Annotated in this window: 55 protein-coding genes and 1 pseudogene (1 of these 56 running past the window's edge); 28 read left to right on the forward strand and 28 right to left on the reverse strand. The window is 61.1% G+C overall.

What is annotated here, in order from left to right; genetic code table 11:
* Positions 1-257: 257 nt before the first annotated feature.
* The 3 genes from M5B98_RS17250 to M5B98_RS17260 all read right to left on the reverse strand — a co-directional run bounded on the left by M5B98_RS17250 (position 258) and on the right by M5B98_RS17260 (position 4158).
* On the reverse strand, positions 258-1637 hold the full coding sequence (locus M5B98_RS17250) for a VOC family protein (RefSeq protein WP_248743383.1): 1380 nt from the start codon (positions 1635-1637) through the stop codon (positions 258-260).
* Between the two features lie 111 nt (positions 1638-1748).
* Positions 1749-2687 (reverse strand): alpha/beta fold hydrolase, encoded by a 939-nt coding sequence (locus M5B98_RS17255; RefSeq protein ID WP_102619566.1) that lies wholly within the window; start codon positions 2685-2687, stop codon positions 1749-1751.
* Between the two features lie 16 nt (positions 2688-2703).
* Entirely contained in the window at positions 2704-4158 is a 1455-nt protein-coding gene (locus M5B98_RS17260) for a flavin-containing monooxygenase (RefSeq protein WP_248743384.1), read from the reverse strand.
* A gap of 171 nt (positions 4159-4329) precedes the next feature.
* Here M5B98_RS17260 and M5B98_RS17265 point away from each other — a divergent pair, with 171 nt between their 5' ends.
* The 3 genes from M5B98_RS17265 to M5B98_RS17275 all read left to right on the forward strand — a co-directional run bounded on the left by M5B98_RS17265 (position 4330) and on the right by M5B98_RS17275 (position 7576).
* Complete coding sequence (locus M5B98_RS17265) at positions 4330-5403, forward strand: diguanylate cyclase (protein ID WP_248743385.1); 1074 nt, start codon at positions 4330-4332, stop codon at positions 5401-5403.
* Between the two features lie 84 nt (positions 5404-5487).
* A complete protein-coding gene (locus tag M5B98_RS17270; RefSeq protein WP_248743386.1) occupies positions 5488-6726 on the forward strand; it encodes a M20/M25/M40 family metallo-hydrolase in 1239 nt (412 codons plus the stop codon).
* Between the two features lie 547 nt (positions 6727-7273).
* Positions 7274-7576: a hypothetical protein gene (locus M5B98_RS17275; RefSeq protein WP_248743387.1), complete on the forward strand. Its 303-nt coding sequence runs from the start codon at positions 7274-7276 to the stop codon at positions 7574-7576.
* Positions 7577-7654: 78 nt separating this feature from the next.
* Here M5B98_RS17275 and M5B98_RS17280 read toward each other — a convergent pair whose 3' ends face one another.
* The 8 genes from M5B98_RS17280 to M5B98_RS17315 form a co-directional block, all read right to left on the reverse strand.
* Positions 7655-8524, reverse strand: coding sequence for an isocitrate lyase/PEP mutase family protein (locus M5B98_RS17280; protein ID WP_085708719.1), 870 nt, complete (start codon positions 8522-8524; stop codon positions 7655-7657).
* Between the two features lie 160 nt (positions 8525-8684).
* Positions 8685-9719 carry an arginine N-succinyltransferase gene (gene astA / locus M5B98_RS17285; protein WP_134827346.1) on the reverse strand — a complete coding sequence of 345 codons (1035 nt, stop codon included), beginning with the start codon at positions 9717-9719 and terminating at the stop codon, positions 8685-8687.
* A gap of 55 nt (positions 9720-9774) precedes the next feature.
* Entirely contained in the window at positions 9775-10791 is a 1017-nt protein-coding gene (locus tag M5B98_RS17290) for an arginine N-succinyltransferase (RefSeq protein WP_248743388.1), read from the reverse strand.
* A 118-nt stretch (positions 10792-10909) separates the two neighbouring features.
* Complete coding sequence (locus M5B98_RS17295) at positions 10910-12259, reverse strand: APC family permease (RefSeq protein WP_085708716.1); 1350 nt, start codon at positions 12257-12259, stop codon at positions 10910-10912.
* Positions 12260-12346: 87 nt separating this feature from the next.
* Positions 12347-13099, reverse strand: a complete 753-nt coding sequence (locus tag M5B98_RS17300; RefSeq protein WP_248743389.1) for an N-formylglutamate amidohydrolase — start codon at positions 13097-13099, stop codon at positions 12347-12349.
* Positions 13083-14414 (reverse strand): glutamine synthetase, encoded by a 1332-nt coding sequence (locus tag M5B98_RS17305; RefSeq protein ID WP_248738898.1) that lies wholly within the window; start codon positions 14412-14414, stop codon positions 13083-13085. Before M5B98_RS17305 ends, M5B98_RS17300 begins: the two co-directional genes overlap by 17 nt.
* Positions 14411-15055 carry an isochorismatase family cysteine hydrolase gene (locus M5B98_RS17310; RefSeq protein ID WP_248743390.1) on the reverse strand — a complete coding sequence of 215 codons (645 nt, stop codon included), beginning with the start codon at positions 15053-15055 and terminating at the stop codon, positions 14411-14413. The genes M5B98_RS17305 and M5B98_RS17310 overlap by 4 nt, the downstream gene beginning before the upstream one ends.
* 2 nt (positions 15056-15057) lie before the next feature.
* A complete protein-coding gene (locus M5B98_RS17315) occupies positions 15058-15912 on the reverse strand; it encodes a MurR/RpiR family transcriptional regulator (protein ID WP_248743391.1) in 855 nt (284 codons plus the stop codon).
* 320 nt (positions 15913-16232) lie between these two features.
* On the opposite strand from M5B98_RS17315, the gene M5B98_RS17320 reads away from it, so the two are divergent.
* On the forward strand, positions 16233-16805 hold the full coding sequence (locus M5B98_RS17320) for a histidine phosphatase family protein (RefSeq protein WP_248743392.1): 573 nt from the start codon (positions 16233-16235) through the stop codon (positions 16803-16805).
* Positions 16802-17557 (forward strand): precorrin-6A synthase (deacetylating), encoded by a 756-nt coding sequence (gene cobF / locus M5B98_RS17325; RefSeq protein WP_248743393.1) that lies wholly within the window; start codon positions 16802-16804, stop codon positions 17555-17557. The genes M5B98_RS17320 and cobF overlap by 4 nt, the downstream gene beginning before the upstream one ends.
* Here cobF and ftrA read toward each other — a convergent pair.
* A complete protein-coding gene (gene ftrA / locus M5B98_RS17330) occupies positions 17526-18515 on the reverse strand; it encodes a transcriptional regulator FtrA (protein WP_248743394.1) in 990 nt (329 codons plus the stop codon). The two genes, cobF and ftrA, sit on opposite strands and share 32 nt — an antisense overlap.
* Before the next feature lie 102 nt (positions 18516-18617).
* Here ftrA and M5B98_RS17335 point away from each other — a divergent pair, with 102 nt between their 5' ends.
* The 4 genes from M5B98_RS17335 (at position 18618) to M5B98_RS17350 (ending at position 22112) form a co-directional block, all read left to right on the forward strand.
* Positions 18618-19052, forward strand: a complete 435-nt coding sequence (locus tag M5B98_RS17335; RefSeq protein ID WP_248743395.1) for a rhodanese-like domain-containing protein — start codon at positions 18618-18620, stop codon at positions 19050-19052.
* A gap of 255 nt (positions 19053-19307) precedes the next feature.
* Positions 19308-20087: an ABC transporter substrate-binding protein gene (locus M5B98_RS17340; protein WP_007956251.1), complete on the forward strand. Its 780-nt coding sequence runs from the start codon at positions 19308-19310 to the stop codon at positions 20085-20087.
* Between the two features lie 128 nt (positions 20088-20215).
* A complete protein-coding gene (locus M5B98_RS17345) occupies positions 20216-21328 on the forward strand; it encodes a succinylglutamate desuccinylase/aspartoacylase family protein (protein ID WP_248743396.1) in 1113 nt (370 codons plus the stop codon).
* A 67-nt stretch (positions 21329-21395) separates the two neighbouring features.
* Positions 21396-22112 carry an alpha/beta hydrolase gene (locus M5B98_RS17350; protein WP_248743397.1) on the forward strand — a complete coding sequence of 239 codons (717 nt, stop codon included), beginning with the start codon at positions 21396-21398 and terminating at the stop codon, positions 22110-22112.
* Between the two features lie 3 nt (positions 22113-22115).
* Here M5B98_RS17350 and M5B98_RS17355 read toward each other — a convergent pair whose 3' ends face one another.
* Both M5B98_RS17355 and M5B98_RS17360 read right to left on the reverse strand, forming a co-directional pair.
* On the reverse strand, positions 22116-22682 hold the full coding sequence (locus M5B98_RS17355; RefSeq protein ID WP_248743398.1) for a hypothetical protein: 567 nt from the start codon (positions 22680-22682) through the stop codon (positions 22116-22118).
* An 86-nt stretch (positions 22683-22768) separates the two neighbouring features.
* Positions 22769-23542, reverse strand: a complete 774-nt coding sequence (locus M5B98_RS17360; RefSeq protein ID WP_248743399.1) for a hypothetical protein — start codon at positions 23540-23542, stop codon at positions 22769-22771.
* A 147-nt stretch (positions 23543-23689) separates the two neighbouring features.
* Here M5B98_RS17360 and M5B98_RS17365 point away from each other — a divergent pair, with 147 nt between their 5' ends.
* Positions 23690-24229: a chalcone isomerase family protein gene (locus M5B98_RS17365; RefSeq protein WP_248743400.1), complete on the forward strand. Its 540-nt coding sequence runs from the start codon at positions 23690-23692 to the stop codon at positions 24227-24229.
* 76 nt (positions 24230-24305) lie between these two features.
* Positions 24306-25625 (forward strand): Nramp family divalent metal transporter, encoded by a 1320-nt coding sequence (locus tag M5B98_RS17370; protein WP_248743401.1) that lies wholly within the window; start codon positions 24306-24308, stop codon positions 25623-25625.
* On the opposite strand, the gene M5B98_RS17375 is transcribed toward M5B98_RS17370, so the two are convergent.
* On the reverse strand, positions 25622-26515 hold the full coding sequence (locus tag M5B98_RS17375) for a LysR family transcriptional regulator (protein ID WP_248743402.1): 894 nt from the start codon (positions 26513-26515) through the stop codon (positions 25622-25624). The two genes, M5B98_RS17370 and M5B98_RS17375, sit on opposite strands and share 4 nt — an antisense overlap.
* A 115-nt stretch (positions 26516-26630) precedes the next feature.
* Here M5B98_RS17375 and M5B98_RS17380 point away from each other — a divergent pair, with 115 nt between their 5' ends.
* The gene (locus M5B98_RS17380) at positions 26631-27233 is read left to right on the forward strand and encodes an NADPH-dependent F420 reductase (protein WP_085708701.1); all 603 of its coding nucleotides are present in this window, start codon (positions 26631-26633) and stop codon (positions 27231-27233) included.
* A 106-nt stretch (positions 27234-27339) separates the two neighbouring features.
* Here M5B98_RS17380 and M5B98_RS17385 read toward each other — a convergent pair whose 3' ends face one another.
* Genes M5B98_RS17385 through M5B98_RS17395 form a run of 3 tightly spaced genes read right to left on the reverse strand, consistent with a single transcriptional unit; the run spans position 27340 to position 29921 of the window.
* Positions 27340-28521, reverse strand: coding sequence for an acetyl-CoA C-acetyltransferase (locus M5B98_RS17385; RefSeq protein ID WP_248743403.1), 1182 nt, complete (start codon positions 28519-28521; stop codon positions 27340-27342).
* A gap of 11 nt (positions 28522-28532) precedes the next feature.
* Complete coding sequence (locus M5B98_RS17390) at positions 28533-29198, reverse strand: CoA transferase subunit B (protein ID WP_248743404.1); 666 nt, start codon at positions 29196-29198, stop codon at positions 28533-28535.
* A gap of 24 nt (positions 29199-29222) precedes the next feature.
* On the reverse strand, positions 29223-29921 hold the full coding sequence (locus M5B98_RS17395) for a CoA transferase subunit A (RefSeq protein WP_085708698.1): 699 nt from the start codon (positions 29919-29921) through the stop codon (positions 29223-29225).
* 176 nt (positions 29922-30097) lie between these two features.
* Between M5B98_RS17395 and M5B98_RS17400 the strand changes: the two genes are divergently transcribed.
* A complete protein-coding gene (locus M5B98_RS17400) occupies positions 30098-30976 on the forward strand; it encodes a LysR family transcriptional regulator (RefSeq protein WP_248743405.1) in 879 nt (292 codons plus the stop codon).
* On the opposite strand, the gene M5B98_RS17405 is transcribed toward M5B98_RS17400, so the two are convergent.
* On the reverse strand, positions 30960-31808 hold the full coding sequence (locus M5B98_RS17405; protein WP_248743406.1) for an NAD-dependent protein deacetylase: 849 nt from the start codon (positions 31806-31808) through the stop codon (positions 30960-30962). The two genes, M5B98_RS17400 and M5B98_RS17405, sit on opposite strands and share 17 nt — an antisense overlap.
* A gap of 80 nt (positions 31809-31888) precedes the next feature.
* Positions 31889-32935, reverse strand: a complete 1047-nt coding sequence (locus tag M5B98_RS17410) for a class I SAM-dependent methyltransferase (protein WP_248743407.1) — start codon at positions 32933-32935, stop codon at positions 31889-31891.
* Between the two features lie 1331 nt (positions 32936-34266).
* Here M5B98_RS17410 and M5B98_RS17415 point away from each other — a divergent pair.
* Together M5B98_RS17415 and M5B98_RS17420 are read left to right on the forward strand one after the other, a co-directional pair.
* Entirely contained in the window at positions 34267-35106 is an 840-nt protein-coding gene (locus M5B98_RS17415; RefSeq protein ID WP_248743408.1) for a DUF692 domain-containing protein, read from the forward strand.
* The gene (locus M5B98_RS17420; RefSeq protein WP_248743409.1) at positions 35099-35848 is read left to right on the forward strand and encodes a DUF2063 domain-containing protein; all 750 of its coding nucleotides are present in this window, start codon (positions 35099-35101) and stop codon (positions 35846-35848) included. Before M5B98_RS17415 ends, M5B98_RS17420 begins: the two co-directional genes overlap by 8 nt.
* A gap of 57 nt (positions 35849-35905) precedes the next feature.
* On the opposite strand, the gene M5B98_RS17425 is transcribed toward M5B98_RS17420, so the two are convergent.
* Positions 35906-37213: an ATP-binding protein gene (locus tag M5B98_RS17425; protein WP_114882213.1), complete on the reverse strand. Its 1308-nt coding sequence runs from the start codon at positions 37211-37213 to the stop codon at positions 35906-35908.
* Positions 37210-37950, reverse strand: coding sequence for a response regulator (locus M5B98_RS17430; RefSeq protein ID WP_085708690.1), 741 nt, complete (start codon positions 37948-37950; stop codon positions 37210-37212). The genes M5B98_RS17425 and M5B98_RS17430 overlap by 4 nt, the downstream gene beginning before the upstream one ends.
* Positions 37951-38258: 308 nt before the next feature.
* On the opposite strand from M5B98_RS17430, the gene M5B98_RS17435 reads away from it, so the two are divergent.
* The 5 genes from M5B98_RS17435 (at position 38259) to M5B98_RS17455 (ending at position 41477) form a co-directional block, all read left to right on the forward strand.
* Complete coding sequence (locus M5B98_RS17435) at positions 38259-38519, forward strand: DUF2790 domain-containing protein (RefSeq protein ID WP_085708689.1); 261 nt, start codon at positions 38259-38261, stop codon at positions 38517-38519.
* Positions 38520-38551: 32 nt separating this feature from the next.
* Complete coding sequence (locus tag M5B98_RS17440; protein WP_085708688.1) at positions 38552-38848, forward strand: hypothetical protein; 297 nt, start codon at positions 38552-38554, stop codon at positions 38846-38848.
* A 78-nt stretch (positions 38849-38926) separates the two neighbouring features.
* On the forward strand, positions 38927-40141 hold the full coding sequence (locus tag M5B98_RS17445; RefSeq protein ID WP_248743410.1) for a cytochrome c biogenesis protein DipZ: 1215 nt from the start codon (positions 38927-38929) through the stop codon (positions 40139-40141).
* A 217-nt stretch (positions 40142-40358) separates the two neighbouring features.
* Positions 40359-40631 (forward strand): DUF4242 domain-containing protein, encoded by a 273-nt coding sequence (locus M5B98_RS17450; RefSeq protein WP_085708685.1) that lies wholly within the window; start codon positions 40359-40361, stop codon positions 40629-40631.
* 33 nt (positions 40632-40664) lie between these two features.
* Positions 40665-41477 carry a class I SAM-dependent methyltransferase gene (locus M5B98_RS17455; RefSeq protein WP_248743411.1) on the forward strand — a complete coding sequence of 271 codons (813 nt, stop codon included), beginning with the start codon at positions 40665-40667 and terminating at the stop codon, positions 41475-41477.
* A 45-nt stretch (positions 41478-41522) separates the two neighbouring features.
* Here M5B98_RS17455 and pcsA read toward each other — a convergent pair whose 3' ends face one another.
* Entirely contained in the window at positions 41523-42245 is a 723-nt protein-coding gene (pcsA, locus tag M5B98_RS17460) for a phosphatidylcholine synthase (protein WP_085733149.1), read from the reverse strand.
* A gap of 259 nt (positions 42246-42504) precedes the next feature.
* Here pcsA and M5B98_RS17465 point away from each other — a divergent pair, with 259 nt between their 5' ends.
* Positions 42505-43239 (forward strand): tellurite resistance TerB family protein, encoded by a 735-nt coding sequence (locus M5B98_RS17465; RefSeq protein WP_248743412.1) that lies wholly within the window; start codon positions 42505-42507, stop codon positions 43237-43239.
* Positions 43240-43361: 122 nt separating this feature from the next.
* Positions 43362-45899: a DNA ligase D gene (gene ligD / locus M5B98_RS17470; protein WP_248743413.1), complete on the forward strand. Its 2538-nt coding sequence runs from the start codon at positions 43362-43364 to the stop codon at positions 45897-45899.
* Here the strand turns inward: ligD and M5B98_RS17475 are convergent, their stop codons facing one another.
* A complete protein-coding gene (locus tag M5B98_RS17475; protein ID WP_248738921.1) occupies positions 45900-46301 on the reverse strand; it encodes a hypothetical protein in 402 nt (133 codons plus the stop codon).
* A gap of 114 nt (positions 46302-46415) precedes the next feature.
* On the reverse strand, positions 46416-46730 hold the full coding sequence (locus M5B98_RS17480) for a DUF2388 domain-containing protein (protein WP_114882220.1): 315 nt from the start codon (positions 46728-46730) through the stop codon (positions 46416-46418).
* A 246-nt stretch (positions 46731-46976) separates the two neighbouring features.
* Between M5B98_RS17480 and M5B98_RS28900 the strand changes: the two are divergent.
* The 3 genes and pseudogenes from M5B98_RS28900 to mqo all read left to right on the forward strand — a co-directional run.
* Positions 46977-47735, forward strand: a pseudogene (locus M5B98_RS28900) (MCP four helix bundle domain-containing protein); the annotation flags it as partial.
* Between the two features lie 129 nt (positions 47736-47864).
* Complete coding sequence (locus tag M5B98_RS28905; protein WP_412548798.1) at positions 47865-48590, forward strand: methyl-accepting chemotaxis protein; 726 nt, start codon at positions 47865-47867, stop codon at positions 48588-48590.
* A 470-nt stretch (positions 48591-49060) separates the two neighbouring features.
* The gene (gene mqo, locus M5B98_RS17490; protein ID WP_248743415.1) at positions 49061-50710 is read left to right on the forward strand and encodes a malate dehydrogenase (quinone); all 1650 of its coding nucleotides are present in this window, start codon (positions 49061-49063) and stop codon (positions 50708-50710) included.
* A gap of 123 nt (positions 50711-50833) precedes the next feature.
* Here the strand turns inward: mqo and M5B98_RS17495 are convergent, their stop codons facing one another.
* The 3 genes from M5B98_RS17495 to M5B98_RS17505 form a co-directional block, all read right to left on the reverse strand.
* Positions 50834-51883, reverse strand: coding sequence for a hypothetical protein (locus M5B98_RS17495; protein ID WP_248743416.1), 1050 nt, complete (start codon positions 51881-51883; stop codon positions 50834-50836).
* An 83-nt stretch (positions 51884-51966) separates the two neighbouring features.
* The gene (locus tag M5B98_RS17500) at positions 51967-52395 is read right to left on the reverse strand and encodes a nuclear transport factor 2 family protein (RefSeq protein WP_248743417.1); all 429 of its coding nucleotides are present in this window, start codon (positions 52393-52395) and stop codon (positions 51967-51969) included.
* Between the two features lie 348 nt (positions 52396-52743).
* Complete coding sequence (locus M5B98_RS17505) at positions 52744-53352, reverse strand: hypothetical protein (RefSeq protein ID WP_248743418.1); 609 nt, start codon at positions 53350-53352, stop codon at positions 52744-52746.
* Positions 53353-53471: 119 nt separating this feature from the next.
* On the opposite strand from M5B98_RS17505, the gene M5B98_RS17510 reads away from it, so the two are divergent.
* The 3 genes from M5B98_RS17510 to M5B98_RS17520 form a co-directional block, all read left to right on the forward strand.
* On the forward strand, positions 53472-53918 hold the full coding sequence (locus tag M5B98_RS17510) for an NUDIX hydrolase (RefSeq protein WP_248743419.1): 447 nt from the start codon (positions 53472-53474) through the stop codon (positions 53916-53918).
* Positions 53919-54012: 94 nt separating this feature from the next.
* On the forward strand, positions 54013-55224 hold the full coding sequence (locus M5B98_RS17515) for a helix-turn-helix domain-containing protein (RefSeq protein WP_248743420.1): 1212 nt from the start codon (positions 54013-54015) through the stop codon (positions 55222-55224).
* A 31-nt stretch (positions 55225-55255) separates the two neighbouring features.
* Positions 55256-55403 carry the 5' portion of a PQQ-binding-like beta-propeller repeat protein gene (locus tag M5B98_RS17520; RefSeq protein ID WP_248743421.1) on the forward strand. Its footprint extends 485 nt past the window's final position, so the window shows 148 of its 633 coding nt (coding positions 1-148); its start codon is at positions 55256-55258; the stop codon falls past the right edge of the window.

The following is a 55403-nucleotide window of genomic DNA, read 5'->3' on the forward strand; positions in this document are numbered from 1 at the left end:
TGACTGTTATCAAAGAGCGTGCCAGTTTTTCAGAAGCCTTGTAGATCAAGGATATGGCACGGAGGGAACTGTTTCCTGGGCGAAAAAACCTGCATTTCAGGCAAAAAGTGCGCAAGAAGTTGCGCAGTACTGCGCAACTTCTTGCGCACTTGGCTGCAGCCCTTGATGTGCAAGGGCTGCAGCGATTCTGATGGGGTTTTTATTACGGGGAACTGCGCAACTTCTTGCGCAGTATGGCCAGGTGCCGCTTCGTCGCGTTATCGGGCAAGCGCCTTCAAACATTCCTCGATCGAACGCCGTTGAGTCTCGGCATACAAGCCCAGTTCATCGATGGTCGAACGTCCCAGGGACAGTTCGAATGACTGCCGGTTGGAGTGCTCGCCATAATGCGTCTGCGCGCCGTCCCCCAGGTTCGACTGAAAAATCCCCGCCGCACTCACCGGCAGGAAATCTTCGTACACCAGCGGTTCGGCTTTCACATAGCCGTCGCGCAACAAAGCTTGCAGCGAAACCTCAGCGAGACGACCCGCCGCCAGCCCTTTGTCTGTCAGGAAATAACGGAAGTACGCCAATTCCTGCTCGCGCATGCCATCGAGGCTGTCAGGGAATTCGCTGAAGTGCCGGGTCATCAGCGCGTTGTAGCGTGAGGCATTGGCTTCGTTGGGGAAGTCACCCAACTCATCTCGTGCCGCATTCAGCAGACGGTCGTACAACGCCCGGCCCTTGGGTGTCAGCGCCGCACCCCGTTGCTCGATTTCGCCAAACCGGGCGCTGTGGCTGCCACGGGTTTGCGTCTGGTCGGTGAACGCGATTGGCTCGTCCAGCGCCTTGAAACTGGTCTGGCGCAGGAGGATCGGATGCTGCCGGCGCGGCGGCCCTTCGATCACAGCTTTGGGCGTGATGCCATGCAGCGGCATCTGCGCCTGAACGATGTCGATGTCCAGCGTGCGCGGAGTCAGGTGGTTGATGTGCGGGCCTTTGAACGCAACCACATCGGCAATCAGACGATGCTGGGCGCTGAGGGTCTGGTATTGCGCAGCGGTGACGGTGGCGCTGTGGTGCCAGCGAAAAGTCTCCAGTGCCTGCAGGACAAATTCCCCGGCTTCGGACTCAGTCAGTCCACCAATGGCTTCGGCCTGTTCAATCAGGCGCAATGCCTCTGACGTAAAGATCGAACGCTGATCCAGCACCGATTGCGCGAAGGCCCGCAGCTCGGAATCTTCAATCAACTCCAGTCGCAACAACGAAGTGAACACCCGGAACGGGCTGACCTGTAGCGCATCTTCATGCACTGCTCGAAACGCCGTGGAATGCACCGGCACCCCGGCAGGCGTCAGGTCGTAATAACCCACGGGCTGCATGCCCATCACCGCAAACAGGCGGGCGAGGGTGGCCAGTTCAGTGGCGGTGCCAACGCGGATTGCGCCATGGCGCTCCATGTCCAGGCGTTCGATTTCGCCGGTACTGTGCAGTTGACTGGCGATCTGCGGCTCGCGTGCCAGCACGTCGCGGTTGGTCTGTTCCACCAGTTCCATCAAGGCGCCGTACAGCGGCACTTCTTCGCGGTACATGTCGGACATCGCTTTGGAGAAGCGTTGGCGGATCAGGTCGGGGCTGACGAAAGGCTGCACGGTCATGAAAAAAATTCCTGGCACGGTCACGTAAAGGATGTCGGAAAAGATCGCAGCCTTCGCCGACGCGGGCAAACGAAGAATCCTACGAACTTCATTCTGCCAACGACTGACCGTTTACCTGTCCTGACGCGAATTCTCCCCCAGGAACTCCCGATACAAACGTGCCGTGTTCGACGGCTGTTCGACCATCGGCATGTGACCGACGCCGTCCCACACATCGACCCGCAGATTGGCGATGCCCTTGCTCCAGACCGGCACGCTGCTGACATCGATCAAGCGATCCTTACGGCCCCAGAGCAACAGCCCCGGGCATTTGATGTCTGGAAGTTTTGGCTCCATCGGCGGGCTGGCGCGGAAATCCCGGAAGATCTCCTCCAGTTCATCCCGGCGTTGTTCGTAGCGCTGGGCGATGGCATCCAGTACCAGCCCCGGCACCCAGGGTGGCGAAGCCATGGTCATCGCATAGAAGCGTCGGAATTCTTCCCGGGAATTGATCAAAAACGGATTGTGCCCACGTGCCAGATGGCGCTCCATGTCGCTGGGCTCCGGTGCCGTGACGCCGGCCGGGTCGATCAAGGCCACCGAAGCGATGCGATCGGGGTAGGTCGCCGCCAGCCACGCGGCGATGTAACCGCCCATGGAGTTGCCGATCACATGGACTTTCTCGACCCCGCAGACGTCGAGCAACTGGATCATGCGCTTGGCCTGCACCGCGATGTCGTAGCCACCCCCCGCCTTGAAGCCGGTCTCGCCGTGGCCGGCCAGGTCCGGAATGATCACTCGATACTGACTGACGAAATGCCGGGCGAAGCGCAGCCACAGGTTCTTTTCTGCGCTGTAGCCATGCAGCATCAGAATGCTGCTCGACGCTTCATAGGGCCCGCCTTGCCAGGTCGACACGGTCATTTCGGCAATCGGTACTTCAATCTTGTGCAACCGGTACAGCTTGGCCTCCAGGGCCGCGCTCAGGTCGTAGAGCCAGTGGCCGACCGCCGGGTAGCTCAACCAGCTCCAGGCCACGAAAACTGCGAGGGCGACAAACAGCAAGAGCATCGGACGTCTTCCTTGTTCAAGACAGAATGTGGTCGGCCGGTTTCAGCGCCCGGGTCAACCGGTGATAGCTGAAACTGAAGCCCGGGAACATTGCGATCACATGACCGCTCCTGCTTTGATACCAACTGTGGCAGCCGCCGGTTTTCCAGACCGTGCGCTCCATCTCCCGGTGAATCATCTGAGTGTAGGTACGTTCTGCTTCGGGGCGAACTTCGATGCTGCGCAGACCGTTAGCCTGCACGGTGCAGATGCAGTCGAGGATGTAGTTCATCTGCGATTCGATGATGAACAGCGCCGAGGTATGCCCGATGCCGGTGTTCGGCCCGGTGACGATAAACAGGTTGGGAAAGTCCGGCAGGCTGGTGCCGAGGTAGGCGCGCGGGTATTGCGCCCAGACATCGCGCAATTGCACGGCGTTTTTTCCGCTGACCGGGTAGGAAATCACTCCATCGGTGGCGTCGTAACCGGTCGACCACACGATCAGATCAACGTCGATGTGCTGGCCGTCCGTGGTGACGATGCCGGTTTCGTCGAGGCTGGCGAAGCCTTGCTCGCGGCTGTGTAGTGTCACGTTGGGGCGGGTCAGCGCAGGGTAATAAGTGCTGGAAACCAATACCCGTTTGCAGCCGATCGTGAAGTCCGGCGTCAGTTTTCGCTGGAGTTCGGGATCCGTTACCTGGCGTTTGAGGAATTTCAGGGCCTGGCGCTGCACCATGTGAATCGCCGGTTTTGAATATTTGAAGGCGATGACCCGCGTTTCGAACTGCCAGTAGATCATCCAGCGCAACAGTTTGTAGGCCGGTTTCAGACCCAGCAGCCAGCGCTGGAAAGGCCCGAATTTGCGGTCGGGTCGGGGCAGCACCCAATGCGGCGTACGTTGAAAGACGTGCAGTTGCTCAACCTGCGGCGCAATGGTCGGAATCACCTGCGCCGCACTGGCGCCACTGCCGACGATGGCCACGCGTTTACCGCGATAGTCGTAGCTGTGATCCCAATTGTTTGTATGAAAGGTCTTGCCCTGAAAGCGATCCTGCCCCGGGAAGTGTGGGACGACCGGTTGGCTCAATGGCCCGGTAGCATTGATCAGGAACTGTGCGTAAAACGTGCCTTTGGTGCCGGTGTGTACGGCCCAGCGTTTCTCGGTGTCATCCCATTCGATGCGTTCGACATTGGCTTGCAGTTCCACTCGGTCGCGCAGGCCGAAACGCTCGATCACGTGTTCGGTGTAATGATGAAGTTCGGCCTGTTCGGCGAACATCTGCGTCCAGGGGTAGGGCGCGAACGACAGGGAATACAGGGGCGACGGCACATCGACCGCCGCGCCGGGGTAAGTGTTCTGGCACCAGGTGCCGCCGAAAAAGTCCCGCCGCTCCAGCAAGCGAAAATCGTCGATGCCGGCCTTGAGCAAATTGACCGCCGCACACTGGCCGCCAAACCCGCTGCCGATGATCAACACTTGATAGGTCTGCATGGTCCTCCTTCTTAGAGTCTTTTTTCCATTTTCTTCCTTTCATGTATAGCCAATCATTCGCCTGCCGTGTGATGGAAATGGCGGGGTATTCGGCCGCTGGCCGGTGATGGCTATTTAACGTCTCCCTGTTAGACTCCGAGCACATCCTTTTGCGGTGTACTCGAGGCCCTTATGGGAAGAACGGGAGGAAAGGGACTTTCACTGGCCAGGAGGCTTTACACATCGCGAACCCTCGGGTTGGTCCTGGGGCTTCTATGCGTGAGCGTTGCGATGTACCCGCTCGATCCGCAGGCGTGGGTCTGGGCGCTGATGCTGTTCAACGGCCTGGTCTGGCCGCACCTCGCGTATCAATGGGCCCGACGGGCCAAGGTTCCGTACCACGCCGAACACCGCAACCTGCTGCTCGACGCCTTTCTCGGCGGCTTCTGGGTCGCCGCCATGCACTTCAATCCCTTGCCCAGTGCCACGACCATTTCGATGATGGCGATGAACAACGTCGCCATCGGTGGTCTGCGTTTTCTGCTGGCCGGGGCGGCGGCGCAGTTGCTTGGTGTAGGCGTCGGGCTGGTGGTGTTTGCCCCGGCCTTCATTCCCGCCACCTCGCCGGCGCAGCTCTATGCGTGCCTGCCGTTGTTGATGCTGTATCCGCTGGCGCTGGGCTGGATCTGCTTCCGCCAGGCCTACACCCTTGGCCTGCACAAACGCGAATTGTTGGCCCTGAGCCGCACCGACAGCTTGACCGGTCTGCTCAATCACGGCGCCTGGAAGGATCAACTGGATATCGAATTCGAACGCAGCAAACGCCAGCAGACAGGCGCGGCAATTGCGCTGATCGACATCGACCACTTCAAGGCAATCAACGACACCTACGGCCATGTGGCCGGCGATATTGTCCTGCGTCAGTTGAGCAAGATGCTCAAGCAGAATCTGCGGATGGCGGATGTGGCGGGGCGCTACGGCGGCGACGAGTTTTGCGTGATCCTGCCGGACTTGCCGCTGTTCAACGCGGCACAGGCGATGGAAGCGTTGCGTGAGCGCTTTTCCTTTCTGGTGTACGAACAGAACCCGGCGTTGAAAGTCAGCCTGAGCATTGGCCTGGCGGCGCTTGATCCGGCTCACGGCGATGCAACGCGCTGGCTCAATGACGCCGATGAAGCGCTCTACGAGGCCAAGGCGAGCGGGCGCAATCGGGTGATCTGCTGCAACGATGACAAGCCGCGGCGCGAGGTATTCGATTCGGTTTGAACGGATTGGGTGTCGCATCCGGGATAGAGCCTTGGGGCGATGTCAGGTACGGTTCAGTACCCGACACGAAACAAGGATTGATTCATGACGTTCAAATTCCCTCGTTCCCTGCTGGCCGCCGGTCTCGGCCTGACCCTCTCTTTCGCAGCTGCTGACGCCTTCGCCGAACCGCACAAACAGGTGCTGGCCGACGCCGAACAATACAAACCCGAAGCCCTGAAACTGCTCGAGCGTCTGGTCAATATCGATTCCGGTTCCGGCTATGAGCCAGGGCTCAAGCAAGTCAGCGACATCGCCATCGATGAGCTGAAAAAACTTGGCGCAACTATTGAGTTGGTGCCGAACACTCCCGAAAAAACCAACCACGTGCTCGCCACGCTCAAAGGCACCGGCAAGGCGAAAATCCTGCTGATGGCGCACATGGACACGGTGTTCAAGGAAGGCTCCGCCGCCGAGCGTCCGTTCCACATCAAGGATGGCCGTGCCTACGGGCCGGGGGTGATGGACGACAAGGGCGGGATCGTCGCCGGCATCTACGCGCTGAAAATCCTGAAGAACCTCGACTTCAAGGACTACGCGCAAATCACTTTCCTGCTCGACGCCAGCGAAGAAACCGGCTCGGAGGTCGCCACCGACCTGATCAAGAAAACCGCCAAGCTTCATGACGTGACGCTCAACCTCGAACCGGGCCGTCCGGCGGATGGTCTGGTGGTATGGCGCAAGGGCAGCGCCACCGCGCTGGTCGAGGTCAAGGGCAAGGCTGCTCACGCCGGCGTCGCGCCGGAACTGGGGCGCAACGCGGCGATGGAGGCGGCGCATCAGATCCTGCAACTGGGCAAGCTCGGCGACGAAGCGAAGAAAACCACCATCAACTTCACCGTGCTCAAGGCCGGCGACCGTACCAACGTGATCCCGGATCAGGCCACGGCCAAGGCTGACGTGCGGGCGGCGGTGCCGGAGGAGTTCGACCGGATCGAGAAGGATCTGGCGCGGGTGTCCCAGGAAAAACTGATTCCCGATACCGAAGTGAAGACCTCGCTGCAACGCGGCTTGCCACCGATGCCGCAGACGGCGGAGTCGGATCGTTTGATGGCGATGGCTCAGGGGATTTACGGCGAGATTGGCCGCAAGTTGACTGAAGAAGGCAGCGGCGGGGCGGCGGATGCGAGCCTGTCGGCCGGGGTGGGGACGCCGACGCTGGACGGGTTCGGGATTGTTGGCGGCAATATTCATACGCCGGAGGAATACGCGGAGGTGGAGAGCGTGGCGCCGCGGATTTATCTGTTGTCGCGGATGATTATGGAGTTGGCTAAGGGGCGGTGAGCAGTGGGTTCGGCGGGGTGTCAGGTTTCCCCCTCACCCCAGCCCTCCCGAAACGTCGGACCGCCCGGAGGGAGAGGGAGCCAACCGAGGCGTCTTGCGTAAGACATCGACCTGAAATACCGAGTCGATTATGGATTCAGCGCAAATCTTCCACGTCGGTGTATCTCACCAATATCCCCCAATCGGTTCCCTCTCCCTTTGGGAGAGGGCTAGGGTGAGGGGGCATTTGTAGGAAGTGAAGAAGGCGTGAGCGGCGCACAACTTTCCAAGACCTTTCCTACAACGTACCCTGTTGCCGCGTTTCGGTGCCGACCCCTATAGTCTGGGCTCGCGGAAAACTCCGCGAACGATCTTGGCCGGTCGGTAACCTGAAACGTAACAGCGCCATCGCTCAGAGCAGTTTCTGGGCAACGTGTTATGGCGGCTGTGCGCGGGACACCTTAGGGTGTGCCGGATCTTTCAGGTATCTGGTCGGCCAACCCGCTCACAGCTGCCACCTTTATTCGCTTGGCCGCGAACGGTGGTTGTCTCACCTGGAGTCACACCAATGTCAGAACAAGTAATCCCCCGCTACCTCCCCATCGACACCTACGACGCCGAATCCCCGGTGCTCTTCATCAATACTCAAAAAGAACTCAGCGACATGGCCGCGTGTGCAATGCACCGTTTTGTGGTCGTGCGCGATCTGGCGGACACCTTTTCCAGTCTCGACCTCAAGGGTATTTCCGATTGTGATCTGACGCGCATTACCGGCGCGGTGCATCTGCTGATGCGAGAGGGCTGCGCGATTCTGAACGTGATTCAGACGCGGGCATTACAGCGGGAGGAAGGCTTCAAGACAGCGGTCTAGCGGTTTCGCGGCGGGCGCCATGCGAGTGGACTCGTAATGGCGTCGGGCCGCTCTGCCTCTTTGTCGCGTGGTGCGGAGTTACTCTTTGACGCTCATGTATTCCTTGGCCCAGAGAATGTATTCCTCAGGCTGGGTGTAGGTGTGGGTCAGTTCGGTGGCGCTCAGGTCCGAGGCCTGGGTGAAGATCTGCCGCTGTTCGCGCAGGCTGTCGTAAGTGGCCTTGATCGCCGCGAAGTAAGCACCGTGGCCGTCGATGGTCACGCGCACACCCAGTTCGGCCAGGCGTTTGTCGTCGCGCAGCGCCGGGTTACCGTAGGTCACCAGCATCAGCGGGACGGTCAGGTGTTCGGCGATCTGCTCGAGCTGATCGAAGTCCTGGATGCCGACCATGCAGATGCCATCGGCACCGGCGGCCTGGTAATGCTTGGTGCGGCTGATGATTTCCTGGTTCGGCAGGATGCCGGCGTTGGTCCGGGCGATGATCGCCATTTCCGAGTCGACCCGGGCTTCCAGTGCCGCGCGGATCTTGCCGACGCCTTCGGCGACGGTGATCAGGTCGGTGGATTTACGGCCGAATTGGGCTGGCAGCAGGGTGTCTTCGATGGTCAGTGCGGCGACGCCGGCGCGTTCCAGTTCGACGATGGTGCGCATCACGTTGAGCGCGTTGCCGTAGCCGTGGTCGGCGTCAGCGATCACCGGCAACTGGGCGACGCGGCCGATGCGGGTGGCCTGCTCGGCGAATTCGCTGAGGGTGATCAGGGCAAAGTCCGGGGCTCCCAGCACCTGCAACGAGGCGACCGAGCCGCCGAGAATCCCTACTTCAAAACCCAGGTCAGCGGCGATGCGGGCGGACATCGGATCGAACACCGAGGCGGTGTGATAGCAGGTGTCGGAAGCCAGCAGCTGACGGAAGTTACGGCGCAAATCTTGATGAGAAAGCCTGGTCATACGAGTTCCACCAATACAAAGGAATGGAAAGGCTTGAGCAAAGGTGTCAACGCCGAAGGTGAAAAGGCTATCACGCCAATGGGTCAAGGATCATGACGAATTAACGAGGAAGTTAACCAGGAAAAACCTGTTCAGGCTTTCTTGCTGCAGGCAGAGGCGCTCAGGCCGCCACTGCCTGCTGCTGTTGATTGGGCAGCGGCACTGCCCGTACCGAGTTGCCCGGCTGCAATTGCAGCCGTTTGGCGGTGAGGCGGTCGACCACCAGACTGCTGCCGACCCGGCGGCCCGCAGCGACGGTGATGCGGCAGTTTTCCAGACGGCGGTTATGGATCAGCCACAGCGGCGCCTGTTCGTCCGGCGTGCCGATGCTTAGCGTCAGTTCCAGGCTGTCGCGCACGGTGCGGATGCTGCGGATCGGCGCCTCGATCACCGGGCCACCGTCAAAGATGTCGATGTAGCCTTTGTGCGCGAAACCCTCGGACTGAAGGATCTTCAGCGCCGGTTCGGTGTTGGGGTGGGCCTGGCCGATCACGGCCTGGGCCTGTTCGGTGAGCAGGCAGGTGTACAGCGGCTGGCGTGGCATCAGTTCGGCGATGAATGCCTTGTTGCCCAGCCCGGACAGGTGGTCGGCGTGGCTGAAGTCCATCTGGAAGAAGTGCCGGCCCAGACTGTCCCAGAACGGCGAACAGCCTTGCTCGTCGGCACTCCCTCGCAGTTCGGCGATCATCTTCTCGCCGAACAGATGCGGGAATTCGGCAACGAACAGCAAACGCCCCAGCGACAGCAGACGTCCATTGCTGCCGTGACGCTGGTCGTGGCGCAGGAACAGCGAGCACAGTTCCGATTGGCCGGTCAGTTCATTGTTGAGGAACAGGGTCGGGATCTGCCGCTGGATGCCCAGATCCGGTGCCGAACTGACGGTCAGCCCGACCCGGTAGTTGTACCAGGGCTCGCGCAGGCCGACGGCCCCGGCCAGGGCGCTGACGCCGACCACGCGCTGCTCATCATCCTCGAGCACAAACAGATAATCGGCATCGGCCCGCTCGACCTGTTCGGCGAATGCCCGTTGCGCCCAGCGTACCCGGTGGGCCAGGCGATCTTCGTTGGCGGGCAGGGTGGTGAACCCCGGCCCGGCCTGTTGCACCAGCGTCATCAACGCTGGCAGGTCGCTGACTTGGACCGGACGGACAATCATGCTGCAACTCCTTTTGCGCGCCTGCTCGGGCACTGTCGTTGGGTGAGGGCGCGATTCACAGGGCAATCACCCGGATCGTGTCGCCAGCGCTGACATTCAGCGCCGCACATATCGCCGGCGTAAGTGCCAGGGGTTTACCAGGCTGGTAATCCAGCTCGGCGACCACCGCCCTGAAGCCGTGCAGTGCATCGTTGCTCACGAGATAACGACCGCGGGCGTCGATCAGAGGTTCCTCTTGAACCGTTGCGATCTGGCTCTGCACGATCGAACGGATGTTGGCCGTGCGCGCGTACAAGGTCGGTCCGGCATCGAACAAATCGATGTAGCTGTTGGTTTCAAAACCTTCGCGCTCAAGGATGTCGAACGCTTCCTGACCGTCCGGGTGGATGCGGCCGATGCACTCCTGCGCCGCCAGCGGCAGCATCGGCACGTAGATCGGGTATTGCGGCATCAGTTCGGCGAGAAACGTACGGCTCTGCAAGCCGCACAGGCGCTCGGCCTCGACGTAGGGCAGGTCGAAGAAGTGTTTGCCCAGTGCATCCCAGAACGGCGAGTGGCCTTGAGCGTCGCTGTAGCCAACGATTTCGGTGATGACGGCTTCGGCAAATCGTTGTGCGTGGGCAGCGATGAACAGCAGGCGCGCCCGTGACAGCAACTCGGAAAACGGTGTGCGTACCAGTGCTGCGTCGATGTGAAAGCCGCGCAGCAGGGTGTGACCGCTGAGGTCGTGGCACAGCGACAGCGCCGGCACGCCGTGTTCGATGTTCAGTTCCCGCGAAGCGCTGGTGAAATGGCGATTGCGCAGGCTGTAGAACGGTTCGTTGAATCCGGCAGTGGCGAGAATCTCCGAGCAGCCGACCAGGCGACGGTTGTCCAGATCTTCCAGCACGAAGAAGTAATTCTCCGGGCCCTGAGCCGCGGCATCCGTGTCGAACGAGGCGCAGGACGCGGCGATCTTTTCGCCCAGGTGCTGGCTGTCATCCGGCAGGGACGTGACGCCCACCAGGCTGTCGCGAGCCAGTTGTTGCAATTGAGGCAGGTCGTTTGGCTCGACTGGACGTAAGACCAGCATGGATGCACTCCTGTATCAAAAGGTTCGGCACATTCGCCGAACCTGACTATCACTGTCGGTTTCCACGCGTTAAAGCGGCGGTCGCCTGAATTCTTGTCAGACGCCGCCCTTTTTCTTGTCAGCCATTGCTCGGGTCAGGCAGCGCGGTACTGGCGCCGAGCTTGTTCAGGAAGAACAGGTACACCAGACCCAGGGCGATCCAGATCAGGCCGAGTTTCTGTGCATCGACGCCCATGTTGTACATGATGGCCGCGACGATGCCGAAGCCGATCACCGGGCAGATCAGGTGACGGATCACCTGGCCGGACTTCTGCCGGCGCCAGTAGTAATTGATCACGGTCAGGTGCAGCAGCATGAAGCCGCTCAGGGCGCCGAAGTTGACCAGCGAGGTCAGGGTGTCCACCGAGTTGATGAACAGGTAGCAGATCACCAGCGACAACACGGCCACCAGATAAATGCTCAGGTACGGCGTGTTGTGTTTCGGGTGGACCTTGGCCAGCACTTTCGGCAGCTTGCCATCGCGGGCCATGCCGAACAGCAGGCGCGAGACCGCCGCTTGCGAAGTGATCGCCACCGCCACGCCCCAGGCCAGAGCCGTGGCCACGCCGGTCAGGGTCGCGAGCCAGCTGCCGGCGGCGATTTCGGCGATTTCATAGAACGCGGTGTCGGCGGACTTGAAGCCCATGCCGGCGGCCAGATCGGTGGCGATCCAGGTCTGTACGACGAAAATCGCACCCATCACCACCAGGGTGATCAACGCGGCTTTGCCGACGCTGCGGCCCGGATCGCCCTTGATCTCTTCGGCAAGCGTGGAGATCGCATCGAAGCCGAGGAATGACAGCACCGCAATCGACACCGCTTGCATCAGCAGGGCGAAATTGAAGGTTTCCGGGTGGTACAGCGGCGCCAGGGTCAACTGGCCGTTGCCGCCACCGTTGTGCAGGGCGTTCCAGGCGTAGAACAGGAAAATCCCCAACACAACGAGCTGCGCCAGCAGGAACAGGATGTTCATGCGGGCGGTGAAAGTAATGCCGCGCAGGTTGACGAAGGTCGCGCTGACCAGGAATGCCAGAATGAAGCCGACTTTCGGGATGTCCGGATACAAATGGTTGAGCGCCATCGCCGCATAGACGTAAAGCAGCGGCGGAATCAGCAGGTAGTCGAGCAGCATCAGCCAGCCGGCGAGGAAGCCGACGTGTTGATTCAGGCCCCGCTGTGCGTAGGAATAGACCGATCCGGCAATCGGAAAGGCCCGGGCCATGCTGCCGTAGCTTAGCGCGGTGAAAACCATTGCCACCATGCCGATGATGTATGCCAGAGGCACCATCCCTGGTGCCTCGGCGTTGACGTAGCCATACACGCCGAACGGGGCGATGGGGATCATGAAGATCATCCCGTACACCACCAGATCGGTCAGTGTCAGGCTACGTTTCAACTCCTGTTTGTAGCCGAACTCTTCTATTTCCATGAAGCGCAACTCCTTGTCAGCCAATCGGTCGTTTTAGTTGTTATATCGGTCCGTCGTTTACAGCGTCAGCAGTGTTTACAGCAATGTTCAAAGCAGTGGAGCCAGATAATTTGCCCAGCGGGAAACCGCTTCCGGGCTGCGCAGCAGGTCGTTGCGCACCTCGATCAATACCGATTCGAGGCCTCGGGCATCGCCGTGCACCGGCACGGTCATGTCGCCCAGCGGGTCGATTTTGTACGGCTGGTTGCCGGCGACTTTCAGCGGATGCTGACCGAGCCCGTCGAGCAGGCGCTGGGCGTATGCCTTGGCCTGACCGAACAGCACACCGGCTTCCAGCTCACGCGGCTGGCCGTAATAAACCGGGGTGAAACTGTGAATCCCCACCACCCGCACCGGCTGGCCTTCGGCCAGACGTTCGTCGATCAGTTGTTGCAGCCGTGTATGAAACGGCTTGAACAGGCAGTGGCGACGGTATTCGCGGGTGGCTTCGTCGAGCTCGCGATTGCCCGGCACCTGATAGATCTCGCTCTGCGCCGGGATGCTGTCCGGGGCGTGGCGGGGCCGGTTGAGGTCGATCAGCAGTCGCGAATAATTGGCGCTCAACAGCGTGGCGCCGATCTTTTCCGACAGTTGTTCGGCCAGCTCCAGCGCACCGATGTCCCAGGCGATGTGTTCCCGCGCAGCCGTGTCATCCAGGCCCAGATTGTTGAGGGCGTCGGGGATGTAGCGGCTGGCGTGTTCGCACACCAGAATCAGCGGGTGCGTCGAATCTTCACGGGTCAGGTTGTAGACCGGTCGGGTGTACAACCCAAGCTCGGCGGATTCAGTACAGGCGTGCATAGTGCTCACACAGGTCAGCGGGCGAGAGCTGTTCCGTCAGCGCCAGTTCCTCGGTTTTAAGGGCGAAATACGTGTCGAGCAACGGTGCCGGCAGCGCTGCCATCAGCGCTTCGCTGCGACGCAGGCAATCCAGTGCCTGAGCCAATGAGGCGGGCAGGGCAACGATCCCCCGCGCCTCGCGTTGTTCGTCGTTGAGTGCATCGGGGATTTCATCGGTGATTGCGTTCAGCGCCAGACGCTGTTCGATACCCAGGCGTCCGGCGATCAGCAGCGCAGCCATCGCCAGGTGCGGCGAGGCGGTGGCGTCCATGGCGCGGAATTCCAGGTTGTACTGCTTCGCCACAGGCTTGTTGCCCAGGCTTACGGTCGGGCAGATGCGCAGTGCGGCTTCGCGGTTCTGCTGGCCCAGACAGGCGTAGGACGCGCTCCAGTGGTGCGGCTGCAAACGCTCGTACGACACCGGCGTCGGCGCAGTGAACGCACACAGCGCCGGCAGGTAATGCAGCACGCCTGCCGCCCAGTGCTGGCCGAGGGTCGACAAGCCATTACTGGTGCCGGCGTCGTACAACATCGGCTGGCCGGCCAGATCGAGCAGGCTGACGTGCAGATGCACACCGTTACACACCGCATCGGCGGCGGTCTTCGGCGCGAAGCTCAAGTCCAGGCCCATCTGCCGGGCGATTTCGCGGGTGATCTCGCGCACGTTTACCGCGCGATCCGCCGCCGCTACGCCAAGGGTCGGACGACAGGTGATTTCGTATTGATGCTTGCCGTATTCGGGCAGGAACATTTCCGGCTCGACGCCGCCGGCGCGCAACGCGCTGAGCAGCCAGCCACCGAATTCCGCGCCCTGGCGCTGGGACTCGAGGGAGAAGGCAAGGTGTTCGGCAAACCCGGCGTGCAGGTTGAATTCGTGTTCGAACGCGGCGTTGACCTGCAACCCGAGCTGATCGCGATAGCGTTCGATTTCATCGCTCAGCAGTGTGCGCGGGCAGGCGCCCCATGGGCGGCCGTCGGTCTCGCGGATGTCGCCGTGGATGAAATCCAGCGCCGGGGCGGCGGCGTCCGGGCCGTTGCCGACGGTGACGCGGCTGGCCAGATCGGGGATCAGCCGCAGATCGCCATAGGCGCCCCACGGGTTGGTCGAGGCGATGATGTCCTGTGGCGTCAACGCGCTGTTGGCCGGCACCCAGCCGCAGCCGGCGGCCTGATAGTGCTCCAGCTCATCGCTGGGAAACGAGCGGCCCCGGGTGATGCCGATCAGGTCGGTGGTGACAATGGTGGTCATCGGCAGCGGCGACAGGCGTTCGCTCATGGCTGCATCTCCCGCAGACGACCGAGGACGGTGTCGGTGTCGGTGATCCAGCAATAGCCCTTGATCGCGTTCAGGCAGGCGTCGTGGCGTGCTTCGGTGTAGGTCGCGCAGGCGTCCGCCACCAGTGTCACCAGATAACCCCGGTCGGCGGCGTCGCGCACGGCCATGTCCACGCATTGGTCGGTGACGATGCCGGCGATGATCAGGTGACGGGTTTCAAGGTTACGCAACACGTAGTCGATGTTGGTCGAGTTGAAGACCCCGGAGGAGGTCTTGGGCAGCACGATTTCGTTTTCTGCCGGGGTCAGTTCGGCGATGACCTGTGCCTGCGGGCTGCCCTTGGGCAGGTGCATGTCCGACAGTTTGTGATCCAGCGAACGGTCGCGGCCGTCGGCGGTCAGGCTTTCGATCAGGGTGTGCAGCACGTTCTGCCGTGCATTGCGGAAGGCGTTGAGCAGACGCACCTGATTGGGCACCACTTGCAAGCGTGTGCGATTGAGGAAATACGCGGCGTCCGGGCCTTCGAGGTGCGGGTCGAACTGCGGTTCGAGCCAGGCACGCTGCATGTCCACCAGCAACAGCGCGGTGTGGTCGGTGACAAACGGCAGGTCCCGCGGCGAGCGGTGGGGAAGGCTGAACATCCTTATTTATCCTCCAGCAGGTGGGTGTCGAAGTCGTTGCGCAGGGCATCGATGCCTTCCAGGCGATCGGCCAGATCCGGGCTGCGCAGGGTCAGGCAAGCGATCAGCGCTTCAACCTGGGCCAGCGCCGGGACCATGGTGTCGAACGGCGAAGCCGATTCCACCGGGGCGCTGATGATCATGTCGGCCAGTTCGCGCAGCGGCGAGGCGTAAATGTCGGTGAACAGCACGACGCGCGCATTGTTGTTCTTGGCCGCAGTGGCCACGCGCAGGGCCTGGGTCTGGTAGCGGCGATAGTCGAACACCAGCACCACGTCCTGGCGTTGCAGGTCGAACAGGCGATCCGGCAGTTGCGCGTTGTCCTCCAGCGCAAAACAACCGGGGCGCAGCAGACGCAAATGATTGAGCAGGTAGGTGGCCATCAGGCTGCTGAAACGCCCGCCGAAGCAGTAGACCTGGTGGCGCGTATCGAGCAGCCATTGCGCGAGAATCCGCACGTCTTCGGGTTGGGTCAGGGCCTGGGTTTCGGCCAGCAGGTTGTGGCTATGGGCGAGATAGTGGCTCCAGGCATCGTCCTGGTTCAGGTTCGAGCGGGGTTGTAACAGCGTGCGTGGCGAGCGCAGGCGATGGTCCATGTCGCTGAGCAGGGCGTCCTGGAATTCGGCGTAACAGCCAAAACCGAGTTTTTTTACCAGACGCACGATGGTCGGATCGCTGACGCCGGCGTGCTCGGCCAGCCGCGCCATCGGGCCGAGGCCGTTGCGCGGGTACTGATCAAGCAAGGCCCGGACGACTTTGCGCTCTGACGGCGTAAGATCCAGGCCGGGATCAGTAATCAGGTCTCTGAGAGGGGGCATCCGGGCTCCTGCTGGATGGGTGTGTTGAATTCGTTTCACAATCCGTTAAAACAGTATTTATGTAACTGACGTTACATGTCTAGTGAATTTTCCGCAGCGTCCGTGAAGCCCCAAAATGGGGCGAGATGCCCGTGTAGCAAGGGCTACACGTCTGTCGATCGATCTTGTAGTCCATTGCCCATAGTTGCGTCAGACATTGCCGCTTTGTTGAGGGTGGTCAATTGAGCGGTGTTGCCCTGAACCCTCCGGTTTACGGCACAATTGCTGCCCTGTCGGCACTTCGCCGGGTGTTTTTTTACCTTCTGACCGAGTGACTCATTGTGCAAGCCACCCGTTTGACCTTGATTTGCCATGCCAGAACCGTCTCACAAAAATTGGCGCGTTTTCCTACGGATGAGCCTGTTGAAGAATGCGCCTTGGCGTCTGACTCGCTGGTCACTCGGTTCGCCATTCCGCGTCGTTTGATCTGCGGCCCGGAATGGCGTACGCGTCAGACTGCTCAATGGTTCGGTGATGACGCGCAGGTTGATGAGGCCTTGCGCGATTGCGACTGGGGCCGTTGGCACGGGCAGTCGATCAAGGACCTGCAGCGCAATGAGCCCGAAGCGCTGCAAGCCTGGCTCGAAGATCCCGCCGCCGTGCCCCATGGCGGAGAATCGGTGGCACAAATCGGCGAGCGGGTGGCCGCATGGCTGGCAACCCTGCAAACCACGCCGGGTCATGTCGTGGCCGTCACGCATCCGTTCATCATTCGGGCGGCGCTGATGCAGGTCATGCAAGGCCAGGCTTTTCACTGCATCGATGTCGAGCCATTGGCAGTGGTCGAGTTGAGTTTCTTCGGGCGCTGGCGGCTACGCTTGCCCGGAGTCGATCTTGAAGGAACCCGCACATGAAGCGATTGCTGGTCATCGGCATTGGCGCCGGCAACCCCGACTACATCACGATGCAGGCGGTGAAGGCGTTGAATCAGGTGGACGTGTTTTTCCTGATGGACAAGGGCCAGAGCAAGGACAAGCTGATCGACCTGCGTCGCGAAATCTGCGAGCGCTACGTCACTGATCGTACCTACCGTTTCGCTGAAGCCCACAGCCCGGAGCGCGAGCGCGGCGATGTGGACTACAGTGCCAGCGTCGATGATCTGAATCGCGCCAAGCAGCAAACCTTCGAACGCCTGATCAATGACGAATTGGCCGACGGGCAGTGCGGCGGTTTTCTGGTGTGGGGCGATCCGGCGTTGTACGACAGCACCATTCGCATCCTCCAGGCGATCTTGGCTTCGGGGCGATGTACGTTTGAATTCGACGTGATTCCTGGCATCACCAGTGTTCAGGCGCTGGCGGCGCAGCACAAGGTGCCGTTGAACACCATCGGCCACTCGATTGAAATCACCACCGGCCGACGCCTGGCGGCGGGGCAGGTGAGTGATACCGACAGCCTGGTGGTGATGCTCGACGCGGAAGATTCCTACCATCGGGTGGCAGATCAGGAGACAGAAATTTACTGGGGGGCCTACCTCGGCACGCCGGATGAAATCCTCATCAGTGGCAAGCTCAAGGATGTCGCCGATGAGATCGAACGGGTGCGCAAGGCGGCGCGAGCCGAGCATGGCTGGATCATGGACACTTATCTGTTGCGCAAGCCTTGACCTCGCGACCAAAGCGCTCGCGATACACCGATGGCGGCACCCCGACCACGCTGCGAAACGCCACGCGAAAGCTTTCCACCGAACGATAACCGCAGCGCTGGGCAATCTGCTCGGTGTTCTGCGGTGTGCTTTCCAGCAACTCCCGGGCCCGGGCCAGACGCTCGTGTTGCAGCCAGGCCTTGGGTGACTGGCCGCTGGCTTCGGTGAATTTGCGCAGGAAGGTGCGTTCGCTCATCGCCGCTTCGCTGGCCAGATCGCGCACTTCCAGCGGTTCGTGCAGGCGCTCGCGGGCCCACTGCATCACGCGCGACAAGTCGCTGCGCGGGGTCGGGCTGACCGGCGTCGGAATGAATTGCGCCTGACCGCCGGTGCGTTGCGGCGACATTACCAGCCGTCGTGCCACCGAGTTGGCGACCTGGGTGCCGAAGTCCCGCGCCACCAGATGCAGGCAAGCGTCGATCCCGGCCGCACTGCCAGCCGAAGTGATCAACTGGCCGGAATCGACGTAAAGCACATCCGGGTCGACATCGATGGCCGGGAAGCGCTCGGCCAGTTCTGATGTGTAGCGCCAGTGGGTGGTGGCGCCATGCCCGTCGAGCAGCCCGCTGGCGGCCAAAACAAAGACCCCCGAGCAGATCGACAGCAACCGGGCGCCGCGCGAGTGTGCATCACGCAATGCTTCAAGCAATGCCTCGGGCACCGGCGCATTTCGGTCGCGCCAGCCGGGAATGATGATGGTGCGCGCCTGCGCCAACAGCTCCAGACCGCCGTCCGCCAGCACCTGAATCCCGCCCATGGCGCGCATCGGGCCTTGATCGACGGCTGCGATGCAGTGCGCGTACCACGGGAAATCGAACTCCGGCCGGGCGAGGCCGAAGATCTCCACGGCGATGCCGAACTCGAAGGTACAGAGGCCGTCGTAGGCCAGAATCGCGACCAGTCCAGGTGAATCAGGCATTTGGCGGAAACTTCCCGGTGAGTGTCTTGTGCGCCACTGTAGCGGCAAGTGGTGACTCGATAAAGTCTGTTCATCCCTTCACAGACGTAGGAGCAACACAACATGCCCAGCCTGGTTCGCGAAATTCCTGCCGCCCCGTCGGCCATTGCCCTGATGCACTTCAGCAACCGTCTGACCTTCGAAACCGATTGTTCCGACGTCTTCAACAGCCAGGAAGCCGGCGAGATCGACTTCGTACTGGTGGACGTGCGCGGGCCGCTGGCCTTCGAGCGCGGCCATGTGCCAGGGGCGATCAATATTCCGGGGCGCCTGATGACGGCCGAAGTGCTGGCGGACTACCCGAGCTCCACGCTTTTCGTGGTCTACTGCGCCGGGCCTCACTGCAACGGCGCCAACAAGGCCGCAGTGAAACTGGCGGCGCTGGGTTACCCGGTCAAGGAGATGATCGGCGGGGTGACCGGCTGGCTCGATGAAGGCTTCGAATTGAGTGTCGCGGCACCGCAAGCCGCGACCTACGCGATTGCCTGCGATTGCTGATATTCAGTGCGTTGCCGCCCTGGGCGGCAACTTTTAATGGCTTTGTCCTACAACCCTTGCACCGCTCTGGCGCACACTTTTCCTACGTGATGGCACTCGCCGATTTTTTGTAAGTATTTGTCGCTTAAACACAATTTGCCCCGTGCGCGCCGCCATAGACTGCCGGCCACTTCGGTTTCTTTGCGCTCCATAGCCCAAGGCCGAACCTGACAATCGAAAGCTGCCAATAAAAGCCTCCGCACACGGGAGTAATAAATGAAAAAGCTGGTTATGTTCGGTGCCCTGGCACTGTCGATGTTGTCCCTGACCGCCGTGGCCGAAGACGCCAAGCCGATCCGTATCGGTATCGAAGCCGGTTACCCGCCATTCTCGATGAAAACCCCTGACGGCAAACTGGCCGGTTTCGACGTGGACATCGGCGATGCGCTGTGCGAGCAGATGAAAGTCAAATGCACCTGGGTCGAGCAAGAGTTCGACGGCCTGATCCCGGCGCTGAAAGTGAAGAAGATCGACGCGATCCTGTCCTCGATGACCATCACTGACGACCGCAAGAAAAACGTCGATTTCACCATCAAGTACTACCACACCCCGGCGCGCTTCGTGATGAAGGCAGGCTCCGGCGTGAAAGACCCGCTGGTCGAACTCAAAGGCAAGAAAGTCGGCGTGCTGCGCGCCAGTACCCACGACCGCTACGCCACCGAAGTGCTGGTACCGGCCGGGATCGAACTGGTGCGTTACGGCTCGCAGCAGGAAGCTAACCTGGACATGGTGTCCGGTCGTATCGACGCGATGCTGGCCGACTCGGTCAACCTGAGCGACGGTTTCCTGAAAACCGACGCCGGCAAAGGCTTCGAGTTCGTCGGCCCGACCTACGAAGACGCCAAATACTTCGGCGGCGGCGCCGGTATTGCCGTGCGTAAAGGCGATACCGAGCTGGCAGAGAAATTCAACACCGCCATCAACGAAATCCGCGCCAACGGCAAGTACAAGCAAGTGCAGGACAAGTACTTCGACTTTGACGTGTACGGCCATTAATACGCCGTAGAAAAAAGTGGCCCCGTTGACGCGGTGGCCACTTTTTTTTCGCCCGTGATTTATCCTGTCAGCACATTTTCAATGCAGTCGCTGCGTAGAGAGCGACTACAGAATTTCCGGAGTTCCCCATGCAACGCATCGATCTTGTTCTGCCCTGGAGCCACTTGGGCAGCGAACGTTCCCTCAGCGTCTTCCGTTACGGCGCCGGCCCGCGCAAGGTCTACATCCAGGCCAGCCTGCACGCCGATGAGCTGCCGGGGATGCGCACCGCGTGGGAGCTGAAAAAACGCCTGGCCGAGCTGGAAAGCAACGGTCAGTTGCAAGGCGTGATCGAACTGGTGCCGGTGGCCAACCCGATCGGTCTCGATCAACACCTGCAAGGCAGTCACATGGGCCGTTTCGAACTGGCGAGCGGCAAGAACTTCAACCGCTCCTTCGTCGAACTCAGCGCCCCGGTGGCCGCGCGCATCGGCAATCAGTTGGGTAACGACGCCGAGGCCAACATCCGCCTGATCCGCCAGACCATGGGCCAGGTACTTGACGAACTGCCGGCCCCGGCTTCACAACTGGAAGCGCTGCATCGCCTGTTGCTGCGCCACGCCTGCGAAGCCGATGTCACGCTTGACCTGCACTGCGATTTCGACGCGGCGATTCACATCTACGCATTGCCGCAACACTGGCCGCAGTGGCAATCCCTGGCCGCGCGCCTGAAGGCTGGCGTGGCGCTGTTGTGTGAAGACTCCGGCGGCAGTTCCTTCGACGAGTCGTGCTCCACGCCGTGGCTGCGTCTGGCGCGGATGTTCCCGGAGGCGGCGATTCCCCCGGCCAACCTCGCCACCACCCTGGAACTTGGCAGCATGGGCGACACCCGGGTCGATCAGGCCCAGGCCAATTGTGAGGCGATTCTGGGTTTCCTCGCCGAGCAGGGCTTCATCAGCGGCGAATGGCCGAAGGCGCCAGACGAATGCTGCGAAGGCATGCCGTTCGAAGGCACCGAATACCTGTTTGCCCCACACCATGGCGTGGTGAGTTTCCTGCGCGATGCCGGTGAATGGGTCGAGCGCGGTGATGCGCTGTTCGAAGTGGTCGATCCGCTGAAGGACCGCGTGACCACCATGCGCGCGGGCACCAGTGGCGTGCTGTTTGCCATCGACCGTGGACGCTACACCCAGCCGGGTACCTGGCAGGCGAAAGTGGCGGGGCGCGAGCCGATTCGCGCGGGCAAGCTGATCAACGACTGATACCCCCATCTTCCGGATCACAGTGTTAGGCTCTGCCCCGAACCCTGCACTGTGTGAAGGAAGGCTTATGTTGAAGGTGTTTGCTCTGTTGACCCTCCTGGCGTCCAGCGCCGTCCATGCTCAAACCTCGCTGCAAACCGATCTGCCACTGAACTACCTGGCCCAGGTTCACCCGGATGCCGAACAGCGTCCGCTGGTGGTGTTCCTGCACGGCTACGGCAGTAACGAAGCCGATCTGATCGGTATGAAATTTCAGTTGCCCAAGCAGTACAACTACCTGTCGGTGCAGGCGCCGATGGCGTTGGGGGAAGGGCGTTTCCAGTGGTTTCGCAAGAAGGGCGACGGTGCCTACAACGGCGAGACCGATGATCTGAAGGATGCCAGCCAGAAGCTGCGGGCCTTTATCGCTGCGGCGGCGCAGAAATATCACGCGCAACCGGACAAGGTTTACCTGATCGGTTTCAGCCAGGGCGCGATGATGACCTACGAGGTTGGCTTGCGGCAGCCGGCGGCGGTCGGTGGCATCGCCGCGTTGAGCGGGCGGGTGTTGCCGGTGCTCAAGGGTGAGCTGAAGTCAGCGCAACAGCATCCGCCGCTGGAGATCTTCATCGGCCATGGCACGGCGGATGACCGCGTGCCTTACAGTGGCGCTACGGCCGCCAAAGATCTGTTGGAGAAGCTGGATTACAAACCGCAATTTCATGCCTATCCCGGCGTCGGCCACAGCATCAGCGCGGCCGAGCTTCGGGATCTGAACGATTGGTTGCAGCGACTCAATCCCTGAGCATCACTTTTCCTTGAGGATGGTTTTCACCAGGGTATCGTGACCGCTCTTGTCGCTGGCCCGGGAAATCACCTGGACCAGCGCCATGTGCGTGCCGGAGCCTGCGATCAGCGTGGTGTTGAGGGTCTGGCCGCCACCCTGGGTCGCGGTGCTGTCCACCTGGCGCAGGCCGAGGCCGTTGCCTTTCTGGGTCAGGCTCTTTTCGCTGAGCTTGTTGAAGTCCGGCAGTGCCTTGCGCTGGGCGTCGATGAAATCGGACACGGTGCCGTCGAGGAACGCACTGTCGTTGTCCTTGACGTTGTTGCCTTCGGGAATCTGGTTTTCGGCGGTGATGACCACCGTCTTGGTGGCGTCGTTGGTGAACATCGTGCCCTTGGCACCGGTCGGGCCGGGCGGCAACGGGTCGCCGACAAAGCCTTTGGGCAGGACAAAACTGAATTTGCCGTCGAGCATCGAGACTTTCTCGGTGACAGCCTTCTCTTTGGCCTTGGCTGCCTGAGCATCGAGGGCGCCGAAACCGGCCACCGCCGCCAGCAACAGGACGACGGCTTTCTTGCTAAGCAATGACATTTGAATCTCCGAGGGATGGTCGCGCTTGGGCGGCGATCATCCCACGGAGCACACCCGGCACTCCAGAGCGGTTTGTCCGGGCAGGCTCAGTTTGTCGATGGCGCAGGCGCCGGTTTGGCCAGCAACTGCCGGGTGACGCCCAGCATCGCCACCGAAACGGCCACCGCCACTACGAAACCGCCGAAGCCCAGGTTTGGAACGGTCAGCGCCAGGACCAGACAAAACGCCGAAAACGAATACATCCCCGTCGCTGTCGCCCGCAACAACGCGGCGGTAAACGCCGGGCCACGGGTCTGCTGGGAAAACACCGCCATCACGCTGCCGAGCACCGGGAACACCGCGAGCAGACCGCTCCAGCGTTCGCCGACGGTGCTGGCCAGCATGGTCACCACCAGCGTCAACGCCGCGCCGGCAACCATCCGCCAGACCAGTTTGTCGGACTTCGGCGCCGGCCCACTGACCACCGGTTGCACCTTGGGAAAAAGGTACGGCGCGGCAAGGAGGGCGGTGGCAGCGGCGGCGATGGAGAAGGCTAACGACGCCGGAATCAGCGACAGAATCAGCGCCAGCACGGCCCAGACCGATAAAGAAACTACCAATGCCAGCGGCCAGTTCGCCCGCTGCGCCACCTGCGCGTACGTGACGCAAAACGCGATCATCGCAAACATGGCCGACAGCGCCGCGACCGCCGATTGCGCGGCAAACGCCGGGCCTTGCTCGATGGCGAGGAAAAACAGAATCGGCCCGACCACCACCGGCAACCCCGACAGCCATCCGGCGACGCTGGGGCCCCAACGCTTGCCGGCCAGGGAAATCAGCAGCAGGAAACCGGGAATCAGCAGCAGTTTGAGGATCAGCACGCAAGTGTCTCCATCGGGTCAATGAGAGCCACGTTAGCATTGTCGTGAATGGATTGCTGGAAATGCATGCAATAAATGTATACAAAGTACCGGGCGTGATCGCCGACTATGCTCTGACTATCAGGGTTTACCGGAGTCGATGCCGCGATGAGCAGAACACCGAAGGTGTTACGTGGATGCTGCGGAATCGGCTTGTGGGCGCTGCTGCTGACGCCGACCTGGGCCAGTTGGCAGGACGCAGTGCCCGGCGCGCAGATCATCGGCACCGGGGATTTCAGCGTGTTCGGTTTCGACGTTTACAACGCTCGGCTGTGGAGTGCTGCGCGTCCGCTGGCCGATGGTCAGCCCTTTGCCCTGGAATTGATCTACCGGCGCAACGTGTCGCGCGAAGATCTGGTGAAGGCCAGTGTCGATGAGATCAAACGCCTGGCCGGTTCGTCCATCAGCCCGGCGCAATTGGCGGTGTGGCAAGCGCAGATGCAGCAATCGTTTGTCGATGTGCAGGCCGGCACGCGGATTACCGGGGTGTATCTGCCGGGGCAGGGCGCGCGGTTCTTTGTCGGCCAACAGTTGCAGCACGAGATCGACGACCCGTTGTTCGCCCGGGCATTTTTCAACATCTGGCTGGATCCGCGCACGCGCAATCCCGAACTGCGCCAGCAATTGCTCGGCACCGCCAGACCCTGAGCGCAGCACGTCTGCTATTGGGCACGCCGACTGAAACGTCTAAGCTGCGCCTTTCGACTTGTTTCTGGATGTGTGCGTGAAATTCAGTTTGCCCAAAATCGCCACGGCGCCGTTCTGTCCGCCGGAGGTGGCCGGCAGTGTCCCGGTTGATCCGAATGCCTCGTTCTTCAAGCGCGTGCTGCGTTTTGCCGGCCCGGGTTTGCTGGTGTCGATCGGCTACATGGACCCGGGCAACTGGGCCACCGCCATCGAGGCCGGTTCGCGCTTCGGCTACAGCCTGTTGTTCGTGGTGCTGCTGGCGAGTCTGGCGGGCATGGTCGTGCAATGCCTGTGTTCGCGATTGGGCATTGCTACCGGGCGCGATCTGGCGCAGTTGTCCCGCGAACGCTACAGCACCCCGACGGCACGGTTGCAATGGGTGCTGGCGGAAATTTCGATCATTGCCACCGACCTTGCGGAAGTGCTCGGCTGCGCACTGGCGTTTCACCTGTTGCTGGGCTGTTCGCTGACATTTGGCATCGCCCTGACCGCATTCGATACGTTGCTGGTGCTGGCCTTGCAAAATCGCGGCTTTCGGCGGCTGGAAGCGATCATGCTGGTGCTGGTGGGTACCATCGGCGTGTGCTTCTTCGTCGAGTTATTGCTGATCAAACCGTTCTGGCCGGACGTCGCCCAAGGTTTCAAACCGTCGCTGTCGGCGATCAGTGATGCAGCGCCGCTGTATCTGGCCATCGGCATCCTTGGCGCCACGGTGATGCCGCATAACCTGTACCTGCACACCTCGATCGTACAAACGCGGCTGATCGGCCAGGATCTGGCGAGCAAACAGGACGCGGTGAATCTGGCGCGCATCGACACCATAGGCTCATTGGCACTGGCGTTGCTGGTCAACGCGGCGATCCTGATTCTCGCGGCGGCAGCCTTTCATCAAACCGGGCATTCCGACGTGGTGGACATCCAGGACGCCTACCACTTGCTCGATCCGCTGGTGGGCGGCGCGCTGGCCAGTGTGCTGTTCGGCGTGGCGCTGCTGGCGTCGGGGCAGAGTTCGACCTTCACCGGCACCATCGCCGGGCAGGTGATCATGGAAGGCTATCTGAACCTGCGGATTCCCTGCTGGCAGCGGCGCCTGATCACCCGTGGGCTGGCGTTGATCCCGGCGTTCATCGGCGTGTGGTTGATGGGCGACGGCGCGGTGGGCAAGTTGCTGGTGCTGAGCCAGGTGGTGTTGAGCCTGCAATTGCCGTTTGCCCTGTATCCGCTGATTCGCATGACCAACGACAAACAACTGATGGGGCCGTTTGTGAACCGGTTGCCGACCCGGGTGCTGGCTTGGGGATTGTTTGTGGTGATCAGCGGCGCCAATGCCTGGCTGATTCTGCAACTGGCCGCCTAACGGCCGAAGGCATCCACCACAAAGTCAATGAACACCCGGGTCTTGGCCGGCATCAATGTGCGACTCGGGTAGTACAGCGATATCGCCCCGGCATCGCACTGCCAGTCGGGCAACAGCCGCACCAGTTCACCGCGCTCGATCTGCACGCTGACATCGGGCAACACCAGCATCGTCACGCCGAGGCCCAGCAGCGCAGCCTTGCGCATGGCCATCGGATCGTTCAGCACAATATTCGAATTGAGCAGGGCGCTGGCCTGTTCGCCAGCGTCGTTGTGCATTTGCCATTGGCGGATGCGTCCTGTGCGCAGGCCACGCATGACAATGCCCTGATGATCGGCGAGGTCTGTCGGATGCCGGGGCAGGGTGCGTCCGGCCAGATAGGCCGGTGAGGCCACTGCCAGTATTTCAGCGGACGCCAGTCGCCGGGAAACCACGCCCGGCGTCAGCTCGAACCCGCCGCCAATCGCCACGTCATAGCCCTCGGCGATCAAATCCACCTGACGATTTTCGAAGTGCCATTCCGGGCGGATCAACGGATAGCGCGCCAGAAACTCCGGCAGCAGCGGCAGCATGTGATCGATGCCGAACGTCGGCGGCAGGCTGATCTTGAGCACACCCGCCGGCTCGCCGCGCTCGGTCGCCACCGTCGCAATCGCGGCCTGCAAGGCATCGAGGTTGCCGCCGATGCTCGCCAGAAAACCTTCACCGGCCTCGGTCAGCGACAGCTTGCGGGTCGAGCGCTGAAACAGCCGCACGCCGAGGTTGCGTTCAAGAATCGCCACGTTGCGGCTGACCGCCGCCGGGGTCAGTGCCAGCAACCGGGCGGCGGCGGAGAAGCTGCCGGTTTCGGCGCTGCGGACGAAGGATTCGAGATTGGCGAGGGTTTCCATGGGGGGCGACCTGATAGCGATGCTTGAAGATCATTCAAAGCATTACCGGCTAATCAAGTGGGAATGGCAAGCGCAAGATTCGTTTCGAGTCTTACCAAACCTTCTGGAGAACACCATGAGCACTATCGGAATCATCGGCGCTGGCGCCATCGGTTCAGCGTTTGCCAAAGCCTTGTCGCGTCAGGGCATCCCGTTGGTCATCGCCAATAGTCGCGGGCCGGAGACCTTGGCCGAGCTGGTCGCAGAACTCGGCCCGACCGCCCGCGCCGTCACCCGTGAAGAAGCCGCCGCCCAGGACATCGTGCTGGTCGCGGTCAACTGGTCGAAACTGCCGACGGCGCTGGCCGGGCTGCCGGACTTCGGCGGTCGGATCGTCATCGACGCCAACAACTCGATTGAAGCGCCGTCGTTCAAACCGGTGGATCTGCAGGGGCGGCCGTCCAGCGAAGTGTTCGCTGAGTGGGTGCCGGGTGCGCGGGTGGTCAAGGCGTTCAACCATTTGCTGGCGCGTTTGCTGGAAGCGGATCCGGCGTCGGAGGGCGGCAAGCGTGTGCTGTTCCTGTCCGGAGATGATGCGCAGGCCAAGGCTGAAGTCGGCGCGCTGATCGATCAGCTTGGCTTCTTCGGGATCGACCTGGGCGAGTTGAGCGTGGGTGCGCGACTGGTGCAGTTCCCTGGCGGGCCGTTGCCGGTGCTGAATCTGGTGAAGTTCGACTGACGCTCAGGCAAAAAAATACCCGGTGCGACGTGAGTCGTACCGGGTTTGTTGCCAACGGGCAGTGGATGTCGTGGATCCGCCGCCCGCTGTTGAACCTCTTTTGCGTTTAAACGCGTTCCAGCGCCAGGGCCACGCCTTGACCGCCGCCGATGCACAGGGTCGCCAGACCCTTTTTCGCATCACGCTTGATCATTTCGTGCAGCAGGGTCACCAGCACGCGGCAGCCCGATGCACCGATCGGGTGACCGAGGGCGATGGCGCCGCCGTTGACGTTGACCTTGTCCAGATCCCATTGCAGATCCTTGGCCACCGCCAGGGATTGCGCAGCGAAGGCTTCGTTGGCTTCGATCAGGTCCAGTTGGCCGATGTTCCAGCCGGCCTTGTCCAGGCAGCGGCGAGTGGCCGACACCGGGCCGATGCCCATGATCGCCGGGTCGACGCCGGCGTTGGCGTAGGCGGCGATTTTCGCCAGTACCGGCAGGCCCAGGGCCTTGGCTTTTTCCGCGCTCATCAGAATGACCGCGGCGGCACCGTCGTTCAGCGACGAAGCGTTGCCGGCGGTGACGCTGCCGTCCTTCTTGAAAGCCGGACGCAGTTTGGCCAGGGATTCGGCGGTGGTGTCGCCGCGCGGCTGCTCGTCGACCTTGAACGCTACTGGATCGCCTTTGCGCTGCGGAATCAGGATCGGGGTGATTTCATCGACAAAACGACCGGCCTCGATGGCAGCGGCGGCTTTCTGTTGCGACGCGGCAGCGAAGGCGTCCTGCTGCTCGCGGCTGATCTCGTACTTCTCGACCAGGTTCTCGGCGGTGATACCCATGTGGTAATCGTTGAACGCATCCCACAGGCCATCGCTGATCATGGTGTCGACGATTTGTGCGTGCCCCATGCGCAGACCGGTGCGCGCGCCCGGCATTACATAGTTGGTCAGGCTCATGTTTTCCTGGCCGCCGGCAATGATCACGTCCGCGTCGCCGCAACGGATCGCCTGGGCGCCGAGGTGCAGGGCCTTGAGGCCCGAGCCGCAGACCTTGTTCAGGGTCATGGCGGGTACGGCGTGGGGCAGGCCGGCCTTGATCGCCGACTGGCGCGCCGGGTTCTGACCGGCGCCGGCGGTCAGCACCTGGCCCATGATCACTTCATCGACCTGAGCACCGTCCAGGCCGGTCTGCTCAAGCAACTGGCGGATGACCGCTGCGCCCAGATCCACGGCGGAGACGGTGGCCAGCGAACCCTGGAAACTGCCGATCGCGGTACGCGTGGCGGCAACAATGACGACGTCTTGCATTTTCGAATTCCTCACTCGGCAGCGAACTGCATTTCCGGTACGTGATCCGGGACGATCAGTTTACCAGCGGTTTTGGCGACGATTTCCTCGACGCTGACGCCAGGTGCGCGTTCCTTGAGGACAAAAGCGCCATTTTCGATTTCCAGGTAGGCGAGGTCAGTCAGCACACGCTTGATGCAACCGGCGCCGGTCAGCGGCAGGCTGCACTGGCTCAGCAGTTTGGACTCACCGTCCTTGGACGCGTGGGTCATGATGACGATGATGTTGTCGGCGCCAGCCACCAGGTCCATCGCGCCGCCCATGCCCTTGACCAGTTTGCCGGGGATCATCCACGAGGCGATGTTGCCCTGTACGTCGACTTCGAAGGCCCCGAGCACGGTCAGGTCGACATGACCGCCACGGATCATCGCGAAGGACTCGGCAGAGTTGAAGATCGAAGCGCCGATGCGCGCGGTCACGGTTTGTTTGCCGGCGTTGATCATGTCGGCGTCGATGGTGTCTTCAGTCGGAAACGGGCCCATGCCGAGCAGGCCGTTTTCTGATTGCAGCATGACTTCCATGCCTTCGGGGATGTAGTTGGCGACCAGGGTCGGGATGCCGATGCCGAGGTTCACATAGAAGCCGTCCTGCATTTCGCGGGCGACGCGTTGAGCCATTTGTTCGCGGGTAAGTGCCATGTTCTTGTTCTCCGTCAGCCTGGATTATTTGCGGATGGTGCGTTGTTCGATGCGTTTTTCGAACGTGCCGCAAATGACCCGGTCGACGTAGATGCCGGGGGTGTGGATCTGCGACGGATCCAGTTCGCCGGGTTCGACGATTTCTTCCACTTCGACCACGGTGATCTTGCCGGCGGTGGCGGCCAGCGGGTTGAAGTTCTGGGCGGTGTGGCGGTAGATGACGTTGCCGAAGTGGTCGGCTTTCCAGCCTTTGACGATGGCGAAGTCGCCGGTGATGGATTCTTCCATCAGGTACTTGCGACCGTGGAATTCACGCACTTCCTTGCCTTCGGCAACCGGGGTGCCGACGCCGGTGGCGGTGAAGAAGGCCGGGATGCCGGCGCCGCCTGCGCGCATTTTTTCGGCGAGGGTGCCTTGGGGGGTCAGGACGACTTCGATGTCGCCCTTGAGCAGTTGCTCTTCGAACAGTTTGTTTTCGCCGACGTAGGAGGCGACCACCTTGCGGATCTGGCGGTCGGTCAGCAGCACGCCGAGGCCGAAGCCATCGACGCCGCAGTTGTTGGAGACGACGGTGAGGTCGCGGGTGCCCTTGCGTTTGATCTCGGCGATCAGGTTTTCCGGAATGCCGCACAGGCCGAAGCCGCCGGCGATCACGGTCATGCCGTTTTCAAGGCCCGCCATGGCTTCCTCATAGGAATACACGCGCTTGTCGAAACCTGCCATATGCACCTCTTTTATTGTTTGTCGGGCGGCTGGCTAGCCGAATGACTGGAGTGTCTCGCTGGTGAATATATTTGTTAAGTTGATTTTTAAGGTTGATTGATTGATAAAGCTCATCAAATAACCATCCTTTGTCTTGCAGCTTAACGCTTGAAGCTGGCAACTGGAGCAACGCGACCATGACCATCAAGCAGATCCGCGCCTTCCTCGCCGTGGCCCAGAGCCTGAGTTTCGCCGTGGCCTGCGAGCGCCTGCACCTGTCGCAATCGGCGCTGAGCCTGACCATCAAGGCGCTGGAAGAGGGACTGGGCGGCCGCCTGTTCAGCCGCAACACGCGCAACGTGGCACTGACCCCGGAAGGCGAATCCCTGCTGCCACTGGCCCGGCGCCTGATCGCCGACTGGGACAACGCCGAAGACGAAATGCGCCAGCGCTTCAGCCTGCAACGGGGGCGAGTGACGCTGGCGGCGATGCCGTCGTTTGCCGGCAACCTGCTGCCACCGATCCTCAAGACCTTCCGTGCGCGTTATCCGAACGTCAACGTGACGGTCAACGACGTGATCAACGAGCAGGTGCTGGAGATGGTCCGTGATCGGCAGGTCGAACTCGGCGTGGCGTTCGAACCGTTGCAGAACACTTCGCTGACCTTCACACCTCTTTATAAGGATCGCTTCGTCGCGGTAGTGCCACAGGATTCGCCGCTGGCCCAGCGCACCGACATCGACTGGCAGACCTTGCTGCAGGAACCGTTCATCACCCTGCAACGCCCGTCCACGGTGCGGGTGATGCTTGAGGAACACCTGCAGGCCCGGGGCATGAAATTGCCGGTGGAATTTGAAAGCCATCAACTGGCGACGGTCGGGCGGATGGTTGCCAGCGGGCTGGGGGTCAGTGCGGTGCCGGCGTTGTGTGCCGAGCAGATGCGCGAACTGGGGGCGCGGTGTCTGACGTTGCATGAGCCGGTGGTGGAGCGGGCGATTGGCGTGTTGACTGATTCCGGGAATGAATTGTCGGCGGCGGCGCAGGCGTTGTTCGACATCCTTAAGGCTGAGCATTGAGGCGTTGTGTCAGTAGCGGCAACAGCTGTTCGCAAGACGCCTCGATCTTCAAATCCAGCAACTCATCCGCCCGGGTCTTCCCCAGATTGATCGCAATCAGCGGCTTGCCTCGATCCGCAATCACCCGGCACAGGCGGAACGCCGAATACGCCATCAACGACGAACCGACCACCAGCATCCCGGCGGCATTCTCCGCCGCAGCCATGGCCCGGGCCGCCGTCGGTTGCGCCACGTTCTCGCCAAAAAACACTACGTCCGGCTTCATCCGTTCGCCTTCGCAATGCGGGCAATGCGGCACCTGAAATCGTGCTTCAAAAGCCGGGTCGAGCAGGGTATCGCCGTCCGGCGCCTGCACCGCATCGACACCTGCCAGATACGGGTTCTGCGTCTCCATCAATTGCTGAATCGAATCCCGCTCGCTTCGTCGGCCGCAATCCAGACACAACACCCGATGCAGGCTGCCGTGCAGTTCGATGACATCGTGACTGCCAGCCTGATCGTGCAAGGTGTCGACATTCTGGGTGATCAATCCGCTGATCCGGCCGTGGCTTTGCAGGCTGGCCAGTGCCTCGTGAGCTGCATTCGGCTGCGCCTGACGTACACGTGGCCAGCCGAGCATCGCCCGGGCCCAGTAGCGACGGCGTGACTCGGGCGCCGACAGAAATTCCTGATACATCATCGGCTGCCGGCCACGGCGCACGCCGTTGGTGTCGCGGTAATCGGGGATGCCCGATGGTGTGCTGATGCCGGCGCCGGTCAGCACCACGAAATCGCCGTCGGCCATGGCCTGTTGCAGGTAATCGAGATGTTCGTGAAGAGGGCGGTCGAGCATGGTCAGCGCTCCGCAGGCTGTGAGTGCCTTGCAGGTTAGCACTGCCGGGCGCCTCTTATGGAGGCGCCCGGTATCGACCTTTACTTGCGTGCTTCCAGAATCAGGTTGAACGGCGTCTGCGTCGCCCGCCGGAAATGCTTGAATCCGGCCTCGTTGAAAACCTTGCGCAAACGCATCTCGCCGGCTTGCGCACCGAGCCCGAGTCCCACCTCCTGAGACAGCGAGTTCGGCGTGCAGATGAACGTCGATGCTGCATAGAAAAGTCGTCCGACCGGGTTGATGTTGTCGTCCAGCGTGTCGTTGGCAAAGGGTTCGACCAACAGCACCGTGCCGTCGTCCTTCAGGCAATCGTAGGCATGCCGCGCCGCGCCGACCGGGTCGCCCATGTCGTGCAGGCAGTCGAAGTAGCAGATCAGGTCGTAGTCATCGCCGGGAAAGCTTTTCGCCGTGCCCTGGAAAAACCGCGCCCGGCTGCTCACTCCGCCTTCTTCGGCTCGCTGGGTAGCGACACTCACCGAGGGCGCGTGATAGTCGAATCCGACGAAACGCGAGTTGGGATAAGCCTGGGCCATGATCACCGTGGAGGCACCATGACCACAGCCGACGTCGGCGACCTTGGCGCCGTCTTCGAGTTTGGCCACCACGCCGTCCAGCGCCGGTAGCCATTCGGCGATCAGATGTCCTTTGTAGCCGGGGCGGAAGAACCGCTCGGTGCCGGTGAACATACACGGATGGTGATCGCCCCAGGGCAGGGCGCCGTTGCCGCGCATGGCTTTGACCAGCTTGTCCTTGTCGTGGAAAAACGACGCCACCACGCCGAGGCCGCCGGCGACATAGACCGGCGAATCTTCCTTGGCCAGGGCCATGGCCTGTTCTTCCGGCAGGCGGAATTTGCCGTCCAGGTGTTCCATGTAGCCGGACGCCGCATGGGCGCTGAGCCATTCGCGGACCAGTCGGGTATTGCAGGCGGTTTTTTCGGCGAGGGTTTCCGGGGCGATCGGCTGGCTATCGGCCATGGCTTTATACAAGCCAAGTTCTTCGCCGACGATGACATTGGCCAGCATCGCCGCGCCGCCCATGTCGTTGACCAGTTTGCCCATGAACTCGTTGAGTCTGGCCTCGTCCATGTCATGTGCTCCTGTCAAGGATCACAGTCCGGTGGTGATGGGGGTCGAGGCATTCACCACCGGGCGGTGGTCGTGGAAACGGGCAGGGCGACACTGCTGTCCTGCGTCCCCCTCGACTGGGTAATGTTTGAGTCTAGTCGGTGTTGGTGCCGGCGGGAGCGGGTTGCGTGGATTTCGAGGCTTGTATCGCGGTATATCGCGACGGTGCGCTCTCCCACTTTAGCGTGGGCTCCCGAATTTTCCGCCGACGGTTCCTGTCCTGTGCGAGACGATGCGACTTAGGGCGATTTTGCTTTTTGAGCCAAGACAGAGCACTGACCCATGCCCGCCAGAAGCAAACGACGGGCGAAAAAAAACCGCCTTGCGGGCGGTTTTTTAGCAAGCCTCAGATTGCGGCTGAGGCTTAGTGCGTCTCACCGGAAGCACTGGCGTGGGGGCATGTTATTGAGCTTTTCCTATCCTTGCAATGTAATTTTTACCCGCCATGAGTAGGTGTATTAGAGATCACTCGGCAGTGATTTCAGTACCTGATGTCGGAGAGTAATGCTGACAGAAATAACGCTTTACAAAAGATGCGCTTTTTTCATTTGAGAATCACTGGGCCGAAACTTACGACCTGCGATTACAGGTAACATGCTCGCGCTCACACCCTGGTGCAGCGGTAGGGTTCGGCTGGTGGCCTAACGGTTTTACGCCCTCTGACACGGTTTTGCATCCGTGCCGGAATGATGGTTCGGAGGGATTTCAACCGGCCGCCTCACCGGAAGTACTGGCGTGTTCTTCCAAAGGCACGCGTGGTCCGGTAAGTGCGCTGGAGGTTTGGCCCCCAACCTTGGAGGCCAAAACGTATGAAACTTTTGTTGCGTACGTTGAGCCTCGTATGGAGATTGTTGAAAGCGTTTCGCTTTTACGAGTTCCTGCGAGATCACTTTGACGACCTGAAGTAGCGGTCGTTGATGTGGGGAAAAACCCGTGTCAGTTTCGGCTGGTACGGTTTTTTTTGGTTTCTTTAATCTGTCAAAAATAATAATTCAATCAGCTGATTCTCTTGCGGAGGTAGGCTCTTTCGTCGGCATGTGTAGGTGTCATCCGGAAGCTCTGAGCTCTTCGGCCTGTCAGGAACCGGGGCGGGCTTTGAACGTCGCCTGTTTGGTAGTCGGCATGCCGTTCAGGAAGAGGGCAGCGGGTCTGTATCCCATTGTGTACAGGCTCGTCGCCGATACAAAACCCGCCACTTCCCGCACATTGCCCACACAGCAGCGATACACCCGCCGGTTTAACTGGGCCTCTCGGTCGCCACTGTCGGCGGCTCCTTTGCAGAGATCTTGCCCATGCAGATTCCCCACCCCACCTTACAGGCCAGCGTCGGGCTCGGCCTGCGTCGCGGCCTGATGAAAGATCTTCAAGCCGCCCGCACCGGCGATTTCGACTTTCTCGAAGTCGCCCCGGAAAACTGGATCGGTGTCGGCGGTGCCCACGGTGCCGCGCTGCGCGAACTGGCCGAGCGCTATCCGTTGTCCTGCCACGGCCTGTCGTTGTCGCTTGGCGGATCGGCGCCGCTGGATGTCGAATTTCTCCAGGAAGTCCGGGTGTTTCTCGATCATTACAACGTGCCGCTTTACAGCGAGCACTTGAGTTATTGCAGCGATGACGGTCACCTCTATGACCTGCTGCCGCTGCCGTTCACCGAAGAGGCGGTGCACCACGTCGCCGCGCGGATCCGTCAGGCCCAGGACATCCTTGGCCGGCGCCTGGCAGTGGAAAACGTTTCCTATTACGCCGCTCCCCGGCAGGACATGGACGAGGTGACCTTCACCAATGCCGTGCTGCGCGAGGCCGATTGCGACCTGCTGCTGGACGTCAACAACGTCTACGTCAACTCGATCAACCACGGCTTCGACCCGCAGGCGTTTCTGGCCGGGATCGAGTCGGGCCGGGTGGTCGGGATGCACGTGGCCGGGCATTTCGACGAGTCCGACACGCTGAAGATCGACACCCACGGTGCCTCGGTGAAACCGGTGGTCTGGTCGCTGCTGGCTGATGCCTACGCACGCTTTGGCGCACAGCCGACCTTGCTCGAACGCGACTTCAACTTCCCGGCCTTCGCCGAACTGGTGGCCGAGTTGCAGACCATTCGACGCTTGCAGAATCAGGGAGGCCAGCGTGGATAATCTTGAGCAGCAACAACGGGCCCTGACGCGCTACCTGCGCGACCCCGAGAACCAGACGCCACCGACCGAGATGGACGCGGCACGGGTCAACGTCTATCGCGATCTGGTGTTCAACAATGTCTCGCAACTGTTGGGCGGAACGTTTCCGGTGCTTATCCGGATCATCGGCCAGGAGCGCTGGCGCGCCCTGATTCGCGGCTTCCTGCGGGACTACCGGGCACAGACGCCGAAATTCGGTGAGATCGCCGAAGAGTTCGTCGGTTACCTCGCCTCGGAACCCGCCGTGTTGAGCACGGGAGAGTGGCCGGCGTTTCTGGTGGAGCTGGCGCATTACGAGTGGGTGGAGATGGTGTTGCAGCAGTCCGATGCCGAGCCGCTACCGACAAGTGATCCCGCGTCGCTGCTGGAGCGGCCATTGCAGATTTCGGCGCTGGCCTGGCCATTGGCGTACGCGTGGCCGGTGCTGATCCTCAGCCCTGAATATCAGCCGTCTGTGCCACCGGCCCAGCCAACGTTGTTGCTGGTGCGGCGCGCGGTGGATTTCAGTGTGAAGTTTTCCGAGCTGAGCCCGTTGGCGTGGCGGTTGCTGCAGCGGGTTGGAGAGTTTCCGTTGCTGAGCGGTCGTGAGCAACTGGAGGGACTGGCGATGGAGGCGGGTTTGCCGGGAACTGCGTCGTTCATGGACAGCGGGCTGGCGTTGTTGCAGCAGATGCATGAGGACGGTGTGATCGGAATCAATTGATCGCACCAACAAAAAGCCCCGGGGAGCACGATGGTTCCCCGGGGCTTTTTGTTTGTCTCAGGCCTGAAGCGGCAACTTGAGTTCAGCGCACAATCCGCCACCTTCACGGTTGCTCAGATTCAGCGAACCACCCAGCGCCATCGCCAGTTGCTGGGCAATCGCCAGACCCAGGCCGGTGCCGCCGGTGCTGCGGTTGCGCGAGTTTTCCACGCGATAGAACGGCTCCATCACCTGAGCCAGTTCCTCTTCGGCGATGCCCGGTCCGCGATCCATCACCTTGATCGACAGGCCGGTCTTGTCCCGTTGAATCAACAGCTCGGCAGCGCCGGCAAACTTCAACGCGTTGTCGGTCAGGTTGACCAGCACCCGGCGCAGGGCGTGGGGGCGGGTGTCGATCACCGCTTCGCTCTTGCCGCTCAACTGCACCTCCTTGCCCATGTCCTGGTAGTCGAACACCAGGCTGTCGAGGAACGAATCGAGGTTGGTGCGCCGGCTTTCTTCGGTCGAGCCGTGGATGCTGCGGGCATAAGCCACGCCTTCACGCACCAGATGCTCCATCTCGCCGAGGTCGTTCCACAGTTTGTCCTTTTCCGCCGAATCGTCCATGAACTCCGCCCGCAGTTTCATCCGGGTGATCGGTGTTTGCAGATCGTGGGAAATCGCGGCCAGCAATTGCATGCGTTCTTTCAGGTATGCGGCGATCCGCGCCTGCATGGTGTTGAACGCACGGGCGGCGTAGGCCACTTCGTTCGGGCCCTGTTCATCCAGATTGATCGGATGGGCGTTGGGATCAAGGGTTTCCACCGCATTGGCCAGACGGGTAAGGGGACGGATGGCGATGCGCACCGCCAGCCAGGTGCAGGCAATCATCAGCGCCAGTTGCCCGAGCAGCACCACCGGAAGCCATGGCGACAGCGGCACCATTGAAGGTCGCACGTCGATGGTCACCGGGCTGCCGTCGCTCAGGCGCAAGTGGCCCTGAAAGTGCTTTTTCGGCCCCGGAATGTCGGTGAAAGTCAGTGGATAGGCTTCGCCGATGGCGTCAGTGATCGAGGTGACCGCGATCGGTACTTCGCCTGCGCCGATCGGTGTACCCGGCTCGCCCTCGCTGAGCAGGTAGCCGTAGTTGGGCCGGGCCAGACGTTCGAGCCACATCGGACGCTCGTCGGCCGGCAGTCGGTCGAGGATCGCGATCGAGGTCGAGACGTCGGTTTCCAGGTTGCCGAGCATGGTGTTCTTCGCGCTTTCGTAGCGCTCGTAATACTGCGCGCCGAACGACAGGGCTTGAGCCAGGATCAGGCCGATCAGAAAAATCAGCGACAACCGCGAGGCGAGGGTGCGCGGCCAGTGCAGCGCAACCTTCATGCCGGGGCTCCGAGGATTTCCACCGGCAGCGAGAACACATAACCCTCGCTGCGCACGGTCTTGATGTAGGCCGGCTCGCGGGCGTCGTCGAGCAGACGCTGGCGCAGACGACTGACCAGCAGGTCGATGGAGCGGTCGAACAAATCGGCGTCACGGCCCTGGGTCAGGTTGAGCAGTTGATCGCGGCTCAGCACCCGCTGCGGATGATCGAGGAACACGCGCAGCAAGCGGTACTCCGCGCCGCTCAAGGCAACCATGGTGCCGTCGGTGTCCAGCAGATGCCGGGCCGAGGTGTCGAGCTGCCAGCGACCGAAGGCCAGCAAGCGACCGCTTTCGGTGACCACCAGATTGGGCGGCAGCATGCGCGTGCGGCGCAGCACGGCGTTGATTCGCGCCAGCAGCTCGCGGGCGGCAAAGGGTTTGGTCAGGTAGTCGTCGGCGCCCATTTCCAGGCCGATGATGCGGTCGGTCTCATCGTTGCGCGCGGTCAGCATCAAGACCGGCGTGGCCTTGTGTTTGCCGGCGCGCAGTTCGCGGCACAGCAGCAGGCCGTCATCGCCGGGCATCATGATGTCGAGCACGATCAGGTCGACGGTGTTGGCTTCCAGAAAACTGCGCATCTGCCGGCCATCGGCGACCACTGTGGTGCGCAGGCCGTTCTTTTTCAGGTAATTGCCAACCAGTTCGCGAATCTCGCGGTCGTCATCGACGATGAGAATGTGATCGACATGATCCATGGAGCCAAACCTCTATCAAGTGGGGGAATGTCTCGCAGTCTATAGAGCCCGCGCGGGCTCGCCTGCCTGCCTTTGTATTGCAGTGTATCTGCCGCAACGACGGATACATGTGGACGCAAAATCAGGATTTTTTCAGGGTTTTGTATCGCTGTGTATCCCCCGGCGGGCGAGATACGTAGCGATTTATACCGGCCGTTTTCCGACACAGACGGGATACCTCGCGAGCTTTAAATGAGCTCCATCGAGGCACACCACAGCGCCTCGGCTCAATCAACCGATCTACCCATTGAAGCCCTGAGGAAAACGCCATGACCAACAAATCCGTAATCGCCGCTTGCCTGTTCGCTGCCCTGAACATCTGCACCCTGTCGGCCCGCGCCGAAGCCGTTGCCCCGCAAACCTACACCTACGGCACCCATCTGGATATCCAGAAAGTGATCTCGATGAAAGAAGACAAATCGATGACCTGCGGCATCGTCGACGCCCGCATGACCTACCTCGATTCGGCCGGTCAGACCCGCGTGCTCGACTACAGCAAATTCGCCGACGGCTGCGACAACCAGAACTGATCCGCCACCCACTGACTGAAAGGAAGATTGCCATGAACAACGTATCGCGTTTCTTGACCGCCATTGCCTTCTCTTTTGCCGGTGTCGCGGCTCACGCCAACAGCGCCGTGGAGCAGAGCAGCTGCGCCGGCAGCACCTGCTTCCAGCTGAGCCCGGTAGCCAAGCAGGGCAGCGATGCCTTGATCGCCGCCGACGGCGCCAGCCACACGCCGCAGGGGCAGATGGTCGCGGCAGACGGCTCCAGCCATACGCCGCAAGGGCAGATGGTCGCCGAAAACGGCGCCAGCCGCACACCGCAAAGCCAATGGCTGGACAGCCAGAACGCCTGAGTCCCCGTGCGTGTCTGCCGGTGAACGGCAGACACCTCTTTTATCGGCAGACCGCCCATCCTTCAAGAGGTGAACCTCATGTTCCTTATCGCTTTCCTGGGCGGTCTGTTGACTGTCCTCAGCCCCTGCATCCTGCCGGTGGTGCCGTTTCTGTTTGCCGGTGCCGACCGCACGCGCTCTTCGATTCTGCTGACCCTCGGCGGCATGGCCCTGACTTTCGCCCTGATCTCCAGCCTCGCAGTGGTCAGCAGCGAGTGGGTGATCCAGGCCAACAACACCGGCCGACACATCGCGCTGATCGTGATGGTGCTGTTTGCGCTGTCGCTGATTTCCGCACGCATCGGGGACTGGCTGGCGCGGCCGTTCGTGCTGTTGGGTAATCGCCTGGATCCGGACACTCGCAAGAAGGCTGGCCCCATGGGTTCGGTGATGATCGGCGTGGCCACCGGTCTGTTGTGGGCGCCGTGCGCCGGCCCGATCCTCGGCGTGATCCTCACCGGCGCCATGCTGCAAGGCGCCAGCGCTCAGACCAGTCTGTTGCTGCTGGCCTACGGTGCGGGCAGTGCGCTGTCGCTGGGGACGCTGATTTTCGCCGGTCGCGGCCTGGTCAACCGGCTGAAACCGTCGATCCCGTTCACGGGCTGGTTCCGTCGTGGCGCGGGTGTCGCCGTGCTGGCGGCGGCGGTGGTGATTTCCACCGGTGCCGATCGAACCCTGCTGGCCGGTACATCGTCCGAGGGCGTCGCCAGTGTCGAGAAAAACGTGTTGGAAAACGCGCCGAAAGTGATCGACTACTTCATCAGCAAAGTGCGGGCGGATTCAACTTCGGACGAGCAGAGTAAAGGCGCGATGCCGTCGCTGGCCGGCGCGGTGCAATGGCTGAACTCACCGGAACTGAGCGCCGAATCCCTGCGCGGCAAAGTGGTGCTGGTGGACTTCTGGACCTACGACTGCATCAACTGCCAGCACACCCTGCCATACGTGAAGGAATGGGAGAAAAAGTACGGCAAGGACGGCCTGGTGGTGATCGGCGTGCACACCCCGGAATACGGTTATGAGCGGATCATCGACAACGTCAAGGATCAGGTGAAGAAACTCGGCATCACCTACCCGGTGGCCATCGACAACAACTACGCGATCTGGCGCAACTTCGACAACCAGTACTGGCCGGCGCACTACCTGATCGATGCCAAGGGGCAGGTGCGTTACACCCACTTTGGTGAGGGCCGCTATGAAGCTCAGGAGCAGATGATTCAGCAGTTGCTCAAGGAGGCGAAAGCGCCTTCCGCATGAGCCTGATCGACGACGGCCCGGAGGTGAATGCTCCGGGTCGTTTTCGTTTGCACGGAATCTGTTTCGAGCGCTTTACAAAATCCCGCCACTCATCGGCGAAGTCCCGGTTTACGGGGCTCTCCAGACGATTGGCAAGGACGCCGCACAGTCTCGGGACGATAGTGAAAGAGCAGGGTTGTATCCGCCCTGTCACTGATAAAAAGAAAGCGAGGTTGCCATGCCGAAATTCGTGATTGAACGCGAGATTCCAGGGGCCGGAAACCTGTCGGAGCAAGAACTCAAGGCGGTATCGCAAACGTCCTGTCAGGTGTTGCGTGAACTCGGGCCGCAGGTGCAGTGGCTGCAGAGTTACGTCACCGCCGACAAGATCTACTGTGTGTACATCGCCCCTGATGAGGAGCTGGTGCGCGAGCATGCGCGGCTGGGCGGATTTCCGGCCAACAGCGTGTCCCGGGTGATGAGTGTCATCGACCCGACCACCGCCGAGTGACGCCTGATCAAGCCTGTCTTGGAGCACCTGTTGATGAGCACCCCCATCGATCTCAATGCCCTCAAGGAACGCCAGAAAGTCGCGTGGGCCAGCGGCGACTATGCCGTGATCGGTACCACCTTGCAGATCGTCGGTGAAAACCTCGCCGAAGCCTGCGATTTGCGCTGCGACGAAGAAGTGCTGGATGTTGCCGCCGGCAATGGCAATGCCACGCTGGCGGCGGCGCGTCGGGGCTGTCGGGTGTTGTCCACCGATTATGTCGCGGCGTTGCTTGAGCGCGGCCAGGATCGGGCGCGGGCCGAACATCTGGACGTGACTTTTCAAGTGGCCGATGCCGAAGCGCTGCCGTTTGCCGACGCCAGTTTTGATGCAGTGCTGTCGACCTTCGGGGTGATGTTCGCCCCGGATCAGGCCAAGGCTGCGCAGGAACTGGCCCGGGTCTGTCGCCGTGGCGGGCGGATCGGCCTGGCCAACTGGACGCCGGAAGGCTTCGTCGGCCAGATGTTCAAGACCCTTGGCCGTCATCTGCCACCCCCGGCCGGCGCGCAACCGCCGTCGAACTGGGGCGCGGAAGCCTGGCTGCATTCGCACTTCGATGAACGCCGGTTCCTGATGCAAGTGACTCGCCGCCACTTCAATTTCCGTTATCGCTCGGCGGCACACTTCATCGACATCTTCCGCCACTGGTACGGGCCGGTGCACAAGGCGTTCGCGGCGCTGCCGCCAGAGAGCGGGCAGGCACTGGAAGGGGATCTGACGCAACTGATTGACGGGCTGAACCGGGCGGGGCCGGAGTCGATGGTGGTGCCCAGTGAGTATCTGGAGGTGGTCATAACCAAGCGTTGAGCGCAAATCCATGTGGGAGCGAGTTTGCTCGCTCCCACGGGGTTTCTATTTCAAGTGCGAAGCATCAAACCACTCCAGCGCCGTGCGCCAGATGCAGATGCCGAGGAAATACGCCGACGCCAGCAACCACAAACCCATCACCAGCGGGTTGATGACCGGGTGGTTGAGCACCAGCGACAGGCTGCACAACAGCCATATCGCCGTCACCGCGATGTTGATCGGCATGAAGCGGCGCACGCGGAACGGGTGCAGGAATTTCATCCGGGTGATGGTCAGCAGCGCCAGACCGATCACGGTCAGGAAGGTGATCCACGGCCCCGGAGCGATGATGTACAGGCACAGCGCGACCACGTTCCACGCGGCGGGGAAACCGACGAAGTAGTTGTCCTTGCTCTTCATGTTGACGTTGCAGAAGCAGAACAGCGACGACACCAGAATCAGCGACACGGTCAGCAGCAGGGTGTAGTCGGGCAGGGGAATGTAGCGATAGATGAACAGCGCCGGAATGAACACGTAGGTCAGGTAATCGATCACCAGATCGAGGATCGATCCGTCGAAACTCGGCAGCACCGACTGCACGTTGACCTTGCGCGCCAGCGCTCCGTCGAGGCCGTCGACGATCAGCGCCACGCCCAGCCACATCAGGCAGTGGGTCGGCTGGTTTTCCAGCAGGGCGAGGGTGGCGAGGAAGGCGGTGACCACGCCGGTCGCGGTGAAACCATGGGCGCCCCAGGCCTTGAGCCTGGCAATGTGGACGGTCGATATCACAGGGGCGTTCTCCAGAAAGTGAAGCAAGCCGGGAATCACACTTGAGCAACAAGGGTGGCGGCCAACCGGGTCGGGTTTGCAGCTATCGACCGGTCGGGCCGGGATAAGGTTCATCCTTCATGAATCTTAGCTGGCCGGGAAAATTTTTCGACGCCGAAATCGCTTCCCCGCAGCAGCGTCAGCCAAACGGTGCTGGCACAACCCGTGCGCAGGTCTATCGTTGCCTGACGCCGTTACGCTTTTGCCTGAGGATGACGTCATGAACACCAGTGATCTGCTCGAACAACTGCTGCGAGGCCAGGCCTCGACGGGACAACAAAGTGGCGCCTCGGCCGGCGATGGCCTGGGCGGGCTCGGTGGTTTGCTGGGTGGCCTGCTCGGTGGCGGTGGCACCAGCGGCGGCGGTGCGCCTGCCGGCGGACTGGGTGGCCTGCTCGGAGGATTGCTCGGCGGTGGCGGCTTGGGGGGCGGGGCGCTTGGCGGTGGTACGCAAAATCGCTCCGGCGGTACCAACTACGCAGCCCTGGCCTCGCTGGGCATGATGGCGTTCCAGGCCTATCAGGCCTGGCAACGCAGTCAGGCGTCGGCCGCGCCGCAGCAGACACCGCAGACCGCGGACCTGCTGGCCGGCCCGCAAGTCGAGGAGCACAGCCACGCGGTATTGCGCGCACTGATTGCGGCGGCCAAGGCCGACGGGCGGATCGACGACTCGGAGAAGCAGTTGATCAGCAGCGAAATCGGCCGCCACACCGACGACCCCAACCTGCAGCAATGGCTGGACGCTGAAGTCGCCAAACCCCTCGATGCCCGGGAAGTCGCGCAGGCGGCGAACAACGATCCGGCCGTGGCCGCCGAAATGTATATCGCCAGCGTGATGCTGGTGGACGACCAGCAGGACGCCGAGCGCAATTACCTCGATGAACTGGCGGCGGCCTTGCAGATCGATCCCGAGTTGCAGGTGCATCTGGAGCAGCAGGCCAAAGGCACCGCCTGAGACACGTCAACACCCGGGCCCCGGACGTTTCCATCCGTCCGGGGCTTTTTTACGTCGATTGAATTTTTCCGGTCAGGCGTCGCTCTTCTGCATAACAGCACCAGACTGCAGCCGGAGCCGCCATGAACAGGAACCTCGACGACTACAACCGCATGCGCGACTTCTCGGCGACCTCGGAACCGGCAGCGGTCAAGCGCCGAAGCAAAAAGACTGGCGCCGATCACGCGCTGCAGTTCTGCATTCAGAAGCATGACGCCTCGCACCTGCATTACGACTTTCGCCTGGAACTGGACGGCGCGCTCAAAAGCTGGGCGGTACCCAAGGGGCCGTCGCTGGATCCCAAGGTCAAGCGCCTGGCAGTACATGTCGAGGATCACCCGCTGGATTACGCCACCTTCGAAGGCCACATACCCGAGGGGCATTACGGCGCAGGAGATGTGATCGTCTGGGATCGCGGCGTGTGGATTCCGCTGGAGGATCCGCAGAAGGCCTACACCAAGGGCAAGCTCAAGTTCGAGTTGCAGGGCGAGAAGCTCGGCGGGGTGTGGAATCTGGTGCGCACCCACATGCCGGGCAAGCAGGAACAATGGTTTCTGATCAAGCACCAGGACAGCGCCGCCCGGCCGCAAAGCGATTACGACGTGCTGGTCGCCGAGCCGGACAGCGTGCTCAGCGAACGCACCCTCGTCGACAAACCGAAGCTCGACGCCAGGCAAGTCAAACCACTGAAACAGCCCGCGCGCAAACCCGCCTCGGGCAAGCTTGTCGGTGCGCACAAGGCGCGAATCCCCGCACAGCTGAAACCGCAATTGGCGACGCTGGTAGACAGCGCTCCGGCCGGTGACTGGAGCTACGAAATCAAATTCGATGGCTACCGGATCATGGCGCGCATCGATCATGACGACGTGCAGTTATTCACCCGTAACGGCCATGACTGGACGCACAAACTGCCGGAGCAGGCCCAGGCACTTGCAGCGCTGGGGCTGGAGTCGGCGTGGCTTGACGGTGAAGTGGTGGTTGCCGACGAAAACGGCATTCCGGACTTTCAGGCGCTGCAGAACGCCTTCGACGACAGTCGCAGCAGCGACATCCTTTACTACCTGTTCGACCTGCCATACCTCAACGGTGTCGACCTGCGCGAAGTCCCGGTGGAAGAACGGCGCGCGGCGCTGGCCACGATATTGAAGGCGCACAAGAGTCCGTTGCTGCGTTTCTCTGAAGCGTTTGACGAAACCCCGGAGGCCTTGCTCAACAGCGCCTGCCAGATGCAAATGGAAGGCTTGATCGGCAAACGTCTCGGCTCGCCCTATGTGTCACGGCGCAGCAGCGACTGGATCAAACTCAAGTGCAAACATCGCCAGGAATTCGTGATCGTCGGTTACACCGATCCGAAGGGTTCGCGCAGTGCCTTTGGTGCTTTGTTGCTGGGTCTGCACGATCGCGACAGCGGTGAATTGCGATATGCCGGCAAGGTCGGCACCGGCTTCAACGAGGCCACCCTGAAAACAGTGCTAGCCCGGCTCAAACCGTTGCGGGCGAAAAAGTCTGCGCTGGCCAACCCGCCCAGTGGTTTCGAGGCCAAGGGGGTGCACTGGCTTAAACCGAGTTTGCTGGCCGAGGTGGCGTTTGCCGAAATGACCCGCGAGGGTTCGGTGCGCCATGCCGTGTTCCATGGTCTGCGTGATGACAAACCGGCCAAGGACATCACCGAGGAGCGCGCCAAACCCATGAAGACCTCAAAGGCTCAATCTACCTCGCCGTCCCAAGCCGGCCTGGCCGACGGCAAGGTGCGCATCACCCACCCCGACCGCGTGATCGACGCCAGCAGCGGCACCACCAAGATGCAACTGGCCGAGTATTACGCCAGCGTCTCCGAGTGGATCCTGCCGCAGCTCAAGGATCGGCCCGTGGCGCTGGTGCGGGCCCCGGACGGCATCGCTGGCGAACTGTTCTTCCAGAAGAACGCCGAACACCTGGCGATCCCCGGCATCCGCACGCTGGACAAGGAACTGACCGGCCAACCGATGATGCTGATCAACAACGCCGAAGCGCTGATCGGTGCGGTGCAGATGAGTACCGTCGAACTGCACACCTGGAACGCCACCACGGTGGATCTGGAAAAACCCGACCGCTTCGTTCTCGACCTCGACCCGGATCCGGCGTTGCCCTGGAAAAGCATGGTCGAAGCCACCGCCCTGACCCTGACCGTGCTGGATGAACTGGGTTTGCGGGCATTCCTCAAGACCAGCGGTGGCAAGGGCATTCATCTGGTGGTGCCGCTGATTCGCAAGCACGGTTGGGACGAGGTCAAGGATTTCAGCCATGCGATCGTCAGTCACATGGCCAAACAATTGCCGGAGCGGTTTTCGGCGGTGTCCGGACCGAAGAACCGCGTGGGGCGGATCTTCATCGATTACCTGCGCAACGGGCTCGGCGCCACCACGATTTGTGCTTACGCCGCGCGGACCCGCGAAGGGCTGCCGGTGTCGGTGCCGTTGTTTGTCGATGAAGTGAAGGCGATCAAGGGCGGCAATCAGTGGAATATTCATAACGTCCACGAACGGCTGGCGGACGTCGGCGATGAACCCTGGGCGGACATGAAGAAAACCCGCCAGAGCATTACCGCCGAGATGCGCAAACGGGTCGGCCTGAAAATGTGATCAGGCGTCGCGCAGCAAGTCGTGGGCGTTGAGCAGTTCGAAGGCGATCTCGGGGTGTTTCTCCAGCCCGCGGCGAATGGCGGCCGGGATCGCCTGACGGGTCTTGCGGCACATCCCCGGCAGCTCATCGATTTCGATGGCGATGCCGCGCATGGTCCGCACTTCGTTGAAGCCCGGGGCGATGGCCATGCGAATCCCCAACTGTTCGAACATCCGCTGTTGCAGGCGTTCGAGGTCAGCCAGGCTTTGCAGGTTTTCCAGGCGTTCGAGCAGGCGCTTTTCCTCCTGCCGCGTGAGCAAGAGAATGCGCAAATCCGCACCGGGCATTTCCAGCAACGGATCGCGCCCGCAGATGCAGGCGCCGGGCGGGCAGGGGGAGCGGAGCGGGGCAGCAATCGTCATGGCCTCCATCATAGAGGCCGTTCGACGGTTTTGCCCATGGTCGCCCGGCTGCCGTCCATCGGCAGAACGCAGAGGTGGCAAATCCGTCAGCCACCGTCGTCGAGCGTGCGGCTGTTACTGCGACAGGCCTTCGTAGTGGACCAGGATCGCATTGGCCAGCTCTTCATCGCTGGCGTTCAAGCCCGGGTTTTCCTGACGAACCTGTTGCAGCGCCGATTCCAGATACGCGCCACGGATGGCACCGCCGCTGGCGACGAATGCGGACAGGTCGTCACGGGCCGGAATCACCATTTTGTGATCCTTGAAGGTGGAATACAGCGACGCGGAAACACCGGCCGAAGTGGCGACATCCCCCGCATCCACGCGAGCGAAGGCCGAGCCAAAAGGCAGGCAGAGCACAAGAGACGAAACGAGTAATAAACGACGCATGACGGTGTTCCTCCAGCAGCGTAAAGCGAAAAGGAAGTACCACATAATGTGAGAGGTGCGGCGTGGCTCGGGAGTTCCATGCGCCGGAACAAGTTCTCGGGGCTGCAAACCGATAACTGCCGCACAGTATTCTTCTTTACCGGATGTGACGACATACCTTGAGACGCTCTAACCCGGCGGGTTCGCGGAAATAGGCTTAACTGAAGCGTTGAAAGCGCTGTGCGGCGCGACCAGGGAGGAAATCACGTGTCGATCAAACTGCGTTTGGTGCTGCTGATTGCGACCAGCCTGCTGACGGCGTTGATCGTGAGCCTGGTCAGTTATGTCGGAAACCAGCGCATGGCTTCGGCAGTCAGTGCCAATGCGGTGAGCATGAGCGCACTGCGCAATCACATGGAAGCCGACATGATGCACGACGCCCTGCGCGCCGATGTCTACTCGGCCATGCTGGTGGGGCTGGGCAAAAGCACCGGCACGGCGGACGAAGTGCGCAGTTCGGTCGAGGAACACGCCGGGCATTTTCGCGAGGTGCTGGGCGAAAATCTGAAACTGCCGCTCGACGCCACGATCCGGGCCGCGCTGGAGCAGATCAAGCCAAGCCTCGACACTTACATCAACGCGGGCGAGCGGATTGTCGGGCTGGCGCTGGACAATCCCGACACGGCGCAACAGGAAATCGGCACCTTCAGCGCTGCGTTCAGCCAGCTCGAAGAGCAGATGGCGTCTCTGAGTGAGCTGATCGAAACCAACACCCGGCAGACCAGCCAGGGCACCGAAACGGCGATCCGCAACGCCAACATCGCCCTCGGCATCGTGCTGATCGCCAGCCTGTTGCTGCTGTTGGTTCAGGGGCGCTGGGTGATCCTGAGCATCACCGGCCCGCTGAAAACCGCCAGCCGCATCGCTGAAAGCATTGCCCATGGCAACCTCGGCGAGCCGATCGCCGAGCCTTCCGGCAAAGACGAAGCCAGCACGTTGATCCGCACCCTGGCGACCATGCAGCGAGACCTGCGGGACATGATCGACGTGGTGCGGCGCAATGCCCACGGCGTCAGTGGCATGAGCGAACAACTGAGCCACGGCTGCCATCGGGTGGCCGATAGCAGCCAGCAACAAAGCACCGCTGCCGGCACCATGGCCGCTGCAGCGAGCCAGATGACCGCCAGCATCGAGGAAATCACCCGCCACGCCGAGCGGGCCCTGAGCATGGCGAATCAGGCCGAGTCATTGGCCAAGAACGGCGGACAGGTGATCCATCAAGTGGTCAGCGACATGGATGACATCGCCCGCTCCGCCCAGCAGTCGGCACAGGTGATCCGCACCCTGGACCATGAGTCCGAAGGCATCTTCAATATCATCCAGGTGATCAAGAGCATCGCCGACCAGACCAATCTGCTGGCGCTCAATGCGGCCATCGAAGCGGCCCGGGCCGGTGAGCAGGGCAGAGGGTTTGCGGTGGTTGCCGATGAGGTGCGCAGCCTGGCAGCCCGCACCAGCGCCTCGACCCAGGAAATCGCCGCGATGGTCGCGCGCATCCAGAACAGCACCCGCGAAGTGGTCAGCAGCATGGAGGCGGGCGTGGCCCAGGTCGACAAGGGCATGGCCGTCACCGCCGATGTCGAACGCGCCATTCGCGAAATCCTCGACGCCACCCTGAACACCACGCAACTGGTCAACGACATTACCCGTACCATCGGCGAACAGAGCCAGGCCAGCAACGAAATCGCCCATCAGGTGGAGATGATCGCCGGCATGTCGGAAGGCAACAGCAAGGTGATCGGCGAGACGGCGAATACGACGGACGAGTTGTCGAATCTGGCGGGGCGGCTGGCGCAGTCGGTGGATCGGTTCCGGTTGTGAGGCGGGTGCCGTCAACCTCATTTGTAACAACTGCAAGGCTGCAGACGAGCGGGGAAAGGACGGTCAAATCGCTGAAAGGCTTCAGCCAGAGGCCTCGCCGGGGTCATGTTCGGCGGACGTCAGCCGATAAGTCATCAGGCGGATAAAGACCATCAAGTCGGGAACAGACGCGCGGGTTTGCCCTGACGTGATATTCTTCGCGCCACTTGGTTTGACCTAATTCAGTCTGGCGCGCTTTTTGGCGGGCCGACCGAACCCCTGTCGCTCAAGTAGCTGAAGCCAATAATGATAAAAAGTCAGTTCAGAAGGGACATATAACTGAGGTCGACGCAGCCTGTCGGCCTTGTGTGCCCACCCGTCAAAATTGAAGTGTGCCGGAACCCGCGACGCTGGCCTGAGTGTCGCGAAAAAAGGGGAACGCATACGCACAACAGCGGCGGGCGGAAGGCGTTTTATCATAGGTGCAACAGATGTTTAAAAAAGTGAACACAGCCTTGCTGGGGCTGGCTTTGGCGATGGGGATGTCTTCCGCCAATGCCGCAGAAGCAAAGAAAGTCGACGTCCTGCTGATCGGCGGCGGCATCATGAGCACCACCCTGGGTGTGTGGATCAATGAGCTGGAACCGAGCTGGTCGATGGAAATGGTCGAGCGCCTCGACGGCGTCGCCCTGGAAAGCTCCAACGGCTGGAACAACGCCGGTACCGGTCACTCCGCACTGGCCGAGCTGAACTACACCCCGGAAGACGACAAAGGCAACGTAACGATCCCGAAAGCCGTCGAGATCAACGAAGCGTTCCAGGTTTCCCGTCAGTTCTGGGCCTGGCAGGTTCAGCAAGGCGTTCTGAAGAACCCTCGCTCGTTCATCAACACCACTCCGCACATGAGCTTCGTGTGGGGCGATGACAACATCAAGTTCCTGAAAAAGCGCTACGAAGCCCTGCAGGCGAGCCCGCTGTTCGCCGGCATGCAGTACTCCGAAGACCCGGCCGTGATCAAGAAGTGGGTTCCGCTGATGATGGAAGGGCGTGACCCGAACCAGAAAATCGCGGCCACCTGGAGCCCGCTGGGAACCGACATGAACTTCGGCGAAATCACCCGCCAGTTCGCCGGTTACCTGCAGACCAAGCCTAACTTCGATCTGAAACTGTCGAGCGAAGTACAGGACATCACCAAGAACGCCGACGGCACCTGGCGCGTCAGCTACAAGAACCTGAAAGACGGCACCAAGACTGAAACCGACGCCAAGTTCGTGTTCATCGGCGCCGGCGGCGGTGCCCTGCACCTGCTGCAGAAGTCCGGTATCGAAGAAGCCAAGGAATACGCTGGCTTCCCGGTAGGCGGCTCGTTCCTGGTGACCGATAACCCGGCCATCGCCGAGCAGCACCTGGCCAAGGCCTACGGTAAAGCGTCGGTTGGCGCGCCTCCGATGTCCGTTCCGCACCTGGACACCCGTGTCCTGGACGGCAAGCGCGTCATTCTGTTTGGCCCGTTCGCGACTTTCAGCACCAAGTTCCTGAAAGAAGGTTCGTACCTGGACCTGCTGACCAGCACCACCACCCACAACATCTGGCCTATGACCAAGGTCGGCATCAAGGAATACCCGCTGGTCGAGTACCTGGCCGGTCAACTGATGCTGTCGGATGAAGACCGCATGAACGCGCTGAAGGAATACTTCCCGAACGCGAAAGCCGAAGACTGGCGCCTGTGGCAAGCCGGCCAGCGCGTGCAGATCATCAAGCGTGATGAAGCCGCTGGCGGCGTGCTGAAACTGGGCACCGAAATCGTTGCTTCGAAAGACGGCTCCATCGCCGGTCTGCTGGGCGCATCCCCAGGCGCATCGACCGCTGCACCGATCATGCTGAGCGTGCTGCAGAAAGTCTTCAAGGACAAGGTCGCTACCCCTGAGTGGCAAGCCAAGCTGCACCAGATCGTTCCAAGCTACGGCACCCAGCTGAACAACGATCCGGCCAAAGTGGCCGAAGAGTGGGCCTACACCGCCAAGATCCTGCAACTGCCAACCCCACCGGTGATTGGCCAGGCTGCACCTGCGGCGGCACCTGCTTCGGCTGAAAAGCCACAGGCTCCGAAAGAAAACGCTGCACGTGACATGGCTCTGTAATTCACCTTCCCCGCTGATAGTCGGGGTTAATGAATTATTTGTCTTGTAGTGAAAAAAGCCCACTGAGCCGTTAAGGCTCAGTGGGCTTTTTCATACCTGGATGGCCAGTGTCTGGAGGCGTCGCTATTTTTGTATGAAGGTGAAGGAGGGAAACCTGGCAATAAGGGCTTTTTTAGTCCTGTCCGATACGGCGGATCCAACAATGAAAACCGGTTTTCCATTCGGTTGTATCGCCGAGAGGCTAGAGCTGAGTTCGTTTACATCGGAACGACAGAAGTGCATCGGCAGCAAAATATATAATGCTCCGCATTTTTCGTGAATGCTCAACGAATCAACGGTCTTCTCATCATCGTATTCATTAAGCTCAATGACACAAGGTAAGGTTGCAGCAAGTTCGCTGAAGTCATGAACCTGATGAATTGTCACGCGATTTTCGCCGTCGAAAACATAGTTGACTACGATATCGTCCCTGTAATCTTCAATGATTTCCGTCAGTGTATCCGCGCCACCATCAGCCTTCTCATGTGACAGAAGGTTGAAAATGTTGAATTCATCGCCGTCGTATTGTACTTCGATTTTTTTGGCTGAGATTTTCATCTCGTATCGGGTAGCGTTCCCGTGTTTGAAGGCGTTTCTGTAAAGCTCGATCAACAAGTCTCTCGTGATGACTGATTGCTTCTGCCCCCAGATATTCGGGAGACAGCTGTCAAGAATCGAGTTGCCGATCAGGTTGTTTGTGTTTGAAGTCCTATCAAGGCTCAAGTCAATGTCTGCCAGGTTATTCACCGGGAAGTAGCTATCGTTGTCGAAATGCTTCCAGCCGTGGGTCTTGGCATAATCGGCTTTTGCTTCTGCAATTTCTTTCCAGTGTTGCAGTACGTTTACGGTATAACGTGCGGCGTCTCGATCTATCTCGACAGAGTGGGATGAACACATCCATATACCGTTGGAAATGGAGGCTCGCACCTCCTCACTCATGTCTTTATCAAATCTTTTTCCACCTTCTGCCGCTGCGGTGATGTGGCAGGCAACACCTGTCCGGGCAACGGCGATGTCGGACTCCTCACTCGGTCCGACTGTCGCCTTGGAGCAGCCAAGATAGGAGCATCTAAAGCCGCTTCGTTCAGCAAGCGCCCTTTTGACAGGGCTCAGGAATTCATCCCTTTTTGACATGTTTCATCTCTTTACGTGGAGCGGTGATCAGAAAGTCAGGTAGGCGATAATAGTCACATGGTATCCCGAGGCAGGTATTAGGATCAGTTGGTCTTGGTGGCCAGATAGGCCCCCAACCGCCGCCCCATTTCCTCCCCCAACGCCTGCAACCCGCTCAACGGCCGCACCATCACCTCGAATTCAACAATCTTCCCCTGTTCATCGAAGCGGATCATGTCGATGCCTTTCAGCTCTTTCGCCCCGACCTTCGCGCTGAATTCCAGCACCACGTTCAAGCCATCCGCCGTTGCCAGCTCACGGTGGTATTTGAAGTCTTCGAATACGTTGAACACGGTGTTGAGGATCATCGAGACCACCGGTGCGCCGGGGTAAGGCGTGTGGGCCATCGGCGAGCGGAACACGGCTTGCGGATCGAGCAAGTCGGGCAGGGCCTTCAGGTCGCCGGTACGGATCATGTCGTGCCAGCGGTTCAGGGATTCGGCGGCGTTCGGATGCAGGTTCAGTTCGGACATGGTTTCACTCCTGTATTTTTTGTTGTTCTTGGCGCGGCGCCCATGACTCTAGATCAAAGCGGCGCAATGGAAACCCTCTGTACCGGTCTGAATATCGACACATGCGCGGGCCGAATCCATCTGATCCGCTTTTTCCGGTTGAATCTGCATCTGTAACCGTCTCAGCCATAGGCCCAAAATACCCTTGCCGTTCGGCCATACGCGACGCGCTTCATTCCGAAGCACCCGGTGCGCCGGACATTCAGTATTCAGGAGGCCTTCATGGCTAAGATGGCGTTTTTCCTCGGCGGCTTTCTCGTGTTGACCATCATGATCGGCGTTCTGGCGACGATTTCTCCGGTCTGACGATCAGCAGTTGAGTACCGGTATGTAACGCTCTTCATGCTTTTTGAAATGGATCGGCGCTGTCGGGATTTTCTCTCCGTTCAGGAAGAGCTCCGGCAGCTTCAGGATGAAATCGTCCATTTCGCCGCTGCCCAGGGGTGTTCCGGGGGAATATAGATCCAGCCCTTTTTCACGCGGGTCGAAACCGGTTTTCAAGCGTTCGATGCTGACCTGGTAGGACTTGCCATTGGCCAGTTGCACGGTGGCCATTGGCGAAGCCGCGCTGATCCACAGGGCCGGTTCGGGCGTGCTGTAGGCGGTTTTCCACTGTTCCGGTGTATTCAGGTTACGCATGTACGGGGGCGTATAAAGATACGCGTACATGCGCACTTCAGTATCGGTGCTGTGATGATAATCAGGTCTGGTCGGCGTCCCCGGCAGCGCTGCATAGACCAACAGATGCACCCAATCGAGCTCTTCTGACTTGGTCGTGTAGCTCATTGCCTGGTGAGGGCCGGGGCACGTTCTGATCAGCAACGCGTTCTGACCGACAGTCGATTGCGGATTCAGGTAAGGGCCCGTGCTACAGGCCGAGAGCAGGGGCAGAAGCAGATAGCAGGCTAGACGTTTCAAATAATCGACTCCGTGATTGGCTGTATTCCCTTTCAAACCACCGCAGATTACCTGAAGCAGCGCCTCTGGGGCGTGTGATCTAATGCCGGGCCTTTCATCCTGCAAACGGACCTCACCCCATGGCTGAGCAGCGTATTCGCGCACTTGCACTGTGTGTCTTTCAGCACAACGGCAAGATTCTGGTTAACCGCTTCCACGACTCGGTCGCAGACCAGACCTTCTACCGGCCCATCGGCGGTGGCATCGAGTTTGGCGAAACCAGCCGCGAGGCCATCGTGCGCGAGGTGCAGGAGGAACTGGGTCTTTCCATGAAGGATCTGCGGCTGCTCGGGACGCTTGAAAGCCTCTTCGTCTACAACGGTAAACCGGGGCATGAAATGGTTCAGGTGTATGACGCCCGTTTCGAAGACGCGCAGGTGTACGAGCAATTGCAGATCGTCGGTCACGAAAGTGACGGCTCTCCGTTCACTGCAACCTGGCAGGGCAGTTTGAGTTTCACTGAGCAATCACCGCTGGTGCCCGTCGGTTTGCAGGCGTTGCTCAAGGACGCCGGTATCCTCGGCTGAGCACGCAGTCACACGAGCATCCAGACAAAACCGCATTCGGTATTAGACTCCACCCAGGATCTGATACCGGAAGCCTTGCCATGTCGAACCCTCCATGGACTCACTGATCAACGCCGCCGGCCGCGCCCTGGCGGCGGGTGACCCTTTGGCGGCGCTGAATTTCGTGGCTCTGCGTGAAGACCCTCCCGCCCTGGCCTTACGCGGAATCGCCATGGCCCAGCTCGGCGACATGGCGCGGGCCAAGGCATTGCTGCAACGGGCGGTAAAAGCGTTCGGCACCAACGAGCCCTTGTCCCGGGCGCGCTGCGTGGTGGCCGAGGCGGAAGTGGCGCTGGCGGCGCGGGATCTGGGCTGGCCGGTGAAGGCGCTGGAGGCGGCGCGGCAGGTCTTGCAGGATCACGGTGACCGGCTCAATGCGGCACACGCGCGCTATCTGCAGATTCGTCGGTTGTTGTTGATCGGGCAGCTGAATGAGGCTGACGCGCTGCTCGATGAACAGGACCCAGCACCGTTACCCCCGGCCTTGCGCGCCGCCCATGAACTGATGTCAGCCGGGATCGCGCTGCGGCGAGTGCAGGCGCACAAGGCGCAATCGGCGCTGGAGCGTGCGCAACGGGCGGCGCAGTTGGCCGACATTCCGGCGCTGCTGGCGGAGATCGAACACGCCCGGCAAACCCTCGACGCTCCCGCCGCCCGTTTGCGCATTGCCGGTGACGTGAAAACGGTCACGCTCGCACAGGTCGAAGCCTTGTTTGCGTCTGCGACGCTGGTGGTGGATGCCTGTCGCTACAGCGTGCGCGGTGCCGGCAGGACGGTGGCGCTGGCAACCCGACCGGTGTTGTTCAATCTGCTACAACTGCTCGCTGAAGCCTGGCCCGGGGATGTTCCCCGAGAGACGCTGATCGCCAAGGCCTTTCGTTTGAAACTCGATGATGAATCCCACCGCGTCCGTTTGCGGGTCGAGATCGGCCGGCTGCGCGCCGCACTGCAACCGTTGGCCGGAATCACTGCAACTTCCCGTGGCTATGCGCTGGTCGCGCAAGACGTGGCGCTGCTGACGTTACCCCTCGAAGACAAGCACGCGGCACTGCTGGCCCTGCTCGCCGACGGCGAGGCATGGTCGAGTTCGGCACTGGCGCTTGCGCTGGGCAGTAGTCAGCGCCAGATACAACGGGTGCTGGAAACCCTGGCCGCGCAAGGCAAGGCCCAGGCATTCGGTGTCGGCCGTGCGCGACGCTGGCTGACTCCGCCGGTGCCGGGTTTCGCGACGATCTTGTTACTCCCGGTGTCGTTGGGCAATGGCTAGGCTGGACTCACCACTCAACGAGGCAACCGAAATGAAACAGGCAAACGCAGAAATCCTTCGTGAATACGGCCCGTTCGAAGGCATCCACGGCGTCCATGGTGTGACCTTCGACGGCCAACAGGTATGGTTCGCCAGCGACGGCCAGCTCAATGCGCTGGACCCGGCCAGCGGCGAAACCG

It is taken from the genome of Pseudomonas sp. MWU12-3088, from assembly GCF_023242405.1.
GTDB classification, from domain to species: domain Bacteria; phylum Pseudomonadota; class Gammaproteobacteria; order Pseudomonadales; family Pseudomonadaceae; genus Aquipseudomonas; species Aquipseudomonas kribbensis.

What these genes read in the sequence shown, in the direction of transcription:
- M5B98_RS17250 (WP_248743383.1), bottom strand. Translation starts at nt 1,637, where the DNA reads ATGACCGTGCAGCCTTTCGTCAGCCCCGACCTGATCCGCCAACGCTTC.
- M5B98_RS17255 (WP_102619566.1), bottom strand. Translation starts at nt 2,687, where the DNA reads ATGCTCTTGCTGTTTGTCGCCCTCGCAGTTTTCGTGGCCTGGAGCTGG.
- M5B98_RS17260 (WP_248743384.1), bottom strand. Translation starts at nt 4,158, where the DNA reads ATGCAGACCTATCAAGTGTTGATCATCGGCAGCGGGTTTGGCGGCCAG.
- M5B98_RS17265 (WP_248743385.1), top strand. Translation starts at nt 4,330, where the DNA reads ATGGGAAGAACGGGAGGAAAGGGACTTTCACTGGCCAGGAGGCTTTAC.
- M5B98_RS17270 (WP_248743386.1), top strand. Translation starts at nt 5,488, where the DNA reads ATGACGTTCAAATTCCCTCGTTCCCTGCTGGCCGCCGGTCTCGGCCTG.
- M5B98_RS17275 (WP_248743387.1), top strand. Translation starts at nt 7,274, where the DNA reads ATGTCAGAACAAGTAATCCCCCGCTACCTCCCCATCGACACCTACGAC.
- M5B98_RS17280 (WP_085708719.1), bottom strand. Translation starts at nt 8,524, where the DNA reads ATGACCAGGCTTTCTCATCAAGATTTGCGCCGTAACTTCCGTCAGCTG.
- astA (WP_134827346.1), bottom strand. Translation starts at nt 9,719, where the DNA reads ATGATTGTCCGTCCGGTCCAAGTCAGCGACCTGCCAGCGTTGATGACG.
- M5B98_RS17290 (WP_248743388.1), bottom strand. Translation starts at nt 10,791, where the DNA reads ATGCTGGTCTTACGTCCAGTCGAGCCAAACGACCTGCCTCAATTGCAA.
- M5B98_RS17295 (WP_085708716.1), bottom strand. Translation starts at nt 12,259, where the DNA reads ATGGAAATAGAAGAGTTCGGCTACAAACAGGAGTTGAAACGTAGCCTG.
- M5B98_RS17300 (WP_248743389.1), bottom strand. Translation starts at nt 13,099, where the DNA reads ATGCACGCCTGTACTGAATCCGCCGAGCTTGGGTTGTACACCCGACCG.
- M5B98_RS17305 (WP_248738898.1), bottom strand. Translation starts at nt 14,414, where the DNA reads ATGAGCGAACGCCTGTCGCCGCTGCCGATGACCACCATTGTCACCACC.
- M5B98_RS17310 (WP_248743390.1), bottom strand. Translation starts at nt 15,055, where the DNA reads ATGTTCAGCCTTCCCCACCGCTCGCCGCGGGACCTGCCGTTTGTCACC.
- M5B98_RS17315 (WP_248743391.1), bottom strand. Translation starts at nt 15,912, where the DNA reads ATGCCCCCTCTCAGAGACCTGATTACTGATCCCGGCCTGGATCTTACG.
- cobF (WP_248743393.1), top strand. Translation starts at nt 16,802, where the DNA reads ATGAAGCGATTGCTGGTCATCGGCATTGGCGCCGGCAACCCCGACTAC.
- ftrA (WP_248743394.1), bottom strand. Translation starts at nt 18,515, where the DNA reads ATGCCTGATTCACCTGGACTGGTCGCGATTCTGGCCTACGACGGCCTC.
- M5B98_RS17335 (WP_248743395.1), top strand. Translation starts at nt 18,618, where the DNA reads ATGCCCAGCCTGGTTCGCGAAATTCCTGCCGCCCCGTCGGCCATTGCC.
- M5B98_RS17340 (WP_007956251.1), top strand. Translation starts at nt 19,308, where the DNA reads ATGAAAAAGCTGGTTATGTTCGGTGCCCTGGCACTGTCGATGTTGTCC.
- M5B98_RS17345 (WP_248743396.1), top strand. Translation starts at nt 20,216, where the DNA reads ATGCAACGCATCGATCTTGTTCTGCCCTGGAGCCACTTGGGCAGCGAA.
- M5B98_RS17350 (WP_248743397.1), top strand. Translation starts at nt 21,396, where the DNA reads ATGTTGAAGGTGTTTGCTCTGTTGACCCTCCTGGCGTCCAGCGCCGTC.
- M5B98_RS17355 (WP_248743398.1), bottom strand. Translation starts at nt 22,682, where the DNA reads ATGTCATTGCTTAGCAAGAAAGCCGTCGTCCTGTTGCTGGCGGCGGTG.
- M5B98_RS17365 (WP_248743400.1), top strand. Translation starts at nt 23,690, where the DNA reads ATGAGCAGAACACCGAAGGTGTTACGTGGATGCTGCGGAATCGGCTTG.
- M5B98_RS17375 (WP_248743402.1), bottom strand. Translation starts at nt 26,515, where the DNA reads ATGGAAACCCTCGCCAATCTCGAATCCTTCGTCCGCAGCGCCGAAACC.
- M5B98_RS17380 (WP_085708701.1), top strand. Translation starts at nt 26,631, where the DNA reads ATGAGCACTATCGGAATCATCGGCGCTGGCGCCATCGGTTCAGCGTTT.
- M5B98_RS17385 (WP_248743403.1), bottom strand. Translation starts at nt 28,521, where the DNA reads ATGCAAGACGTCGTCATTGTTGCCGCCACGCGTACCGCGATCGGCAGT.
- M5B98_RS17390 (WP_248743404.1), bottom strand. Translation starts at nt 29,198, where the DNA reads ATGGCACTTACCCGCGAACAAATGGCTCAACGCGTCGCCCGCGAAATG.
- M5B98_RS17395 (WP_085708698.1), bottom strand. Translation starts at nt 29,921, where the DNA reads ATGGCAGGTTTCGACAAGCGCGTGTATTCCTATGAGGAAGCCATGGCG.
- M5B98_RS17400 (WP_248743405.1), top strand. Translation starts at nt 30,098, where the DNA reads ATGACCATCAAGCAGATCCGCGCCTTCCTCGCCGTGGCCCAGAGCCTG.
- M5B98_RS17405 (WP_248743406.1), bottom strand. Translation starts at nt 31,808, where the DNA reads ATGCTCGACCGCCCTCTTCACGAACATCTCGATTACCTGCAACAGGCC.
- M5B98_RS17410 (WP_248743407.1), bottom strand. Translation starts at nt 32,935, where the DNA reads ATGGACGAGGCCAGACTCAACGAGTTCATGGGCAAACTGGTCAACGAC.
- M5B98_RS17415 (WP_248743408.1), top strand. Translation starts at nt 34,267, where the DNA reads ATGCAGATTCCCCACCCCACCTTACAGGCCAGCGTCGGGCTCGGCCTG.
- M5B98_RS17425 (WP_114882213.1), bottom strand. Translation starts at nt 37,213, where the DNA reads ATGAAGGTTGCGCTGCACTGGCCGCGCACCCTCGCCTCGCGGTTGTCG.
- M5B98_RS17430 (WP_085708690.1), bottom strand. Translation starts at nt 37,950, where the DNA reads ATGGATCATGTCGATCACATTCTCATCGTCGATGACGACCGCGAGATT.
- M5B98_RS17435 (WP_085708689.1), top strand. Translation starts at nt 38,259, where the DNA reads ATGACCAACAAATCCGTAATCGCCGCTTGCCTGTTCGCTGCCCTGAAC.
- M5B98_RS17440 (WP_085708688.1), top strand. Translation starts at nt 38,552, where the DNA reads ATGAACAACGTATCGCGTTTCTTGACCGCCATTGCCTTCTCTTTTGCC.
- M5B98_RS17445 (WP_248743410.1), top strand. Translation starts at nt 38,927, where the DNA reads ATGTTCCTTATCGCTTTCCTGGGCGGTCTGTTGACTGTCCTCAGCCCC.
- M5B98_RS17450 (WP_085708685.1), top strand. Translation starts at nt 40,359, where the DNA reads ATGCCGAAATTCGTGATTGAACGCGAGATTCCAGGGGCCGGAAACCTG.
- M5B98_RS17455 (WP_248743411.1), top strand. Translation starts at nt 40,665, where the DNA reads ATGAGCACCCCCATCGATCTCAATGCCCTCAAGGAACGCCAGAAAGTC.
- M5B98_RS17465 (WP_248743412.1), top strand. Translation starts at nt 42,505, where the DNA reads ATGAACACCAGTGATCTGCTCGAACAACTGCTGCGAGGCCAGGCCTCG.
- ligD (WP_248743413.1), top strand. Translation starts at nt 43,362, where the DNA reads ATGAACAGGAACCTCGACGACTACAACCGCATGCGCGACTTCTCGGCG.
- M5B98_RS17475 (WP_248738921.1), bottom strand. Translation starts at nt 46,301, where the DNA reads ATGACGATTGCTGCCCCGCTCCGCTCCCCCTGCCCGCCCGGCGCCTGC.
- M5B98_RS17480 (WP_114882220.1), bottom strand. Translation starts at nt 46,730, where the DNA reads ATGCGTCGTTTATTACTCGTTTCGTCTCTTGTGCTCTGCCTGCCTTTT.
- M5B98_RS28905 (WP_412548798.1), top strand. Translation starts at nt 47,865, where the DNA reads ATGGCCGCTGCAGCGAGCCAGATGACCGCCAGCATCGAGGAAATCACC.
- mqo (WP_248743415.1), top strand. Translation starts at nt 49,061, where the DNA reads ATGTTTAAAAAAGTGAACACAGCCTTGCTGGGGCTGGCTTTGGCGATG.
- M5B98_RS17495 (WP_248743416.1), bottom strand. Translation starts at nt 51,883, where the DNA reads ATGTCAAAAAGGGATGAATTCCTGAGCCCTGTCAAAAGGGCGCTTGCT.
- M5B98_RS17500 (WP_248743417.1), bottom strand. Translation starts at nt 52,395, where the DNA reads ATGTCCGAACTGAACCTGCATCCGAACGCCGCCGAATCCCTGAACCGC.
- M5B98_RS17510 (WP_248743419.1), top strand. Translation starts at nt 53,472, where the DNA reads ATGGCTGAGCAGCGTATTCGCGCACTTGCACTGTGTGTCTTTCAGCAC.
- M5B98_RS17515 (WP_248743420.1), top strand. Translation starts at nt 54,013, where the DNA reads ATGGACTCACTGATCAACGCCGCCGGCCGCGCCCTGGCGGCGGGTGAC.